Raw genomic sequence first — 57,671 nt, 5'->3', positions numbered from 1 at the left:
TGCTGCAGAATTCATGCAGTAGCGAAGACTTGTCGGCTCTGGACCATCATAGAATACATGTCCTAAGTGGCTTTTTCCTAGCTTGCTTCTCACTTCAACTCTTGTCATTCCTAGATCTTTGTCTATTGGCTTGTCAATTACTCTTGCATCAATCGGTTTTGTAAAGCTTGGCCAACCTGAACCAGATTCGTACTTATCCTTGGAACTAAATAGTGGAACTCCTGTCACAATGCAGACATAAATCCCATCTTTCTTATTCCCATTATATTCGTTCTGGAAGGCATATTCTGTAGCATCTTCCATGGTAACTTCATATTGAAGATCTGTCAATTCTTGCTTCAACTGATCCTTAGATTTAGCGGGATATTTTTTCTCGCTTAATTCTGGCCAATGTTTCTTAATAAATGCATCTCTTCCAGATCCAGTTCTATATGAATAATAATCCGTAGGGTTCTTTTTGTAATAATCCTGATGGTAATCTTCCGCCGGATAGAAGTTAGTATACTTGATTATCGGGGTAGCTACAGGTTTTGTGAAACGTCCAGACTTATCCAAATACTTTTTGGACTCTTCAGCAACCTTCTTTTGCTCACTGTCATGATAAAATATTGCTGATTCGTACTGAGTTCCTCGGTCATAAAAAGAGCCGCCTACATCTGTTGGATCAAAAGTTTGCCAGAAGATATCAACCAATTCGGAATAGCTGATAACTTCAGGATCAAAGGTAATTTGAATAGATTCTCGATGTGAGGTCTTTCCGCTGGCTACCTCTCCATAGGTAGGATTTTTTTCTTTTCCGCCAGCATATCCTGAGACTACAGAAATAACTCCATCAATACCTTCAAAAGGCGCTTCAACGCACCAAAAACAGCCTCCGGCAAATGTTGCTAATTGAGTAGTACCATCGTAATTGGCTACCAATTCAGCATCAGTAGAGGAAGCCTCTTGGTATTCTGTTGTGGATGTTCCACAGGACATGAGTAGTCCAACTAGTAAACTTAGCATGGGTAAAATACTTTTATTTAAGTGAGTCATTTGAGTTAGGATCTTGATTTTAGCTGAATCCATCAGAGTCAACATACATAGGAAACTGATTTTCAGAAATTCTGTTCGACTTTTTTATATTTCGTAATTACGAAGTGAATTGTACTCCGGTTTGTCTTGGTTGATACAAATTACCAGAAGGTTTATTATAGAGAAAACTTAAAATAGCTTTGAAAAATTCAATTAAAGTATTCTGAATCCTTTTTTGTCATTTCGTTTACTCAATTAATTGCGACTTATGGTAAAGGAAGTGGTTTTAGGACAATGGAATGAATCAATGACAATGCTCTTGGAAATAAACTAGATTCCACAATGTTATTTTGCGACTGTTTCTCATTTGATTAATATATTTTTTGAAACCAAAATAATAAATAAGCTATATTTTAGTTTATATAATGTTTTGCTATTTGAATTATCATGAAATCACTTCATTTTTCTACTCGTTTTATTGCCACATGTGGTTTAGTTGTATTTGTATTTTTGTCTGCCAATATCGTAGACGGATTCTCTCAGCAGAAATTTGAATGGGAGTTTTATGGTGGGCCTTCAAAAGCTCTTCTAGAATATAAAGTAATACCTAGGAATGATTTTATTTCTCCAAGTAATGAGCTTAGTTGGCATATAGGGTCCAGTTTTCTCTTAGGATTAAAAAATAATTGGCAATTATCGGCCCAGTTTGAGTTTTTCAAAAGAGAGCTTGGTACTTATGGTGTATCTAGACAAATTGATACGCTTCAAATTACTGGATACTCGACTGAAGGAATTCCACTTTTAGCTTTGGGAATTAGAAAAAGCATTGGTGATTTTTATTTGCAACCTAGTTTGAGTGTAATGAAAAGCCCCTCTGTGCTTGATCAATACCAGAGAGCGGATATTTGGGAAGGTATACCTTTAGGAGTGAGATCTCTTGCTAATGTAGGATTAAGTTTGAGATTTGAGGGAGGAATTAAAAAGTATAACCGTCGCGGGAATTATTTTTTAGCTGGGCTGAGATATCAGCAAGGACTTTGGGTAATGGACAAAATGAACGCACCTGTTCGTTACAACGAGCGAATAGAGCACGTGCTATCAGTTAAAAGCAGAGGTTCTTACCTAGGCGCCTATGTAGGTTACGGGGTCGCAGGGCATAATTTAAATCGAACACCAAAAGAAAAATCAAAGCGGATTTACAGTGACTCAAAGTTGCTCAAACACAATCTTTCATTTGAGGACGGATGGTATATTATGCTTTACGGAGGCTTGCGAAGAAGGGAGGACCCACTTTTTAATGAATATTTCTACTCCAACACCAGTGGGCAATATCAATTCGTTTTTGGTTATACCAAATCGAGATTTTCAGTTGAGTCTGGCTTTGGTAACTTTAGTTATAATGCGAATTACCAAATTAATTTTGACGGTATAAATGCACTTATTATGAAGTGGGAAAAATATGATATGCCAATCGTTCCGTTCACATTTAAATATCATATCCCACTAAATCAACAACAATCCATCCGTTTTGGACCTTCATTTAGTGCTTATTTAGCATTAAAGAACCAAAGTGATTCTTGGTTTACCTCAATAGGAAATGGTCAAGTTCAATTAAACGATAAAACTTATACTTATACAAGTGAAGCGTATTCAGACCCAGAGTTAAGTCATGGTAGATTAGTTTATAATGCTGGAATTTTTACAGAGGTTTCACTATTCAACTCTTCTTTTCTCACTTTTAAGGTATCTAGAAATTTTGCCTCGCCAGATTTTGTCAAAATCCAAGCAAATTATTTGATAGAAGGTAGTCCTATAGCTTTAGAAAGTGCTGGAAATATGAATGGATTTTTAGTAGATGTGGGATATAAGCTTCCTCTAAAAGTGATTAACAAAAAGGTGAAACAAAATAGACTAGTGGGATTATAAAATGATTTTGATAGTTTTCGAAAATCTGTTCGTAGGCTTGTGAATCGATGCTTTTGAAGTCCACGCTCTAGGTAGATGGATAAGGAGCTTAATCTACTTATTTTAAGTTTTAGTGAGAGGCAAGAAACTTCCATTGTAATTATTTCATAAATGGAATTACCGATTTATTCCAGATCGCATAGCCTTTTTCATTCATATGAAGGCTATCGGCGATAAAGATTTCTGAAATTGGTTTTCCCGTTTTATCCAGCATCACATCCCATACGTTCATGAAATCCACTTGATTATGGGTTGTTGCATATTGCCTCATTAAGTCATTCAAGACCGTGTAGGAAGTCTTTAGCTGCCATCTAGAAGGACTTGGCTTGGCACTGATAAGGACTATGGTTGTTTCGGGTAATTTTTGGAGGATTCGATTAACTAGCAAATCGATGTCCGTCATGATCTGAGTAGCTTCTTTTCCAGCGGAGATGTCATTGTCTCCTTCGTAAATAAATACTTTTTCTGGACCATATCGAATTACTAATTCATCCAAATGAATCAGTAAATCCGAAGCTTGTGATCCGCCAAATCCAGTATTGATAATAGGGATTGTTGGAAATTCTTCCTGAAGATTTCTCCAGAGTCGAACACTGGAACTTCCGGTAAAAACAAAGGAATTTGGTTTCCAACCTTTTTGATCTATCCGTTCAGTAAGTGATTTTACTTCTTTTTGGAAAGGAATTTCCTGACTAAACAATAAAGTGCTTGAGCTAAAAATCAGGGTTAGAAAAAAGATAAATCTAGAAGTGTCTTTCATAGTGATTCGAGTTGGGACAATTTGCGCTTTTTTTCAAAATCGTTCAGCAAGTGCTCAAAAGTGAACAGGGCGAACACTTTTAAAGTGTGGATTCAATCCTTTAATGTAAAAAATATGTTGGGCAAAAATGCCTATTCACCCCTTTAAATTGGGGTTTGGTCACATTTCTTTCTGGAAGGTTGATTTTATAGGCGGCCTGATCTTTTTTGGAGAAGTTTTAGCGTTAGAATCTATGTTAATTTAATCCCCCTTTTGAATGAATCATCTTTCTCGGTTTTTCTGGTTTTGTAGTGGTGCTAATTTTTCTATCCTCAAGCGAACCCCTACAGAATCAAATAAATACATTGGAATAGGAGCTACTGTATTCTTCACTGGTGTCTTGGCGGCTATTGCGGCAGGCTATGCCTTGTTTACTGTCTTTGAAAATATCTGGCCGGCAATTTTCTTTGGATTACTATGGGGAATGATGATTTTCAACTTGGATCGCTTTATCGTTTCGAGTATGCGGAAAAAAGAAAGCGGATGGAGTGAATGGAAATTAGCTATTCCAAGGTTAGTCTTAGCAGTTTTATTGGCTTTAGTGATTTCTAAACCTTTGGAATTAAGGATGTTTGAGCGGGAAATCAATCGAAAATTAGACGAGAAGAAAACTGAATTTATTGCTATCTCCAAATTGAATTTGGCAAAAGGATTTCCTGAAATTCAGGAGCTTGAAGTTCAAAAAGATAGCTTAAAAACTGAGATTGGAAGAGCCGAAGCTTTCCGGGATCAAGTGCAACGAGAATATGATGCAGAACGATTTGGAGATAAGACAAGTAGCACCAGTGGAATAGTAGGACTTGGGACTAACGCAAAGAAAAAGGAGCAGCAATTGGATGCGGCTCAGAAAGCTTTGGAGAATTTGCGTGAAAGAAATCAGATTCGAATTGACACACTTGATGCTCAGATTCGTGAATTTACAGCTCTCCGCCAATTGGAATTTGAGAAGCAACAGGCGGGAATAGATGGTTTTGATGGGTTAGCAGCTCGAATGGAAGCTTTGGATTTGTTGACTAAGGAATCTGCTGCAATGGCCTTGGCTAATGTTTTTATCATGCTCCTATTTATTGCAATTGAGACAGCTCCGATCTTCGTAAAACTAATTTCTTCAAGAGGACCTTATGATGATCTATTAGAATTAGCAGAAGATAAAGTCAAACTTTTCAAAGGGGAAAAATGGGTCATGGTTAAAGGGGAATCCGAAGCCCGCGTGGGTTATTTTCAAGACACACATTTCTATGCTACTGATTTGAATAAGGAAAAAACCAATCGTAAAAACAAGGCTCAAACTGAGTCGGAAATCAGAAAAATCGAGGAGAAATTTAATGTGTAACCTTCGTGTGATTTTCAGAATGTAAGTGTAACAACAAATAAATAGATCAAAATTCCAAACTATTACTTCACCAAAACATCCAATTGATCCATCGTTTTATTAACAGATTTCCATTCTGCAAATCCTATTATTTTCACCAGAAACGAAAGTAATTTACCTGGATTGATCAGCTTTTCTGCAAGTTTTGAAATGTTTTCGTCTCGATCCCTAATCTGAAATTTTTTATCTTGAGCTAGATGATATTCCCCCGCATATTTCCATGCACCATCTCGGGCTAGCTGAATAGAGAAATTGAGGAACATTTCATCTTTTCCTTTTGCCAGGGGAATGAGCCATCCGAAAATAGGGGACACGGTACTGATATTTGCTTTTACTCCATCGACCAATTCGGCTAAGATGGAATTGATTTTATTGAAATCATTTCTGATCTCATTCAAATCTGAACCTTCCATGGTTTGGGAAGCAGCAATTCCCAAATCGAGATTGATATGCGCATTGATTCCAAGAAATAAGTGTTGAAGCACTAAATATGAATTGGATTGACTCGCATCAAATGCAATCTTCCAGCTTTTTGTCGGTTGTTTTCCCTGTAACCAAAGCTCGTATGCGTCAATAAACCTTTTAGCAAAAAGAATATCCAACTTTTCCATTCTTGGGTTATCCTCAAACTCACGATTCAAAATTCCTTGTTTAATTCGTAGGGTCACTTGCCTGTAAAGCACAGCAAAGTATCCGATACGAGATTCTTTGGATCTGCATTCGGATACAATTTCATCCATTCGAATTATAACTTCTGCAATTGATTTCATGGTTTATTTAAGAAGAACTGTTCCAATAAATCACCAACATAATAGGCCACTAGGGCTGCTAAAAGTCCTAATAAGAGCGTTTCAGCAATACTTCTTAAAGCCGGAGTTTGATTTACAAGACTTTTCATCCAACCTACCAGTATGAAAGCTATTCCCGTTAAAATACTCGTCCAAAAAAATATGTTGATGTTTACCTCGCTGAAAAAGTCCCAGAGGTAAACCATTAAGGGGATAAAACCAATTACAATAAAAGAAACTAAAGTTGCCAAACCGATTCTGAATGGGCTCTTGGTTTCTTCCATCATATTGAGTTCATCTTTCATCATTTCTGCTACCCAAAGATCTTTGTCTGAACAAATTTGATCTACGACTTTTTCAAGTAATTCACCCTTAAATCCTTTAGCTTCATAGATTTCCTTGATTTCTTGACGTTCGACTTCGGGTAGATTGTCGACTTCCCAATATTCGATGTCTTGGTGTTTTTTATAATTATCCTTCTCGCTTTTCGCAGCTAGGTATGCTCCAACAGACATTGAAAAACCATCTGCAAAGAGATTCGCAAATCCCAAAATGATGATTATTCCAGTATCTAAATTTGCACCAAAGCCTCCTGCCACTACAGCAAAAGTGGTGACAGCGCCATCGATACCTCCGTATACAAATTCCCGGAGGTATTCCTGAAGTTTCCCGAAATAGCTATTTTCCTGATGAATAAGAGATTCTTTCATATAATAATAATTTCTTTTTAATGTCCATCCCGATAGCTATCGGGAGGAATCTCGCAAGGTATTTAGTCATCTTAGCTTGTGACTTTTGAGTCATGCTCGATTTCATTTATCTAAGATTTTTCAACATGAATTCTTTTACATTTTCGCCCATTACAGCTCGTATTTCCTGCTCGGTAAATCCATCTTGAATCAATCCCTCGACTATCAGGGGTAAACCCGTAATATCGAAGGGAACTGCAACTGAGCCGTCATAATCTGAACCTAAAGCCACGTACTTAATTCCTACCAGATCTCGGATATGGCGGATAGATGCGACGATATTCGGGAGTTCTGGCTCACCAACTGCCATATCAAAAAATGCAATTCCGATGATACCTCCATTTGCAGCTATTTTCTTGATCTGATCATCGCTTAGATTTCGCTGTGAGTCCAAGACAGCCCTTACGCCAGTGTGAGAAACCATTATTGGAGAGGTAGTGATAGCTAGGACGTCATCTACAATTGCAGGTGAGCAATGAGCCAAATCGACGAAAATGCCAAGTTCATTCATTTTTCGAATCACTTCTTTCCCAAAATCAGTCAATCCGCTGAGATTTTCACCATGAGCAGATCCTCCTAGCTCATTATCAAAAAAGTGAGTTGGCCCGATCATCCGAACACCAGCTTGATACACTCGATTGAGATTTTCAATTTTCCCCTCAAGCGCATGCGCACCTTCTATACCCAGCATAGCGCCGATTACATTTTTATCAGATTTTCTGGCTTTAATTAGATTTTCCAAATCAGCTTTGGACTTTATGAAAATAGCCTTTTCGTTTTCCTTTTGAATAAAATCTGCCAAATCCTGGGATTGAGAAAGTGTACGATTGATCAGGCTAAACCAATTTGTGGGACTTTCTCCTTTTGCAATTGTCAGCGGTGTGATGTTGTCAAAAGCATCAGCACTATTGCTTTTCATATTTTGACCAGCAGGTGATTTTGATACGATGGTAAACATCTCCATAGCCACATTGGCTTCTCGCATTCTAGGGAAGTCCACATGTCCTTGACTACCTCTTTTGGTCAGATCTCTTCCCCAAAGCAATGCATCACAGTGGAGGTCAGAGATGAAGTCCAACCGATCATAAACTGCTTGTGCTTCTGATGAGACAGAATAGGGTGGAGGTGATTTGACCGGGTTTCTTTGAGATTCAATATAGGGTGGGACTAAAAGTGTGGTGACAAAGTAAAGCAGCACGATTGTCCCCAAAACAATAATTAATTTCTTCATAGCAAGTGGTTACACTTTTGAAGATAATGAAAAATACTACGGATTCGGAACGATCTTTTTCAGATTAGCGCTCGCTAAGTTTTTCTTCTCCAGTCACTACAGGACTAAGTATTTTCAATTCTTCCGTGGTGAAAAGTTTGGAACGAATCATAAACCGAATCCCCATCGGAATTTCTATGGAAAAGCTGCTTCCTCTACCGGGTGTGACATCTAAGGTCAATTGGGTGTGTTTCCAATATTCAAATTGGTCAGCACTCATAAAAAAATCACAACCGTAAACTTCTCCCAGCCAAACATCCTGACTACCTACTTTGAAGTCACCTTTTTCAAAACACATGGGAGACGAACCGTCACAGCATCCTCCACTTTGATGAAACATTAGCTCCGAACCAAAGCGTTTCCTCAAGGTATCAATTACTTCTTTTGCAGGCTCTGTGATCAGTACTCTTTTAATCGTTTCCATTTTATTTTAGCTGTTTTAAAGGAAAGAAAGGCAGGGGATTTTTCCCCTGCCTTTTCTAATTTACTTTGAATTACAATTAAAAGAATCCTAGCTTCTCTTTGCTGTAGGAAATCAACATATTTTTTGTTTGTCTATAGTGACTTAGCATCATCAAGTGATTTTCTCTGCCAAATCCAGACTTTTTGTATCCGCCAAATGGAGCGTGCGCAGGATAGGCGTGATAGCAATTTACCCAAACTCGACCCGCTTGAATCGCTCTAGGAACTTGATACAATTCATGGGCATCTCTTGACCATAGGCCAGCGCCTAGTCCGTACATCGTGTCATTCGCAATTTCTATCGCTTCTTCCGTTGTTTTGAAAGTGGTTACACAAACCACTGGTCCGAAAATCTCTTCCTGGAAGATTCTCATTTTATTATGGCCCTTGAAAATGGTTGGTTGAATATAGTATCCTTCCTCTAATCCATTGTTTAAACTGGCTTCGGCACCTCCAGTGAGTACAGTGGCACCTTCCTGCTTTCCAATATCCATATAAGAAAGTATTTTTTCGTATTGATCTTTCGAAGCTTGAGCTCCCATCATGGTATCCTCAGCAAGTGGATGCCCCATTTTGATTGCTTTTGTACGAGCGATTACTCGGTCCATAAACTTGTCGTAAATGTCCTCATGAACCAGAATTCTTGACGGACAAGTACAAACCTCGCCTTGGTTTAAGGCAAACATTACAGCACCTTCCACGGCTTTGTCGAAGAAGTCATCGTCTGCATCAGCCACGGATTTCATGAAAATATTTGGGGATTTCCCTCCCAATTCCATCGTAACAGGAACAAGGTTTTCAGAAGCATACTGCATAATCAGTCGACCGGTCGTTGTTTCACCCGTGAAAGAGACTTTTGCAACTCTGGGTGAAGAGGCTAGTGGTTTGCCTGCTTCTACTCCAAATCCCGTAACTACATTCAAAACTCCTGGAGGAAGAATGTCTCCGATCAATTCCATCAATATCATAATACTTGTGGGAGTTTGCTCGGCTGGTTTTACAACGGTACAGCAGCCAGCCGCTAGAGCTGGTGCAATCTTCCAGGTTGCCATCAAAAGCGGGAAATTCCAGGGAATGATTTGTGCCACTACCCCAAGCGGCTCATGAAGAGCGATGCTGACGGTGTTTTCGTCGTGTTCAGAAATTGTACTTTCGTCAGCACGTATCACACCTGCAAAATATCTGAAGTGATCAATTACTAAAGGTAAATCTGCAGCCCTAGTTTCCCGAAGTGCTTTTCCATTGTCGATGGTTTCGACGCGAGCGAGCATTTCTAGATTTGCCTCGATTACATCGGCAATTTTATTGAGTAATTTACTTCTTTCTGCTGCTGATGTTTTGGACCAGGAAGGAAAAGCCTTGTGAGCAGCATCCAAAGCTTTTTCAATGTCTGCTTTATTTCCTCTTGCAGCTTTTGAAAAGACCTTTCCGTCAATTGGTGAAATGTTTTCAAAATATTCACCTGAAGAAGGAGCAACGAATTTGCCTCCAATAAAATGATCGTATTTTTCTTTGATTTTGGGACTTTCGACAGGGCTGGCCTGAGATAGCGTAAATGATTCCATGTTTTATTTAGTTATTTTGGTTATTTTCAAATGTCTTTTTATTACTGATAAAAAAGTTGCACAATATGATCATGTCATCCACCTCTATTGACTTTTTGAGTGCATGATCAAGTTTTACTTCTTGTTTTTGAACGTAGAGAAAGTTTAATGAGTATTTAGAAATTAGTATTTTACAGTATGACCCAAGATAATTTCATTTCAGGGGTACCCTGGAGAAACAGCCGGGATCTGAAAACCCTGGTTGAAAATCGAACTACCTATACGCTGGATAATTGCGAGTTGAATATTTTTGAGACGCACCAGGCGGCGGCAGATGTTAATCTTGTTTTTGGTGACCTGGTACTTACCACCATGCTCAAAGGCAAAAAAGTCATGCACCTTTTTGATAAACCCGGCTTTGATTATTTGCCAGGTGAATCAGTAATTGTTCCGCCAAATGAGCTGATGAGGATCGACTTTCCAGAAGCCAAATGGGATAACCCAACTCAATGTATTGCACTTTCGATTTCGAAAGAGATGATTGAGAATACTTTTAATATGCTTAATGAGAAGTTTTCGGAAAAAGTTCTTACTCAGGAATGGGGACTTGATTTAAGTTGTTTTCATTTGATCAATACCAAAGATCTTTCCGAAATAATCAATCGTTTCATCAAAATAGGTGTCAAAGAGCGCTCTCGTGAAAAAGACCTTATCGCATCTCTCGCACTAAAAGAGCTGATGATTCGTCTTAGTCAAACTCAAGCAAGGGAGATGTTGGAGAAAACCTACAAGGAACTCGCTTCTGGCAACCGACTGGCTCATGTGGTAGACTATATTAAAAAGAATATTCGTGAAAATCTGAACTTGGAAGGGCTTGCTTCTCAGGCTTGTATGAGTAAAGCTCATTTCTTGAGAACGTTTAAGATGGAGCTTGGACAGACTCCCATGGATTTTGTCTTGAAGGAAAGACTTAAGCTAGCGCGTCAGTATCTATTGATTGGAGGATTTCAAATCCAGGAAGTTTCGGTAATGTCAGGATTCAATAATATTACCTACTTCATTCGGGCTTTTAAAACAGAATACGGCTCAACCCCAAAAGTCTTTCAAAGACAATGATTGATTTTTAATGAAAAAATTCCAGAAACTTTTTATCCAAATTGCATTTATTTCAGAATTTTTCTTAAGTTTAAGAAATTTTGATGGACAAAAAAGTTTATAATTTTACTTGTTTGCCAAAGTTTATATGGTTTTACTTAATTTACAATAGACCCACTCTAGGAGCCTTTTTTCGAAAAGGCTCCTTTTTTTTAGAGTAATATTTTCTATGTATTTGCTGATTATTTAAAATCCGGTTAAAAAAAATATAAGAAAGTCGAAAAAGTTTGTTGAAAGTTTAAAAACTGGTTTTATGTATTTGATTTTGTCCAATAAATAATATTTGGTATTTGGGCTAAATAAAAAGAAAACCTTCCCAAATATTTCGAGAAGGCTTTCGAATCAATTAACCCTTTAACCTATACTATCTTAAAAACCTTTTTAAGGAAGATCTTTTTTTGCTAAGTAGAAATCGACCATTTCATAATCACTGGCTTCTCTCTCCTGCATTTCTGCAACTGTTTTTGGTGGTGGTACAATCACCTTTTCTCCCGGAGTCCAATTCAAAGGCATCGCTACCTTGTATTTATCTGCAGTTTGTAGTGCGATAAGAGCTCTTTTGATTTCTTCCATGTTCCGCCCGACATTCAAAGGATAGTACATCATCAATCTTATTTTCCCTGTTGGGTCTATGAAGAATACTGCACGAACGGCAGCAGTCTCACTCTCACCAGGCTGAAGCATTCCATAAAGTTTGGAAACGCTCATGTCAATGTCAGCAATGATTGGGAATTCAAATAGAACACCAGTATTCTTTCTAACATTGTTTACCCATGCGATGTGCGAGTGAATTGAGTCAATACTCAATCCTATCAATTTCGTGTCGTGAGAGGCAAAGAATTCTTTCTCCAAAGCAAAGCCACTCATCTCTGTAGTACAAACCGGAGTAAAATCCGCCGGGTGGGAAAATAAGATTGTCCAACTTCCCTTGATATATTCTGAAAATTTAATTTTTCCAGTAGTTGTCATTGCTTCAAAATCAGGGGCTTGATCTCCGATTCTTGGCATTATTGTGAATTGTGCTTCCATGATTTAATCTTTTTTGTTTTTTCTAATAGTCAAAACTACTTCAAACTCCATGAGTAAAAGGTGATAAAGATCACGCTATGAGAGGGGAATTGATAGGTTTTATCTATCCGCCATGCCCTTTTTCATGGGCATCAAACCATTTTGGTTTTTCTAATTCAGAATCTCTAATGTAGGTTACTATCTGTTTGATTTCCTCTTCAGAAACCACAGGCTTTGGCATCAAACCAAAACGTTTTACAGGACCTTTCATGAGTGATTTTTCTGCAGTCGGATTTTTGACAAATTCCATCATAGCTTTTGAGAAATCCGCTTTTTCAGGGTAGGCATCAGAATAGTGTTTTTTTATGCCTGCAAGTGGTGGAGCAATGATATCATCATGTGAATTCGTGTTTGGATTATGGCAAGCATAGCAATGCTTTTTGAGAAGAGTCAGGCCATCGTCCAATAGTTCGGCTTGAGTAGGTATCATTTCTTGAGACCCTTCATTGGATGGGAAAGGTTTTGCAACAAGGAGTTGCAATAAAAGGAAGATCATTGATGAAGCGATATTCATTATTTAGTTGGCGTTGCAGCCTGTTTTTGGTGAATTGATTATTGAACTATACTCTGACTGACTGATAAATTCCGGGGTGTAGGTGATTCCATTTGCTGTCGCCTGGTCATAAAATGCTCTCATGTGATTTTTGGATCCGCATTCCAGATTTGCGTAAAGAGCTGAAATATTCAGCTTATCTGTTTCTGATATTGCATTTTCCAAATCAGAGATATACAGATCTTCAATAAATAAACCCACTAAAAAGGATTCATTTAACGAAAGGTCTACCCGTCTTATGAGTTCAGAATAAAGATCAATCAGAATAGGGTCAGTGAATTCGCCGAGAGTCGTGCTTCCAGAAAGCGGGTCTTGAATTTGATAGGTTTCCATTACGCTTAATACCGAAAGGACATGGCTACTTTCACTGTTAGCAATGTTCTGGAAAACATTCAACCCATATTTATCAAAAGCATATACATAGACATCATGGGCAAGTTTCTCCTCTTCACGGGTGAAAAGAAGAGTTTGGCGCTCCTCAGCGGAAATAATAAGTTGTTCCGAAGGAGATTCTGATTCTTGACAACTGCTAAAAGCAAGCAGTAAGAAAATTGTAGTGATTAAGGTGCTTTTCATCTGTTTATAATTTGTTTTTCAGTGGTCAGGTAGCCTGTTGGGAGAATCGGGGAAATCTCGCGAGCTTAACCCTGTAGCTATAAGGATATTCCAGTGTGTGACTTTTGAGTCATGCTCGATTTCATCTGTTTATAATTTGTTTTTCAATGGTCATTTGGAATGCCTTGGGTAATCATTCCCCTGTGTGAGAAGATATTTCTCATGGGCATTTCATATGCTTAATATTTCAAGCAATCTCACTAATAACCACGCAATCCCCAGTGACTTTAAATACAAAGGCTCCTTTTTCCAGTGAAGATGATTTTAAAGTTTAAAGCTTCTAATTATCCCCACACTGAATCGGTTTTGATTTAGGATTTGATTTCCATTTAAGTTCTGAACTACAGGAAGCTGCGTGATGATTGAAAAGGTGGTTTGAGTCAGATTCAAATCCAAACCTAGTTGAGCGAAACCTACAGAGCCGCCTGTTAGGTCTTGAAGCTCTTTTTGATAGAGATCTTTGTTGGACTGCTCGTAGTAAAACCCTGCACTTGGGACGATCAACAGCTTTTCTCTTACAGTAAATTGGTGGAAATAAAGCGCATAACTGTTGAAGCTATTTCCAAATTCATACTCTTGCTCTCCTTCTGTACTCCATTGATAGCTAAGCCCCACATTAACGCCATGATTTTTTAAAAACCATTGATAGTTTACTCTTGGGGTAAAGGAAAATGAGCCTTTTCCTGGTTGAATAATTGGGTCAAAGTAATCTTGAGTTTCAGTATTTGATTTTACTAAAGCCTGTCCAGTAGGAAGTGTAAGTGCAAGACCGGGTCTAATAGTATGTCGAGACTTGGGGTTGTATATCAAATGGATATATTCTCCAGCCACGGTCAAATCTCCCCAACCCTGTACAAAAAGGGTTGTATCGCGAACTGGTTTCGGTAAATCTAAATACTTTTCATAGTACACCTTATTGAATTCATAGGGAAGAAGAAAAGTGAAATTCCACTTGTTGTCCAAAGTAAAATTCCCACGTGCTTCTATAGTTTGGTAGGTTTCAAAGTCCTGTTTGGTTTTTTGAACAAAGAGGTTATTCCCTTCAGGTTCGTGCATCACCATATCATTTCCCCAAGGTAAAAGCCTTGTGCTTAGTTGGGCAGGATAATTCTGAATAGTTGATGAGGTGGAATTGGAAAAGGATTTATAGTCTTTAAAGTCCCTAAACCTATAAAATAGGCCGAAGTAACTTTTATTTTGTAATAAACTGTATTCGAAGAAATTGCAGCTATCACAGGCGTTGGCAGGTGAAAAACTACCGATAGCAAATAGAATAATACTTAGCAGTATAATTTTTTTCATGTGTTTATAATTTTTCTATTTGGCCACATGGAATCTCGCATTTCGACCCAGATAGCCATCGGGTCATCCCACTGTGTGACGTTCTCGTCATGCTCGATTTCATGATTTATTAATTTTGGATTGCGTGTTTACTTATAAACTTCTCATCAGTCAGGGTATTTAAAAATGAAATCAGAGCTTGGCGATCTTCTGTGCTCAATTTGATTCCATTTTGTAAGGAAGGCGCTAGAGAAGCATTGACTTGGATGCCTGACTCGTAATGATTTAAAACCTCCTCAATAGTTTGAAATCTACCGTCATGCATATAGGGTGCTGTTATCATGATGTTTCTTAGGGATGGCGTTTTATAAGCGCCCATGTCTTTGGGGTTGTACGAAATCCGATATCTCCCCTGATAGAGTCCTTCGAGTTCAGGAGGGTTTGGGTAGTCTAGATCAAGTCCGTTATTGTGAAAACTCAGATCAGTAAAAAGTCCTTCTTGATGACAAGAGGCACAATTATTTAGATAGATTGAGTACCCTTGGAGTTCGATGGAAGTTAAATCCACCTCCTCTTTTTTCCATTGATCGTATTTTGAATCTTGAGATATCAGAGTTCGTGAATATTGACTGATCGCACGGCTGATGTAGGCGCTTTGAATGGGGATTTTCCCAAAAGCCGCTTCAAATAGTTGTGGATAATCCTTATCCTGACTCAAATACGCTACAATATCGTCCAAGTCTGCTGCCATTTCATCTTTGTGAGTTAATGGTCCAAAATTCAAAGATTCGAGATCATTAGCTCCTCCGTCCCAAAATAAGCCAGTAGTATTCCAAGCTAAATTGAATAGGGGAGGTGAATGCCTTTTCAGCGGATTGCCGGATACCCCAAAATCTCCAAGTGCTTCTCCGTCAGTGAAGGCGATTTCAGGCTGATGGCAAGTGGCACAAGAAACTTTTCCATTGGCAGAGAGCTTAGGGTCAAAGAATAGTTTTTTACCTAAAATCACCCCTTCTTCAGTCAAGGGGTTTCGCTCAGGTTGAGGAAAATCAGTGACACGAAGTGTTCTCGAAATCTCAGGTAATATTAAAGTGGGAGAGCTTGACTCCCGCTCTTGCTCCAAAGACTCCACACAGGAAAATAGGATCACACTACCTAATAGAATTAAGAATCTACTCATTTAATTAAGCCCGGGGTTTGATCCCCGGGCATTAGAATTACTTGATAGAAACGAATCCCTCAGCATAGTTTTCACCGATCCTGTCGGCAAGTTCACCTCCCATAATAGTGGTGCTTGGCAGCTCGCTTACCTTTAGTGCATTTGGGTTCAGGAATAACTCATCCACCTTGGTAGTCAGCGTAATAATAGCAGGCTTCCCAGCTTGAATTCCTGAAATTGGCTGGGTGATGGTCTTGTAATTTTGATTTCTCCCAATGTGGAGTACCAAACCTGTTCGCTCTTTTGTCTGAGCATGGACAAACTCTCCCTCCAATAGCACGAATTTATATCCGGAATTCCAGCTCCAAGCCATATCAGAATTTGGGTCCAAGTCTCCGGTTTGATCTGTCTTCGCATTGGCTTCCGCATCTACTCCTATAGAAAATCGAATTTGATCATAATTGGAAGAAGGAATCATTCCCAAATCAATTCCGATGTTTGTTTCAGAATTGATCAGATGATAACTGTCCGGTTCAAGGTATTCTATTCCGGTTTTTGAATTGATTAAAGCTACATTTGAGATGTAGTATTTGAATTTTTTCGGAGTGAAAGCTTCACCGGAAGGAAGAGTGAATGTGCTTGAGTTGAGCACTAAGTCTTTTCCATTCAAAGTATTTTCGAATTGGATGGCCGTAGTCATCATTTCAGGTATCTCATCGTCATTATTACAGGATGAAAATCCAATCACTAATGCTAAAACTGTATAGTTAAATAGTTTCATTTTTTTTTATCTAAAGGGGTTAGAAAATTTTTCGTTGGTTACAAATTGATTGTCTGTAAGTGTGTGGAGGAAAGCGATAATGGCTTTTTTCTCTTCCTCGCTAAGTTTAAGTTTGACTGGTTCCGAAGCATCATGCAGTTCATTGCTTGCTTCAAGAATTAATACATCCAAAGTGCCGCTGTTTTGGATGTGCTCATTGTAGTGATCCAGAACAGCCTCCAGCGTTTTAAATCTCCCATCGTGCATATAAGGAGCAGTAAGAGCGATATTCCGCAGTGAAGGCGCTTTGAATTTCCCTTTGTCAAATGGGTTTCCGGTTACTTTTTCCAGTCCCTGTTTGAGTTTGGAATCATCATCCAATCCATTGTTATGGAATCCGGCAAAACCATTTGGATCACCAGAGGTCAGAAAACCTAAATGACAGTCTCCACAATTCCCACCACGCAGCTGTATGCCAGGTTCGGGATGAGTGAAAAAGAGCTCTAAGCCAAGCTTCTCTTCTGGACTTAGCTCAATTTCATTCCTGATCCAGCGATCAAATTTGGAGTTTGCAGAAATCAAAGTCCGCTCAAACTGGGAAATAGCCTTGCCGATCAATTCCGGAGTGATCTGATTACTGCCAAATGCAGCAAAAAACAACTCTGGATATTTCGAATCGGATTGAAGTCGATTTACGGCTTCATCTATTGGCAAATTCATTTCTATCGGATTAGAGATAGGATCTATAGCCTGACTTTCCAAGCTACTTTCTCTTCCGTTCCAGAAGAATTTTGTTTGCCAGTGTAGATTTACCAAGGCCATGGCGCTCACGTCTCCGAGCGTGCCACCGACACCCGGACTCACAGCAAGGCCATCACTGAAACCTTTTTCCTGCTGATGACAGGACGCACAGGAGATGCTGCCATCGAGTGAAAGCTTTTTTTCATAAAAAAGCATCCGACCGAGCAGCACACCTTCTTCGGTAAGAGGATTGCTGGCAGGCATTGGTTGATCTTGCGGAAAATAATCCGGAGCCTCCAAACTCAATGCGGTAGGACCTGTGACAGGCACTTCCTCTGAATTGCAGGAGAAAAACCCAAGCATACAGATCAATCCCCACCGAAGTGGATGATGTATTTGCATGATTGTAAATTGAAATTAGAAATCGTAAAAAAGGCTGAGAATTATCCTTGAGGAGGATGGTCGATTTCTGTATTTCCGAAGTTTAAAAATTGATTCTTGTAAAAACTCGAGTGTTCAATTGATTTTTGAATGTTCACAAGGGGAGCATACTCAAAGGGGGTATTAGGGATGTAAACTCCGAAGTCTTGGTTAAATGTAAAAGCTGGGGTAGATTCTTGTCTTTCTTTTTGAGCTTTGAACTGATCTGCCAGAAAGCACTTACCATCGCATTTTAGCTCAGGACGATCTGTATTCACACAAAAATTATCAATGATGTAGGCCTGATTGATCGTGAAATTCATCTGAATCACAGAATAGATCATGCTATTCATGATTAGCAATGCACTCAGCGATATGTAAAAAAGGGCTTTCACGGATGTATTACAAAGGTAATGCTCTAGTAGTAAATTGAAACGATAAATAATTTTTTTAATATGATTATCCGCAATGATGCCAGTAGGGAAATTTCATTTGATTTTTGGGCTGGAAGACAGTTTACCGAAGACCGAAGTTTGTTAAAATTGAACTTCAATCGGACTTTTATGCCGTTAAATCAAGCGACTGGTAAGAAAGTGGATAATCAAATTTTTTAATATCAATTTTCTTATAAATTTTTCTTTCAATAACTCGTGTCATCTAACTTCACTTTTCCGTGGAATGTCCTATACAGAAACAAAAAATAGCCCGCTAATAAAGGAGACCCAATAGCCACTATAGTCAACATAATTCCCAAGGATTTCTGAGATGATGCAGCATTGTAAATAGTAACACTATATTCGGGGGATATTTTTGAAGGTAACAATACAGGATATAACTGAAATGCAACCAGCATTAATAAAAACGCCATCGTCAATGATGAGAAGATTAGGGCATAAACGTATTTCTTTTTCGATACCAACCTGGGAATGTTTGCAACAGCTAAAAATGCCAACACCGGAATCACGAAAAACACAGGAAACTCTCTGAATTTATCAGTGACACCTGCTAAAAACACCAGCGTGTACAAGGAAGTCGCTGCAAAGCTTACAAGGAAAAATATCATGCTCTTCTTCAATAAAAAGGTCAATCTCGCATATAAACGACCTTCAGTTTTTAGCAATAAAAAAATAGCACCTTGTGTCATAAATAGTGATAAGCTGGTTAACCCTACCATTATCGCATAGGGGTTTAAAAATGAGAAGAACATACCGCCTTTGTAGCTGTAGTTTTCACCTATTTCCAACCCTTGTAAAACATTAGCTAAAACCACACCTAATAAAAAGGATATTAAAGTGTTAGATGCGAAGTAAATGATATCCCAAGTCTTTCGCCACCATATCATTTCTTCTGCACTTCTGAATTTTATTGCGGAAGATCTTAAGACTAGTAGCATTAAGAATAGCATAAACGGTATATACATAGAGGACAGCAATGTAGCGTACATGACAGGGAAGCCAGCAAATAATGCGCCTCCCCCAATAATAAGCCACACTTGATTAGCGTCCCACAAAGGACCAATTGCGTTTATTGCTATACGCCTACTTAAATCCTTTTTAAAAAACAGATGCCAAGCTCCAGCACCATAATCAAACCCTTCTAAAATAGCATAGCCTGAAAATAATAAGCCTACTACTAAGTACCAAAGTGTTGGGTAATCCAATCCTAAAATAGTTTCCATAGTTCAATGTTTAAACGAATTTTAAAAATTCATTCGGAGCTTTTGTCTCATCATAAGGACCTTGTTTTATCTTTTTATTTACAGAATAAAGAAATAAAAGGAATAATATGGTGTAGACAATAAAGAACATGATTAATGAAAATAATATCTGATTAGACGACACTTCCTGAGAGAAGCCTTCACTTGTTCTTAAGTGCCCATAAACAATCCAAGGTTGTCTTCCCATTTCTGCTGCAAACCAACCTGCTTGATTTGCGATTTGTGGTAGAAGGACAGAAAAGGCAAATATTTTTAACAGCCATTTCTTTTCGAACAAGTTGCCGCGCCACCATAAGAAACTTGCATATAGAGTGAGTGCTATTAGAAACATACCTATAGAAATCATGATATGGTAAAATTGAAACACGGCATTTACTTGTCCTGGTCTTTCATCTTTTGGGAATGCATTCAAACCTGTAATAGGCTCTTTAAAATCTTGGTGCACTAAAAAAGACAGACCACCTGGTAATTTCAATCCAGTTACTTCTTGCGTTTGGTTATTTACCCAACCAAATAAGTATAAATCAGCAGGCGCTGACACTTCATAATGACCCTCCATAGCTGCTAGTTTAGCAGGTTGATTTACAGCTACACCATCAGCAGAACTATGGCCAGAAAGTAATTGGGTCAAGGAGAAAATTGTAGCTATTCCGAGAGCTATTTTAAATGCTTTTTTTGAAATCTCCACATATCGTCCGTTGAGAAGATAATAGGCGTGAACACTTAAAACCAAAAAAGCACCAGCTAATAATGCACCTTGCCAGACGTGTATAATTCTATCTACACTAGACGGGTTGAAAACCATCGCCCAGAAATCTGTAACTTCTGCTCTTGCGTTAAAGCCTTCCCCTACAATATGATATCCAGCAGGAGTCTGCTGCCAGCTGTTAGCGACAACGATCCATACTGCTGAGAACATTGAACCTAAAAACACTCCAATAGTAGAAATAAAATGCACTTTAGTCGAAACCCTGTTCCAACCAAATAACAGAATTCCAAGAAAGGCACTCTCTAATCCAAATGCAAATAAACCCTCGGCCGCTAATGCACTCCCAAAAATATCCCCAACATACCTGGAATACACAGCCCAGTTCGTGCCAAATTCAAACTCCATAATAATACCTGTAGCTACTCCTATACCAAAGGTAATTGCAAAGATTTTCAACCAAAAGCGAGTTAAAACCTCGTATTGTTTGTTTCCAGTCTTTAGGTACATGCCTTCCATAAATACCATAATTAATCCCAAACCAATACTCAATGGAGGGTAGATGTAATGAAATGCGATGGTGAAGGCAAACTGGATTCTAGCTAAAATTTCGGTTTCCATTTTGTGTGATTTTAAATTATGTCCAGCATCCCAATTTTTGGCGTGGATTTTTGTGGTTTTCTGTAAATAAATAAGCTGGAAATAATGATGGTCAAACCAAGGAGGATCTTTGTGAGTTTGTGCGTGTCGAAACCAAAACCTTTCGGGAAAACCTGATGTTCGGGTTAGAATACGGAACAAAAACATTAATCCCATTCCTTTCAGAAACAATAAATTAATCTAGGGTTTCATCTTGAGGGATTTCTCATTTGGAACAAACTTTACCAAAAATAGCTTTCCATAAATATGTTTCAGTGATTGATGTCACCCTAACAAAACTAATCACCATGTTCAATAAGAAAAAGAGTATAGCCACTCACTTGGAGAATTGTTTTCCTCATTTTGAAAAGGAATTGAAAGAGGAAATAATTCAAAGTGCGAGCTTAATGAATTTGCCAGCTGACACATTGATGATGGATATAGGGCAGAAAGTTGAGATTATTCCGCTTATAGTTTCTGGTTGTGTGAAAGTTTTCAGAGAAGACGAAGACGATAACGAGTTATTCATGTATTACCTGGGTCCAGGTGAAGCATGCGCTATTACTATGATTTGTTCTGCGCGTGAAGGATATTCCAAGATCAAGGCTTTCCCCGAAGAGGAGACAACTTTCATTGTTGTTCCCATCGCCAAACTTGACCTTTGGATGCCTAAATACAAGTCATGGTACTACTTCGTGATGGATACTTATCAGGATCGTTTTGAGGAATTGCTCAAAGTAGTGGATGGAATAGCTTTTCACAGAATGGATGAACGCCTGTTGGAATACCTAGAGAAAAATTCCGTAGCAGGAAATACCCCATTTATCCAGAAAACACATTATCAAATCGCTCAGGAGCTTAACTCAAGTAGAGAAGTCATCACTCGATTACTTAAGAAATTAGAGCAAAGAGGTAGGGTTAGGGTTAATCGAAATCAGATCGAATTGCTGAATTAATAAATGTCCAAGGCCTTTAAAAGGGCCTTTTTTCTTTGACCGAAATTGAAGTGGTTAGTGATTCTTTGCTGACTTTTTTTGGATAAGTTTATAAAATCCTTTGCCAATATTTTCTGAATCAAAGATTCTAAAAGGATAGAGTCTTTTCGTCTCAAGACAAATTCCGTATCTTCTATGATTTCAGAAATAGCCCCAACTGCCGATCCGATGGGAATGCAGCCGCAAGCCATAGCTTCTCCGAGGGCATTTGGAAAACCCTCCGAGGTAGAGAGCTGAAGGTAAAATTGATGGGAATTGTAAAGCGCCAAAAGTTCAGTGTTACTTTGCTTCCCTAGAATTTCCACATTTTGATTTTGGGAAATGTAATTCGGATCTCCTGCTAAAGTAAATGTCCAGTCAGGATGATTCGCTGCCAACTGCTCGATCAAATCATAGCCTTTGACTTGGGCTCGTGCGGGGTTGGAAGTGCCAGTAGCGACTGAGATAAAGCTGAAAGGGTTTCGCTTTTTTTCTAAATCTTTCCAAAAATCCGTGTCAAATCCATTTGGAATCACTTGAATCGGAGTGGTAAGATCAGGGATCAGATTGAGCAATCCTTGCTTGGAAGAAATCCTCGGATCGAATTGATAATCCTGCTTGACTAGAGCTTGAGCAACAGGAAGTATTAAGCTGCAGTTTTTGAAGGAATAGACATTTGCTTTTCGGAGCCATTTCTTTCTGAAGTTGCCATAATTGATTTCGGGCATATTCATGCAATCTGTGCCTCCTGCTTGAATGAGGCATCTTTTTCCAAAAACCTTTCCAAACCAAGCCGGTAAAACGGAATGATAGCCTCCAAAAAAGCAGAGGTATTGGGTAGTTTTTGGTAGATACCAAAGCAGTTGAAAAAACTGTAGAATAAAATAAAAAGGAAGCTTTGCTGGACTTTGGGTGAATTCCAGCGTTTTCAATTCAAATTCGGGAGCAATCATCTCCACGTCACGGTCGATAAAGGCAGTTCGTACGGGAAAGGTGTAGATGATCATTTCCCCTCTACTTGAAAAGTTTTTTCTAGGATTCCGAAAAGAAATTTTCCGATTGTATATACCTCTTCATTGAAATCTGAGGTGAGCACCGAACCAAAAGCATAAAGCTTCACCACTTTGTGTTTTTCACAAAGAGTCTTTATGGCTTCGCTATTTTTCTCGTGGAGATTCATAGATCAAATATAGGTTTAATCACTAAAAAGCAGAAAGGATAGGGTTCTTTCAAACGGTTCTCAATATACCTAAGTTAAAATGCCGTAGGCATGTCCGATAGCTTAACCAGCCATTTTAATGGCTGGGAAAATAGTATCAAAGCTTGGGAGAAATGCCATAGGCATGGACGATTTAGTCTAAATTGTAGTTTGTTAACCATTTTATCTATGCCTAATACGTATTCCAAAATGTATTGTCAGGTCGTTTTTGCGGTCAAGTACAGAAATGCGAGAATCGAAAATTCATTCAAAAGTGAGTTGTTCTCAGTAATTGGAAACTTGATAAAGGAAGCTGGTGGTGAACTTTTGCTTGTTAATGGAGTCGAAGATCACGTTCACTGTCTTTTTCGGTTTTTCCCGAAGAATTCGATCTCTGATATCGTCAAAGTAGCGAAAAGTAAGTCTTCTAAATGGCTAAATGAAACCAATTATCTATCTCACAGATTTGAATGGCAATCTGGTTTTGGGGTATTTACTTACAGTGAGAAAGAAATTAAAAATGTTTTTGAATATGTTAAGAATCAGGAGAAGCATCATTCAAAAATGACATTTCATGAAGAATATCTTCTCATGCTAAAAGCACATAAGGTTGATTTTTTGCCCGAATATCTTTTTAAAGAAATGGAATAAATATGGGTCGTCCCTATGGGACTTAGTAATTTTTATGATTTATGGGGTCCAGAGGTTAAAACCTCTGGCAAATTAATCAGCCGTCCCGAGGGGACTAGAAAAAAAATAGGCCAAAAGAATTCCCTTTGGCCCATTCATTTTTAAGCGTTTAAAGTGCTTAGATCACCAGATTCACAATCTTACCCGGGACAATAATCACCTTTTTGGGTGCTTTGCCTTCCAGCCATTTTTGAACTGTTTCATCAGCCATAGCTTCTTTTTCGATTTCCGGTACAGTAAGGGAAAGTGGAAGATTCAATTTCGCCCGCATTTTTCCATTGATCATCACAGGATATTCAAAATTGCTTTCAATCAAGTATTCTTCCTTGAACTCCGGGAAAGTGGCCGAAGTGATGGAGGTCGAATGTCCCAATAAGCTCCAAAGTTCTTCTGCAATATGTGGCGCATAGGGCGAAACCAAAACAGCTAAAGGCTCAAGAATTCCTCTTTTGTTAGATTTCAGAGCAGTCAATTCATTTACACAAATCATAAAGCTGGACACCGAAGTGTTGAAGGAATGATTTTCCATATCTTCTTCCATCTTCTTGATTGCTTTGTGAAGGGCTTTCAACTCGGCCTTGGTTGGTGTTTCATCAGAAACTTGGAATTCTCCGGTAGGAGTGTGGTACAGGTTCCAAAGCTTTCTCAAAAACTTGAAAACCCCATCAATTCCGTTCGTGTTCCAAGGTTTGAACTGCTCCAAAGGTCCCAAGAACATCTCATAAGATCGAAGTGTGTCTGCCCCGTAGCGTTCGATGATATCATCTGGATTGACCACGTTATACTTGGATTTGGACATTTTTTCCACCTCAGACCCACAGTAATATTTACCGTCTTCCAGGATGAATTCCGCATCTGCCAAGTCAGGTCTCCAAGCTTTGAATTTATCCAGATTGAGCTGATCATTATAGACAATATTCACATCCACATGCATAGCGGAAGTGTCATACTGGTCTTTCAAGCCTAAGCTGACGAATTTATTTTCACCCTTGATTCGGTATACAAAATTAGATCTACCCTGAATCATTCCTTGGTTGATCATTTTTTGGAAAGGCTCATCGATCGAAACAACTCCAAGATCAAATAAGAATTTGGTCCAGAATCTGGAATAGAGTAAGTGACCTGTAGCATGCTCAGAACCTCCGATATATAAGTCCACGGCTCCCCAATAGTCTGCTTTTGCTTTGTCCACAAACTCAGTGTCATTTTTAGGGTCCATATATCTGAAGAAATACCAGCTTGATCCGGCCCAGCCAGGCATGGTGCTCATTTCCAACGGAAACTCACCTTCTGAAGTCCTGTAAGTCCAGTCTTTGGCACGGCCGAGTGGAGGCGCTCCATCCTCGGTTGGCAAGTATTTATCTACCTCCGGTAAAACCAAAGGCAAATCTTTTTCTTCGATCAAATAAGGTAATCCATCCTTGAAATAGACGGGAAGCGGTTCGCCCCAATAGCGCTGACGAGTAAAAATGGCATCGCGCATACGGAATTGAATCTTTCCTTTTCCGATTCCTTTTTCTTCCAAAAATTCAATGGCTTTAATCATCGCGTCCTTCATGTAAAGGTTGGAGATGAATCCAGAATTGATGATCAATCCGCCCTTTCCAGGGAAAGAACCATTTTCCATAGATCCTTCGATCACTTGACGGATTTCCAAACCAAAATGCTTGGCAAAATTGTAATCCCGCTCATCATGCGCCGGAACAGCCATCACGGCACCAGTTCCATAGCCGGCAAGTACGTAATCTGCTACCCAAATTTGGATTTCTTCGCCATTAAAAGGATTGATGGCATAGGAACCTGTGAAAGCTCCAGAAATGGTCTTCACATCGCTCATTCGCTCCCGCTCGGATCGGTTTTTAGCGACTTCGATATATGCTTCTGCTGTGGCTCGCTGATCCTCGGTGATGAGTGCCGCTGCCAAATCACTTTCTGGAGCCAAAGCTAAATAGGTTACTCCGAAAATTGTATCTACTCGGGTTGTAAAAACTTTAATAGTTTCAGCCGAATCCTTTACTTGGAAAGTCACTTCCGCACCGATGGATTTTCCAATCCAGTTGCGTTGCATTTCTTTGATTGGCTCGGACCAATCTACTTTTTCCAAGCCTTGCAAAAGTCTATCCGCATAGGCAGTGATTCGCATGGACCACTGCATCATTTTCTTTCGCTCCACAGGGTGACCACCTCGCTCAGAGAATCCGTCTTTCACTTCGTCATTGGAAAGTACTGTACCCAAAGCAGCGCACCAGTTTACGGTAGTCTCAGCCAAGAAAGTCAAGCGGTACTTGAGCAGCATTTCCTGCTTTTCTTTTTCTGTAAAAGCTTTCCAATCTAAATGGGAAAAAATAGGCGTTTCATCATCGCAAACAGCTTTGACGTTTTTATTTCCCTCTTTTTCAAATCGGGAGATCAAGGAATCAATAGAAAGTGCTTTGTCCGCATCCTGATCGTAGTAGCTATTGAAAAGCTGCATAAAGATCCACTGTGTCCATTTGTAATAGGATGGATCTGAGGTACGTACTTCCTTGCTCCAGTCGAAAGCAAAGCCAATATTCTTTAATTGCTCTGTGTATCGGGTGATGTTTTGCTCGGTAGTAATAGCAGGATGCTGACCAGTCTGGATTGCATATTGCTCAGCAGGCAGACCAAAAGAATCATATCCCATCGGATGAAGGACATTGAAGCCCTTCAATCGCTTAAATCTTGCGATGATGTCTGAAGCGATGTATCCTAGTGGATGGCCAACATGAAGACCTGCGCCGGAAGGGTAAGGGAACATGTCTAAGGTGTAAAATTTAGGTTTGTCAGGATTTGGCTCGGCGAGATAAGTTTGATTCTTTTCCCAGTATGCCTGCCATTTTTGTTCGATTTCCCTGAAATTGTACTCCGCCATGATTGAATTATTGATGATTTTTAAGCTAAACGCCTGCAAAAATAGAAAATTCATGCGGCTTTGGTAATCAATTCTCCAATTCCTATCGGTCTAACTTTTATTCCATTGGTCAATTTAATTTCAATCAGAAGTTGCTTTTTCTTACTTTCCACTCGAATAAAACCACCAATCAAATGAATAAAACATTAATAATAGGATTGATTGCTACTTCGGTAGCAGTTTTTGGGATTTCGACAGAGTCGTATTCTCAAAAGAAAATGTCCGCCAAGCAGATCGAAGCACTCAAGCAAGAGGCGGCAACTTTGGTCGAACAGGACGCTAAATTAAGTCAGGTGATGGTTGATAAGGTTTTCAGCTTTGCAGAACTTGGATTTCAGGAAGTTGAATCATCTAAGTATCTCACCGGGATTTTAAAAGAAAATGGTTTTACCATTGAAATGGGCGTTTCTGGAATTCCGACTGCTTGGTTTGCTACTTGGAAAAATGGAGAAGGGCCAGTGATTGCGCTTGGTTCAGATGTAGATAATATTCCTAAAGCTTCTCAGTATCCCGGCGTAGCATATCATAAGCCGATAGTAGAAGGCGCACCGGGTCATGGGGAAGGTCATAATGCGGGGATTCCTTTAAATATCACGGCAGCGTTGGCTGTGAAAAAAATTATGGAGCGCGAGAATATAGGAGGCACATTGATACTTTGGCCAGGAATTGCCGAAGAGTTGGTCGCTGCCAAAGCTTGGTACACTCGCGACGGACTTTTTGATGACGTGGACATCTGCATATTCACCCATGTTGCCAATAATCTTGGTGTGAGCTATGGACAGGCTTCAGGAACAGGGTTGATCTCCGTGGAGTATACGTTTTCAGGAGAAGCGGCACATTCCGCAGGATCACCTTGGCGAGGAAGAAGTGCATTGGACGCGGCAGAGTTGATGAATGTGGGATGGAATTACAAAAGAGAGCACTTGGATCCATTAAAGCGCTCGCACTCTATTTTCACTGATGCCGGAGACCAGCCCAATGTGGTGCCTTCAAAAGCTTCAATTTGGTATTATTTCAGGGATGTGAAATACGACGGCATCATGGAAATGTATGAAATTGCCAATAAGATGGCTGAAGGTGCAGCTTTGATGACCGACACAGAAGTTACTTCCAAAATCCTGGGTACAGCATGGCCAAGACATTTTAATAAAGTGATTGCGGAAAAAATGTATGCTAATATTCTAAAGGTTGGTTTGCCTACTTGGTCTGAAGATGATCAAACTCTGGCAAAGGCTGTTCAAACTGAAGTGGGTTCAAAGAAAATTGAAGGATTAGCTACAAAATTGGATACCCTTGGGCTTCCTGTGAAAGAACCTATTTCTGGTGGGTCGGATGATATCGGTGATGTGTCTTGGGTTGTTCCTACCGTGACCTTGAGATTTCCTTCCAATATCCCAGGACTTCAAGGGCACCATTGGAGCAATGCGATTGCAATGGCTACGCCTATTGCACATAAAGGAGTGACTGCTGGAGCGAAAGCTGAGGCGATGACGATTTTGGATTTCTTGCTTCAGCCAGAATTGGTAGATCAGGCATGGGATTATTTCAAAAATGTCCAAACAAAAGAGGAAACTTATAAGCCGATGATTACAGCTGATGATGCACCTCCGATTTATTTGAATACTGGAATTATGAATCAGTATCGACCACTTTTAGAGAAGTTCTACTACGATGAGACGAAGTATGATACCTATTTGGAACAGTTGGGAGTGAAGTATCCTACTTTGAAAAAGGATTAAATGATTTGAAAATTGGAAGATTGAAAAATTTCCTCAGGATCAATTTTTATCAAATCCTGTGAGGTTTATTTAGTCTTCCAATTTTTCAATACTAAAATTTTCCAATCCAAAGCCTTACCTTTGCAGCATAAATCAACCTAGCGGTCGAATCACCCGCTCTACCAAAAATTCAAATGACTCTCGAACAACAAGTCGCTTCCGGCACTTCCTTGCCCTTGATGGAAGCTTTTTACACGATACAAGGCGAAGGTAAATTTACAGGGCATCCGGCATATTTTATCCGATTGGGAGGCTGTGATGTGGGTTGCGTCTGGTGCGATGTGAAGGAAAGCTGGGAAGCAGGAAAATGGCCAGTTCTACCAATTGAAAATATTGTTGAGGAAGCTTGTAGCTATCCTGGAAGACTAGTCGTAATTACAGGTGGAGAACCTTTGATGTATGATCTGGATCCTCTAACAAAGCTTTTGAAAGAAAAAGGCTTCACTACAAATATTGAAACTTCCGGTGCGCATCCCTTTTCAGGAGATTTTGATTGGGTTTGTTTTTCCCCGAAAAAATTCAAAAAACCGCATTCTTCAATCTATGAAGTTGCAGATGAATTGAAAGTGGTGGTTTTCCATCAAAGTGATTTCGCCTTTGCGGAGGAGCATGCCAAACTGGTAAGAAGCGAATGTGAACTTCGTCTCCAACCTGAGTGGAGCAAAGCAGAAAAATTTACTCCAGAAATCGTCGAATACGTTAAAAAACGACCTTTTTGGAAAATATCCCTCCAAACTCATAAATTTATGGCCATACCCTAAACCCATGCGCCTTAATTTCTTTGGAATTCTTTTTTTTGCAACACTGTGTTTTGCACAGGCACAGAGCTATTCCATTATTGATTCGAAGGCTATCAAATTCTACAAGGAGGGTGAAGAGCTCACGCTTTCTCGAAGATATGATGAGGCAATACAGAAGTACCAAGATGCGATTGAGCGTGAGGGCTCATTTTTAGAGGCTTACTTAAAGCAGGCCCAATTACTAATTACCCAAGGGAAGTTAGAAGAGGCTGAGAAAGTTGCCCTTGCTGGTAAAAGCAGACTCAATGGAAAAAATGCAACTCAAAAACATACAGCTGATTTTGGCTGGCTCTTTTCAAACCTCTATCTGAATCAAGGTAAGTTTGCTAAGGCCTATCAAACCTTCATGGAGGTAGATCCCATTCTGGAGGATTCTTTCAAGTCCTCGATGTATTATGTCGAGATGAAAGCAAAGATGGAATTTCTTCAAACCCAAATAGGCAATACAAGGATCATCGAAAAAGAGATGCTTAGTAATCCTTTGAATGAATTTAAACTCCAATATTTCCCGGTACTGACAGCGGATGGAGAGCAAATACTTTTTACTAAAAGAGATGGAACTCAGAATACAGATAAGGAGGATATTTACATGTCATTTCTTTCTCCGGAAGGAAAATGGACAAAGCCTTCAAGTATCTCTCAAACGATTAACTCCATCTATAATGAGGGGACTTGCTCTGTGACAGCAGACGGGAATGTATTGATCTACACTTCTTGTGATTCACCGGATACCGAAGGGAGTTGTGATCTCTACATTGCTTACAAAAAGAATGGCATGTGGCAAAGTCCTAAAAACATGGGTAAAAAAGTTAACTCCAGATCTTGGGACTCTCAGCCTTCACTTTCCGCAGATGGTCGAATTTTGTTTTTCTCATCCAACCGAAAAGGAGGTTTCGGAGGGAATGATATATGGTATAGTATCCTGCAAAAGGATGGATCCTGGGCAGAAGCCAAAAATCTCGGAAACGTGATCAATACTCCAAAAGATGAGATTAGCCCGTTTATGTTTTTCAATAATGAAATCCTGTTTTTCGCCTCCAATGGGCATGATGGATTTGGAGGCATGGATATACTGCTATCAAGAGTAGAGGACGGCGAATTTACAAAACCGGAGAATCTCGGTTTGCCAATCAATGATCAGTTGGATCAAGTAGCGCTTTTTATTACAGCCCAGAAGGATTATGCATACTTCACTGAGTTGACTAGTGAAGAAGGTGAAAAGGACCGCTCACTGCTCTATCGCTTTAAATTCCCTAAAGAAATTTACCTAGGCGAGAATTTAACTGTAACTGAGGGAAAAGTATTCAACTCCAAAACTGGGGAGCCAATCGAAGCAACCCTGTCATTAGTATCTCTAACCAATGATAGCACACTATATCAATTCAGATCAGATGGTAAAACAGGTGATTTTACCATGCTTTATCCCGATAAGGCGATTTCTGGACTGTATGTCGAGAAACAGGGTTTTATTCCTAAAATATTCAATGTAGAGCGAGATAAATTGCAAAATGTAAAAGATTTGAAGATCGAGCTTGTGCCAGTAGCCAAGGGGGAGGAGTTTGTTTTTGAGAATGTATTCTTTGAATTTGATAAGTATGATCTCAAAAATGAATCGATCTCTTCACTAAAGCGATTGTTAAAGTTTTTAACAGAAAACCCAAATGTTAATATCCTAATTGTAGGACATACAGATAATATCGGTAGGCAATCTTATAATTTGCAGTTGAGTTTGCAGCGCGCTCAAAGTGTAAAAAATTATCTTGTCGGTGAAGGTCTTCATCCGGCAAGAATTATGGTTGAAGGAAAGGGAGATGTTGAGCCGATGGTCCCCAATACTTCACTCGAAAATCAGGCTTTAAACCGAAGAATCACGATTAAAGTTTTATAAGCTTAAGAGAAGATTAATTATTGGAGCCAGGAGATCAACTAATAAATTTTCATTAAACTGTTAACATAGAAACATTTTTAAATACATAATTGATTCAGTCAATTATATCACAAATAATAAGTATTTGACAAAAAATATTCTCTTTAATCACATTCGATTTAATAATATTTTGTCCTTGTGTTTTTTAAAGAAATAAACAACTGTTTACCTGTGCTAAAAATATTTTTCAAGGATTTGAATTTTTTTTCTATAAAATTAACTTTTGTTAACAATAAATTAACACCTCTAAAAATTGATAAAATTTTGAATTAACCTTTTATTCAAAATTTTATTTCGATTATGTTTTTAATACAATTTTTTCTAAAAATGAAGATTTAAACTATTTAGATTTTTATAAGGTAGAGCCTTTGTGTTATTCCGCTTTTAGGGATATCATTGAGTCTAATTTAAACCATAATCAAACCAAATATGAGGAAAGTTTTACTTCTAGGACTCATGCTGATGTTGGGAAGTGCTGTTGCATTTGCCCAAAACCGCGTGATTACTGGTACGGTTATTTCCAATGAGGATAACCTTGGAGTGCCAGGTGCAACAGTTCTGGTAAAAGGAACGACGATTGGAACAGCCACAGATCTTGATGGCAAGTATTCCATTAGTGTTCCTGCCGGAAGCAATGTTTTGGTCTTTACCTTCGTCGGCTTAAGACCACAAGAGGTAACAATTGGCAACAGAACCACAATCGATGTGGCTATGGAACCAGATGTTCAAGCTTTGTCTGAATTCGTAATTACATCTTACGGAGATCAGTCAAAAAGAGAAATTACAGGTGCTATTTCATCTGTAAAGGGTGAGGTATTCGAAAACCTACCTGTACAGTCATTTGACCGTGCAATGCAAGGTCGAATCGCTGGTGTTCAGGTAACTTCAACTTCTGGTCAGCCAGGAGGTACTTTGAACGTACGTATTAGAGGTGTTGGTTCGATCAACGCTGGTAATGATCCACTTTACATTGTGGATGGTGTTCAAGTTAATAACGGTGGTCTTTCTGGTCAAGGTTCTCAAAACGCTCTTGCGTCTATCAACCCAAATGACATCGAGTCAATCGAAGTTTTGAAGGATGCTGCCGCTGCTGCGATTTATGGAGCTCAAGCTGCAAACGGTGTTGTTTTGATCAATACTAAAAAAGGAAAAAAAGGAAAGTCTCAAGTTAAAGTTTCAGTTCAAGAAGGTATTGTTCAGCCATTGAATCTTTATGATGTGATGGATGCCTCTCAATTAGCTGGCATCAAAAGAGTAGCTTATCAAAACCGTGGTTTAGCTACTTCAGGTTCAGATGCTACTTATGGTAATCCTGAAGATCCAAATCTTCAAAGTTATGACTGGCTAGATGCGCTTTACAGACAAGGTAGATTGAGTGTTTATGATCTTTCCATTTCTGGAGGTGATGAAAAAACTACGTTCTTCCTTTCGGGTTCTTACACTAAGCAGGAAGGTCAAATTGAAATGTCTGATTACAATAGAGCTACTGGTCGTTTGAATGTTACACATAGACCAAACAAAAATCTAACTGTAGCAGCTAACCTTTCATTATCCTTTCAGAATACAAATGGATCGATTGATAGAGGTAACTTCGTGAATGGACCATTCGTAGCTGGTTTTTCAGCTCGTCCAAATGTTCCAATATATGATGAGGATGGTGAATTTGCTCGATATCCTTCTAACCACTTGTTTGGTTATAACATCGTACAAGGGGTATTTGAAGAATTAAGAAGCGGAAAAACTGTACAAACAGTTTCTAACCTTCAGTTGAATTATCAAATCGCACCATGGTTAAGCTGGACTTCTTATTTCGGTCTTGATTTCTCAGATAATGCGGATATCAATAACAGACCTTCAACAATTCCTGTGTTCTCTTCTTATGGTGGAGCTTCTACCTTCACAGCCAGAAGAAATACAAACTTCAATACCAACCACAACTTTAATTTCAACAGGAAATTTAATGAGGTGCATACCGTATCTGGTATCTTAGGTTTTGAATACAAAGGTTCTCAGTCTGATTTACAAACTGCAACTGGTAGAGGTTTCCCTAATCCTACTTTAATTTACTTGAACAACGCTGCAGTGCCATTCTCTGTAGGTAGTTCATTCACTGAATATAAAAGAGCAGGCTTCTTTGGCCAAGCGAAATACGATTACGATGATCGCTACACTGCTGACGTAACTGTTAGAAGAGATGGGCACTCTAGATTTGGAGAGAAAAACAGATGGGGTACCTTCTACGCTGCTTCTGCAGGTTGGAGACTTTCTTCTGAGGCATTCCTTCAGGATGTTACTTGGTTGGATAACTTGAGAGTTAGAGCATCTTACGGTGTAACTGGTAACTCTGATATTGCCAATTTTGCTTCAAGAACACTTGTGGGTTCATCAGGACAGTATTTGGGTCAGGGTGGATTAGATTTGAGCCAATTGGGTAACGATTTATTGACTTGGGAAGAATCAGAAACCATAAACCTTGGTTTGGATGCAACTTTGTTCAACGGTCGTATCATCACTACGGTAGATTTCTGGAGAAAAAATTCAAAAAATCTATTGTTCAATACGCCTCTTCCAACTGATTCAGGATTTGGATCAATTACAAGAAATACAGGTGAAGTAAGAAACCAAGGAATTGACTTGGATATTCAGACCGTAAATATTGTAGCTGGAAAATTCCAGTGGAGCACAGGCTTCAATATCACGTTCTTGGAAAATGAGCTTATTTCCTTGTATGATGGCTTGGATCGAATTGGTAACGATTTAATCGTTGGAAGACCTATTTCTTTCTTCTATACTAATCAATACCTAGGAGTTAACCCTGCAAATGGTAGAGCGATGTATGATGATGGAACTGGAACAGGAAACTTTACTTATGTGACAGGCCAAAATACATTAGATTATAGAGGAAGTGCATTGCCTTCTAGCTATGGTGGTCTTTCTAACACCTTCTCTTATGGTCCATTGACACTAGAAGTATTCTTTCAGTATCAGTTCGGTAACTTTGCAACCAATTCAGATTTATATAACCTAGCAAACTGGGGATCTGGAACTGGTAACTTGCTAGTGAATCAATTAGAATATTGGAAGCAGCCAGGCGATATCACAACTGTAGGTAGACCTTTTGAAGGCGGTCAAGAGCCAGGTACTTCAAATGTTAACACTTTCTCTACTCGTTTGATGAGTGACGGTGGATATGTGAGATTGAAGCAAGTGACCCTAAATTATACATTGGGTTCAGCTGCAGCAAGCAAAATAGGTATGGCAAGCGCTTCGTTATTTGTTCAAGGATTGAACTTGGCAACGTTTACCAATTACAACGGAATTGATCCTGAGGCTAACTCAATCGGAAACACTTACGGTGCTTATCCAAATGCTCGTCAGATTTCTGCCGGTATCAATCTTAACTTCTAATTAGAAATAGGAATGAAAAATTATATAAAAATTATAGCGCTTGGATCCGTCTTATCTCTGGCTTCTTGCTCAGATTTATTGGATACCGAGCCAAGACAAAGTTTAACACCGCAGACAGCATTATCTGATATTAATGGGTATGAGTCTGTATTGGCTGCCGCTTATGGTGGTGCAAGAGGTTTCGGGAATTATGGACAAACTTTGATGATCGCGCCTGAAATTATGGCGGATAATCTAAGAATTATCGCAAATACAGGCCGATATATTGGTCAAGAAGTAAATGCAGACAGAGCGCATATCGGACTTTGGGGTAATTATGGTTCCATCAACCAGACTAATATCGTAATCGCTGGCATTGATGAAATTGATGGTGATGCGGCTAGAAAGAATCGAATTAAGGGCGAGGCACTATTCTTAAGATCCCTATACTATTTCGATATGGCTAAAGTCTATGGATATGAGCCAGGAAAAGAAGTGAACGGTTGGAACAATTCAGTAATTATCAGAACTGAACCAACATTGGGTTTCTCGGATGCAGACTTCAAAGCTAGATCTACAAACAGACAAGTATATGATCTGATTGAGTCTGACTTGAATACTGCAATTGGATTGCTTCCAACTGCTGCTAAAGGTACAGCTGGTATTTATAGAGTAACCAAAGGAGCTGCTGAAGCACTTCTTGCACGAGTTTACTTATATGATTCAAAGTTTGCTGAGGCTGCGGCTATGGCATCTCAGGCAATGGCTACTTTTGGCCTTGCTAACGATGGTACTGGTCTAGCTACTCCTGAGAATTATGTATCAGGCTTCTCTACTTATCCTAATCCTGAATCTCTTTTTGAGGTTGAAATCAGATCAGTGGATTGGTCAACTGTAGATGGTGTGAATAACTCCATGTGTACACTTACAGCCAATGTATTCAACAGTGCACAGTTTATTGTAACTGCATCGAATGAATTGCTTGCAACTTACGAGACTGGAGATGTGCGAAGAAATACTTGGACTGAAACTACTCGTTCTGGTGCTTCAGGTACAGTTTACAGATCTAACAAGTGGTTAGGTACCAAAGGTGATTTCCTAGAGAATCTTCCGATTATTAGAGCTGCAGAGCTTTATCTAATCAGAGCAGAAGCCAGATTCAGAACCAATGATGCTGCTGGAGCAAGATCAGATTTGAATGCATTGAGAACTAACAGAGGTTTAGCGGCAGTAGATGCTGGCTTGTCTGGAGATGCTCTATTCAATCGAATTATGACTGAAAGAAGACTTGAATTTGCTGTTGAAGGACATAGATGGTTCGATTTAAAAAGAAATGGGCTTACTATCACGAAGCATGGAAATAATGAGCCTGTACCTTATTCGGATTACAGACTTCTTGCTCCTCTTCCTCAGGATCAGATACAATTAAATGAGCTGTTGGTAGACAACCCAGGTTATAACTAAAACCGGAAAAAATAATGAAAAGTAATAAAATATATATTTTCCTAGCAATGCTTGTCGCTACGCTGACAACCACTGCTTGTTTTGAAGATCAAGGTGTTGATACCTTCTTCGACGGGAATCAGGTTGAGTTTAATGCGGCAAATCTACCAAATGGATTGACCCAATCTTATGTAAGATTGACTGCTTCTCAGACTGATGTATTAAATGTTCAAGTCAACAGAGTATCTACATCAGGTGCTTCTGCTGTAACTGTGAATATAGAGGCTGACCCTACTTCCACTGCTGTGGAAGGGGTTCACTACAGATTGGATTCTAAATCAATTACCATTGGTGCAGGTGAGTTTATCACCAACTTACCAATCACTGTATTGACTGGAAATATCGATCCATCCGAAAGACCGGATCTGGTTTTGAAAATTTCAAGTGCCACTGGTGCTGAAGTTTCATCCAACTATGGCTCATTAAAAGTAGCTATTCGCGTAATCTGTCCTTCAGAATTAGCTGGAACATACTCCGTATTCTGGGAGTATCTTCAGACAGGTGATGGAGCAGGTGGGCCTAGACAGACTGCAACTGATTTCGTGATAGCATCTGCTAGCACTATGTCTTTTGCTGTTGCTGGTACTGGCTCATATACAATGAGCGATATGTCTTTTGGAATGTATCCTGGCATTTACAATGATGCTAGACCAACTGGAACCATCAGAGATAATTGTAATGTCCTTACTGGTGCTGCATCTAATCAAGATCAGTATCAAGATCCGTTTACTATTTCAGGTGTTGTAAACGATGATAAAACAATTACCATTACTTGGTCAAATACTTGGGGAGATGGTGGAACTGTGGTTCTAACCAAAGTTTAAATTCTCTTAAGTTTTATTTAAAAGAGGGCTTTTATAGCCCTCTTTTTTTTAAACTTTAATTAATTTTAAAGCGTTGGTAACTTGTATGTCAGTATATAGATAAAAATTTGATGAGATTAATATTTACGATTTGGCTATTAGGCTTAAGCTTTGGTTTTTTAAACGCACAACAAATAGTTAATTCTCCTTCCCTTGAAAAAGAGAGGAGTACTATATCAAAGAACTTTAATACAAATTTCCCTTCTTTTATTCTGAATAAAGAAGCTATGAAGCAGAAAGCTTCTCAATTGGGGATTCCTTATTTACTTAAGTTAGAAAACGGAGAGATTGCTGAGCTCAATTTTTTTGATGAGTCAAATGCTCCGGTTTACTACACTATTTTTAATACTCGAGCTGCTATCACGACATCCACCAATGCCCTTCAGCAAGGAGGAAGCTTAGGTCTAAATCTTACCGGTAAAGGAATGACTGTGGGAATATATGACCAAACCCGCCCTAAGCCTGATCATGTGGAGTTTCAAGGTAGGCTTACGCAAGTAGATGGTTCTACAGAAACTATTAGTAATCACGCGACTCACGTCTCAGGGACTATTATGGCAGGAGGGGTCAATGCAAATGCAAAAGGAATGGCAAGCGAAGCTACTGGTTGGGCTTTTAATTGGGAAAGTGACCTTTCCAAAATGAACGTGAATGCTTATGATCCGATTACAAAAACTAATGGGCACCTAGTTTCCAATCACTCTTATGGAATCGTCCTGGGTTGGTATCGAAATTCCAGTAATGCTTGGGTATGGGCTGGTAATGCTTCCGTTGATCCAAATGAAGAATATAGGTTTGGTTTTTACAGTAGTAAGAGTAAAGGATTGGATGATTTGATTTTTGCTAAACCTTATTATACTGTTGTATGGGCAGCGGGTAATGACCGAGATGATTCAGGAGATGGATCTCGGAATCCAGATGGCCCAGATGACAACATTGGACCTGAAGGAGTTGCGAAAAATGTCATTACTGTAGGGGCAATAAATAATATCAATGAATATACCGGGCCTCAGGACGTTGCGATTAGTAGTTTTTCCAGCGTGGGCCCAGTGGATGATGGAAGAATAAAACCTGATGTCGTCGGAATGGGAGTTAATGTTTTTAGTTCTGCTATTGCTGATGGTGGCGCCACTGATTCCTATGCTTCTCTTAGTGGTACTTCCATGGCTTCACCAAACGTAACCGGATCACTCTTGTTGCTTCAACAATTGTATTCTGAAAGAAATTCAGGTAGATATATGTGGGCCTCGACATTAAAAGCCCTAATGATAAATACCACAAAAGAAGCGGGAAATAATCCAGGTCCAGACTATGTATATGGATGGGGGCTTCTAAATACCAAAGGAGCTGCTGAAATTATTTTGAATGAGAATGGAAGCTCAGACGTGATTCGTGAAGAAAAACTTGCACAAGGAACTGCTTTTGAAAATGAATTTATTTCAGATGGAGTCACTCCGATTAGAATTTCCATAGCATGGACTGATCCATCTGGAAATCCTACTTCACCTTCTGTAAATCCTCAGAACTTAATGCTTGTAAATGATTTGGACTTAAGAATCATTGATGAGCAGGGAAATACATTTTTCCCTTATACGCTAGATCCATCTTTAAGTCTTTCTGCAAAGGCGGAGACCAACAAAGATAACTTTAGAGATAATGTAGAGCAGATTTATATTCCTAATCCAAAACCTCAGCGTTATAAAGTGAGAGTTACGCACAAGGGGGAATTGAAAAATGGAGTTCAGGATTTTTCCTTTGTGTTGAAGGCAGGAACTGCTGATGGAGCCGATGAAACCTTGTATTGGATAGGTGCATCAGGTGGAAACTGGAATAATCCATCCAACTGGTCAACTTCTTCTAATGGACCTGCTGCAAATAGGATTCCTTCTGCGGGAAGTAGAGTTGTATTCGAAGGGGCAAGTGCAGGTTCCATTTTGGTAAATTTCCCTGCCGATGCTAATGCGTTTAGTGTTAATCTTTTTGGTAATCAATTAGTTACTTTCGATCTAAAAGGAAATGAAATCGTGGTTTCTAACGGGTTTAGAGTAAGTAATCAAATTACTGACATTAAGAATGGTAAAATTGTCTTTACCAATTCCACCATAAATGATCAGTTAGTTGAGCTTGGAAAAGCGATTTTTGATAATGTGGAATTAGAATTTTCATCAGGAACTTGGCAATTACTAGAAGCTGAAAAATTAGACCAAGTGTCAGTTTCCAATGCAAACCTGAAAATTGGGTTTCCTCAATTGAACCTAAATTCTCTTTCGCTTTCTTCTTCATCAAATCTTTCCGGCACTCTTGAGGAAATTGAGTTTGAAAATAATTTGACTATTTCCAGTAATTCTACCATGAAAGAGGGGGTTAATCTCGCATTTAGTGGTCAAACCGGCCAATTTGATAATAATTCTAACACAGACTTTTCGAATCTTAAAATTGAGTCTGGTGAATTAAATGTTTTATCTGGAGGTTTCAGGAATCTTGAGATCCTATCTGGAAAAATGACTCTGAAAATTGCCGCTGCTGAGGTCGAAGATTTATTCTTAGGCGCTGGATCAGAATTGAATTTAGATCAAAGTGGATCAATTACAGTTTTAAATTCTATTTCTGTTGAGGCTACTGCCGCTTCTAAAGCTTTACTTTCTGCTTCAGGAAAAGGTAAACTAATTCATGAATTGTATAAGAAATATTGCTTTGAAAATCTCAATGTTTCCAGTGTAGATCATGAAGGGGCCTCGATAATTAATCTTGGCACTAGTGCATCTATTTCAAATTCAACTGGATGGTTAGCTCAGAATTGTGATGATGTACTTTTTGCTAATTTCAATTCCAGATTTAGTTGCGTAGGTGCTGCTTCGGAATTTGAGAACTTAAGTGAAGGTGCTATCTCAACTTATCTATGGGATTTCGGTGGTAAGGGTACCTCAACTGATCAAAACCCTATTTTTGTTTTTGATCAACCTGGAGAGTACATCGTTAAATTGACTATTTCTAATTCATCTGGAATAACAGAATTTGATCAAAAGGTAACAGTTGTAGAGAATAATCTTCTAAAGCCTACTATCGTTGCTAATGGAAATGTACTTACATCTCAACAACCAGGTTCGTCCTATCAGTGGTATCTCAATGGGGCCAAGATTCAAGGAGCGACAAATAGATCTTTTGAAGCTACAGGTGATGGACTATATCAAGTAGCAATATTTGACGATAGTTGTAATCGGATTTCTGAACCTACAGTGATTTCTGCGATTCCAGATCAAGAGGCGGAATTAAGCCGATTTGGAATATTTGTTGGGCCGATACCAACTGCAGATAAGCTGAATATTACCATTTCCAATAGCTATAGAGGCGAGATTCAGTTGCAGCTTATAGATTTAGCGGGTCGTGTGTATCTGTCTCAAGAGGCAAATAAGTCAGAAGAAGAATTAAATATGGAGATGACAATGACCGGTCCTGCCGGATTGTATATCCTGAAGATTAATACCAACAATTTAACTTTACACAAAAAAGTAATTAAGTACTAAAATGAAAAAAATCTTATTAGTTGGAGGGCTGTTTTGTTCTCAACTTGCAGTTGCACAAATCTCAAATATAGATATGAATGGAGCTCCTGCTCGAATCACTTCATATACTGAAATAGACGGATCGCCATATCTTTTCGACGAGTGGGCTCGTGCTGATATTGGTACTACCAATGCCGGATTAAAAGAGAATGTAGCCTACAAGTTTAATGTTCATGATAATGAATTAGAAGTCATCAACGAGGCTGGTAACAAAATCTTTTTGAATAAAGATTATGTAGAATATGCCATTTTAGAAAGGCCTTCTATTCTATTGGCTAATGGTACTCCAGGGATGTTGACTCGCCTTTTGGTAAAAAAGGGATTTGATTTTGTGCCCGGTGTTGGTCCTAAGGATTTTGTAAATGTAATTGCTGAAGGAAGTAAGTACACTCTGATTAGAAGATTCTATTCTGATCTAGTAACTCCACCTAAAAACAGTTACGCACCTACTCCCGGAAGGATGTTTGTCTTTGAAGAAACTTATTATTTAATAGATTCCGATGAAAATGTGGAATCTGTTCGAACAAGAACAAATAATTTGATCAAATCCTTAAGAGAAGAAGATCAAGAAAAAGGAAAAGCTATAGTTAAGGATAATAAACTAGATTTAGGCCGAGAGGATCATATGGTTATTTTCTTTCAAAAGCTTAATGAAGCCTAGTCAAAAAGCCTGATTTTTTAATCAGGCTTTTTCATGTGTTTATAATTTGTTTTTATAGGTCATCCCGATAGCTATCGGGAGGAATCTCGTTTGGTTAATAATCATCCCAGTGTGTGTCGCTTGCATCATGCTCGATTTCATCTGTTTAAAATTGTTTTTTTAATGGTCATATAGCCTGTCCCGAGAATCGGGAGAATGCCCTGAATAATTATTCCCCTGTAAGTCGGTCGCTCGTCATGGGCTTTTCATGAAGTGTATTTCAAAGGAGAAATTCTAAATCTATTTTCTTTTCCATAACTTTGCAGCCAATTTGAAAAAGTAATGATTTACGTTAGTAGAAAGGAACATTTCAACGCGGCACATAAGCTCTGGAATCCAAAGTGGTCTGAGGAGAAGAATATTGAGGTTTTTGGACCTTGTGCTAATGTCAACTGGCATGGCCATAATTTTGAATTGATAGTCACTGTTAAAGGCATTCCGGATCCAGAGACTGGTTTTGTGGTAGATCTCAAGAAACTGAGTAACGTAATCAAATCATTAGTAATTGATCGTGTAGATCATAAAAACTTGAATTTGGATGTAGATTTCATGTTTGGGAAGTTAGCAAGCTGTGAAAATTTGGTAATGGAGTTTTGGAAAATATTGGAGCCAGCCATCAAAGAAATCACCCCAAATGGAAAATTGTATAAATTGACACTTTACGAAACTCCAAGGAATTTTGTGGAGTACTTGGGAGAATAGTCCCTTTTAAGAAAGAAAAAGGATATAAGAATAAGAGCAGGGGCATGTCACCTGCTCTTTTTTATTAGCTTTAAAATCCAATCTGTAGAACCAATAAGAAAGTTTTGAGTCCGAAAAATATCTATATCATATCCGGAGAGCGTTCCGGAGACCTTCACGCTTCCAATCTTGTATTGGCCATGAAAGAATTGGATGAAACTCTTTCGTTCAGAGGAATGGGTGGGAGTTACTCTGCTGAGGCAGGTGTTGATCTGCTTGTAGATTATTCGGAAGTAGCTCTGATGGGATTTTTAGAGGTTGTCTTGGGCTTTAGAAAAGTGCTTAAATACCTTCGATTGATAAAGAATGATATCAGTACTTTTAGACCTGATGCAATTATATTGGTGGATTATGGAGGTTTTAATATGAGAATTGCAGCATTTGTAAAAGAATTAAATATTCCTGTTCATTATTATATTCCTCCAAAAGTTTGGGCTTGGAACCAAAAAAGAGCTTTAAAACTCAAAGCTTCTACAGATCATATTTATTCTATTCTCCCATTTGAACCTGCTTACTTCGAAAAGTATGAAATGAAAGTTCAATATGTTGGAAATCCACTTTTTGATGAAATCAAGAAGTTTAGACCTCATGAATTCTTTTTTCAAAAAAATGAAATAGGCTATCAACCTATTGTTGCTTTACTTCCTGGAAGTAGACCTCAAGAAATAAATGCAATGCTTGATAAAATGATAGCATTGGTAAAAGAATTTCCCAATGCTCAATTTGTCATTGCCGGACTACATGATCTCGGCACTGAGATTTACCAGCGAGGAATAGATGCAGGTATCAGGGTGATTTTTGACCAGACTTATGATCTTTTATCTCATGCTATTGCTGCAGTAGTTACTTCGGGCACCGCCACTTTAGAGACGGCTTTATTTAGAGTGCCGCAGATTGTAGTGTATAGGACTAGTACAGTATCCTATGCTATTGCCAAGAATTTGATTCGTGTACCCTATATTTCTCTTGTAAATCTGATTGCAGAGAGAGAAGTGGTAAAAGAGTTAATACAAAGAGATTTTTCTGTAGAGAACTTAAAGAATGAATTGACCATGATTCTTTCCAATCAGGTTTACAAAGGCCAAATGCTTCAGGGTTACGATTTGATAAAAGAGAAATTGGGAGAAACTTCTGCTTCAAAAAATGCAGCTGAATTGATTTTGAACTCATTATCTTAAAGAATATGTGATTTAGAATGATGAATTGAGAATTTTTAAGGGCCATTTGCTATTTTTATTAATGATCCTATCTCGCTTTTTTCAAAATATTTTCTTTTCTGTACTTCTATTTTTATCGATTAATTGCTTTCCCCAATCGAGTGATCCGCAATCCGTAAGAATTAAATTGAAACCAGAGATTGGATTTCAGACGATTGATCATTTTGGAGCATCAGATGCTTGGTCAATTCAATTTGTTGGAAATTGGCCGGATACCAAGAGAGAAGCAATAGCAAACTTGCTTTTCAGTAAAGAAATGGAAAACGGCAAACCCAATGGGATTGGATTGTCAATGTGGCGATTCAATTTGGGGGCTGGAAGTGCTGAACAAGGAGCGGCTAGCGGTATTAAAGATGAGTGGAGAAGAGCGGAATCCTTTATTGGCACAAATGGAAATATTGATATGAAGAAGGCTGCTGGCCAAGTTTGGTTTGCAAAGGCAGCAAAGGAAAGTGGGGTTGAAAAATTGCTGTTGTTCTCAAATAGTCCTCCCATTCAATTCACGAAAAATAGAAAAGCTTATTCTAGTGATGGGAAATCAAATTTAGATGAAAGTAAATCAAAGGATTTTGCAAATTATATCAGTTCGGTTTTCTTAGGTTTGAATCAGTTAGGCTTAGAGCCAACATATATTAGTCCAGTCAACGAGCCTCAATGGGATTGGTCAGATGGAGGACAGGAGGGGAGTCCCTATTTGAATAGTGAGATTGTAAGCCTTGTGAAGACTCTCAATGAATCATTAGAAGAAAATAATATCAAGGCTAAAATTGATATAGCTGAAGCAGGGAAAATCAATTACTTATTTGAAAAGGCGGATAAGCCTAGTAGAGGTGAGCAGATAAAAACATTTTTTGATAAGTCATCTCCCAATTATCTAGGAGATTTAAATCATGTTTCAATGGCGATTTCAGGGCATAGTTATTTTACTACAAGTCCAATTGATGCTTCATCAGATTTAAGAGTAAAGCTTTCAAATGAAATTTCATCTATTCCGGGGCTCGCGTACTGGATGTCTGAATATTGTATTCTCGGTGGAAACGAGGGAGAGATCAATGGGAATGAAAGAGATTTGGGGATGACTTCTGCGCTGTATTTGGCAAGAGTAATTCATCAAGATCTTACCTTTTCAAACGCATCTGCTTGGAATTGGTGGATTGCGGTTTCACCGTATAATTATAAAGATGGCCTGATCTATATCGATAAAAATAAAGAGGATGGAAACTTCTATGAAAGTAAAATGCTTTGGGCTTTGGGTAATTTTAGCAGATTTATCCGTCCAGGGTTTGAGAGAATTGGAGTCGAAATGTCAGTTGCAAATCAGGAAAAGATATTTGCCTCTGGTTTCCAAGACCCAAAAAGTAAAGAAATTGTCTTGGTTTTAATTAATTCTAATTCAGAGATTTTAGGTGTTTCACTTGAGGGTTACTCTGAAAAAAACACCACTTTGAAAGCATATCTAACGAATGAAAATTCGAATCTAGAACCTATTGAAATAGAACCGGAGAAATTTCATCTGCATGCTGAATCTATAATGACTTTAGTATTTTCTTCAAAATAAAATAGCTCGACAAAAATTAATCTGCCGAGCTATGTTTTGTTTATGATTCGTAAGTTATGCTACCTGAAGTCGCTTAAATTTCGATTTATCAAACTTACTTTTTGCATATGCTTCATCGATCACGAGTTCCTTCACGGAATCGTCCGAGGGAAGTTCATACATCGCGTCAGTGATTATAGCTTCGCAAATCGAACGTAGCCCTCTTGCCCCAAGGTTGTATTCCACGGCTTTCTCCACGATGAAATCAATTCCACTTTCCTCAAATTTAAGATCCACATCTTCCATTTTTAAAAGTTTGGTGTACTGCTTTACCAAAGCATTTTTTGGTTCGGTTAGGATTTGCTTTAGCGCGCTGCTATCCAATGGATCCAAATGTGTCAAAACAGGGAGTCTTCCAATCAGTTCAGGAATTAATCCAAATGCCTTTAAATCTTGGGCAGTGACATATTGAAGTAGATTCTCTCGATCAGCTTCTATTGCACCTGTATTTTTACTGAAGCCCATCGGCTGAGTATTCAATCGCTTTCCAATATGACGGGTAATTCCGTCAAAGGCACCACCGCAGATGAAAAGAATATTCTCTGTGTTCACAGCAATCATTTTTTGATCGGGATGCTTTCTCCCGCCTTGTGGGGGAACGTTCACTACAGTCCCTTCCAATAGCTTCAATAAAGCTTGCTGTACTCCCTCGCCACTAACATCCCGAGTGATAGATGGATTGTCTGACTTTCTGGCAACTTTATCCAACTCATCGATGTAAACGATTCCCTTTTCGGCTGCTTCTACATTGTAGTCAGCTGCTTGAAGCAATCTTGTAAGTATGCTTTCGACATCTTCTCCAACATAGCCAGCCTCAGTTAGAACAGTTGCATCGGCTATGCAAAAAGGCACTTCCAAGGTTTTTGCTAGCGTCTTTGCCAGATAAGTCTTTCCTGTACCCGTATCGCCCACCATGATGATATTCGACTTTTCAATCTTCACCTCATCTTTTTCATCCTTTTGAAAAAGACGCTTATAATGGTTGTAGACAGCTACGGTTAGAACTTTTTTCGCATCTTCTTGGCCGATAACATATTGATCCAAATAGGAGGTAAGTTCCTTAGGTTTTTTGAGTTTAATTTTTGGTTTTACACCAGGTTTTACGGTTTTCTCTTCCTCTCCTAAGATTAGATGAGCTTGTTCGATGCAGTGATTACAGATGTGGGCAGAAATACCCGACACCATTAAATCAACATCTTTTTTGTTTCTGCCGCAAAACGAGCAGGTTACTTGAGCCATTATATTGGTTTTTTTACTAAAACTTCATCAATTAATCCATACTCCTTTGCTTCAGGAGCTTTTAACCAATAATCTCTATCTGAATCACGCTCGATTTCATCAAAAGATTTTCCAGTATGATCAGCTAAAATCTGATATAATTCCTGACGCATAGACAAGATTAATTTAAGTGATATTTCCATATCTCTGGATTGTCCTTGCATTCCCCCTGATGGCTGATGGATCATTACTCTAGCATGCTTTAATGCAGATCTTTTCTCCTTTGCACCGCCAGCTAGTAAAACTGCTCCCATAGAGGCCGCGATACCGGTACAGATTGTAGCTACATCAGGACCGATATATTGCATCGTGTCATAGATTCCAAGACCTGCGGTTACAGATCCTCCTGGGCTATTTACATACAGCAAGACATCTTTTTTAGAATCTACAGATTCAAGGAATAAAAGTTGTGCAACGATGATGTTGGCAACATGGTCATCAATCCCTGTTCCTAAGAAAATGATTCTGTCCATGATCAAGCGAGAGAAAACATCGATTTCTCTAAAATTTTGAGGGCGCTCCTCGATCACTGAACGGGTCATGTTTTCAATATGCTGAGTATATTGGTCAAAAGCTGTTCCGCTGACGCCTTGATTGTGAATGGCGTATTTTCTGAATTCTTCTTTGTTGATCATCTTTCAAGTAGTTGTAGTAAGCAAAAATAAAAAAAGCCCTTAAATAAGGACTTTTTTCTGTTGATTTAAGCGAATTAATTTTCTAAAAGTTCCTTAAACTCATCAATGCTTATTTCTTTTTCGCTGAGTTTGATGCTATCCTGTACAAAAGAAAGGACTTTATCATTTTGAACTGAAGTAAGCATATTCATATAGTTCTGACCTTCTTCACCTTTCAGGTAATTGTCTACAAACATGTCCATACTGTCTTCCATTTGAGATCCCAAACCGGAAGAAGCAAACTGCTCTCTTACCATTTGCTTGGTTTTATCCAACACATCCTGATGCTCAGCTTGAATCTTGTTTTCAGTTGCAAGGAAATTGGATATCAAGGACCAAGTCAATTGCTTTGCATAAAGAGGGAATTCTTTATCAACATCTTCCTGAGTCACTTTTCCTTTGTTAGCTTCTAAAAGCCACTCTTTCAAGAAATCTTCAGGTAAATCTATTTTGGCATTTTCAGTAAGAACTTTTTTCAATTCTTCCTCTGTAAACACTTTGGATTCGCGATCATAATTTCCTTGAAGTGTTTCTTTTACTTTAGCGATGAATTCTTCTTCAGATGAAACTACACCAGGACCGAAAATCTTGTCAAAGAACTCTTGGTTCATTTCAGCTTTCTCAGTTCTGTTGATGTTTTTTATAGTGAAAGTTAAAGTTCCTTCCAATTTTGAAGCTTCTTCCTCTTCCAATCCAAACGCCTCTTCCCACTGTCCTTTTTTGATATCCTTATCTTCAAATTCAATCACAGCATCTTTGCTTACTCCGGTGAATTTACTTGCAAGTTTCTTAGTGATTTTAGTTAGATCCAATGAAAGTGACTTTGAAAAATCAGCAGCCTCACACTTTAAATCTCCATAGATTGAATCAGTAGCTTCGCTTACTTCTGGATTTGTACTGTTACCATATTGAGAAACAAGGTTTTCCAAAGTTTCATTGACCAATTTATCATCAACTTTTATACTATATTTTGTCGCATTGATCTTGTCAAGCGGCAGGGAGATGTTTTCTACAAATCCTATTTTGTACTCGAAATCAAAATCTTTTTGGGTTTTCCAATCGATTTGAGTTTCATTTTGCGCTACTGGAAGTGGATCCCCAAGGATCTTAAAAGTTTGCTCTTTGATGTAGTTATTGAGCGATTCACCAAGTATGGTATTGATTTCTTCTACCAAAACAGAAGTGCCATACATGTTTTTTACCATAGAGATCGGAGCTTTTCCCGGTCTGAACCCTTTGATGTTGGCTTTTTTGGCATAATCCTTAAGTTTTGCCTCTACCTTAGGTTGGTAATCTGCTTCGGATAATTTAATTTTAATTGAAGCTTGATTTGCTGAATGCTTGTCTAGTGTGATTTCCAAGGCTCTAAAATTTAAAATGAAGTTTAACTAAAAACCCCCAATCACTTTTCTGTAAACAGTCTAGTGATTGAGGGTTCGGTAATCGTGCGGATAGAGGGACTCGAACCCCCATGCCTCGCGGCGCTAGATCCTAAGTCTAGTGCGTCTACCAATTTCGCCACATCCGCAGTTCATCTGAAACCATAATTGGGAAGACTTTTCTTCTCTGTTTTCAGATTGTGGATGCAAAGGTAAGTGCTAATAATTATTTTGCAAGGACCTGTCGAAAATAATTATTAAGAATTTTAAAAATTTAGCCTTTGACCCTAATTTTATATTAAATTTCTCAGGTATGATTCAAGTGGATTTAGAAGAAGAACGTAAAGAAATACTCAAAAGATACCGGAGATTGCTTAGGCAGGCGAAACCCTTTTTAAAGGAGGGAGATGCAAAACTGATCAAAAGAGCCTTTAATATTTCTATGGAAGCCCATAAGGATATGCGTAGAAAATCGGGAGAGCCCTATATCTATCATCCTTTGGAAGTCGCCCTAGTCTGTGTCGAGGAGATAGGCCTTGGGACCACATCAATAGTTGCAGCGCTCCTTCATGACGTAGTAGAAGATACAGATTGGGAGTTGGAGGATATTGAACGAGAATTTGGGTATAAGGTCATGACCATTATTGATGGACTGACTAAGATATCCGGAGTTTTTGATTACGGAAGTTCCCAACAAGCAGAAAACTTCCGAAAAATGCTGCTCACGCTATCTGATGATGTGCGAGTGATTTTGATCAAGCTGGCAGATCGGCTCAACAATATGCGTACACTAGGGAGCATGCCCAGGCATAAGCAACTTAAAATCGCTTCTGAGACCATGTACCTTTATGCCCCTCTTGCGCATCGACTAGGTCTATACTCTATCAAATCTGAGCTGGAAGATTTGTACTTGAAATACACAGATCCAAATACTTATAAAGAAATTGTACATAAGATAAATGAATCAAAATCTTATCGTAATAAATTCATCAAGGCTTTTATCCAGCCTTTGGAAGAAGAGCTTCATAGGCAAGGATTAAAATTTGTAATCAAAGGGAGACCAAAATCAGTGTACTCTATTTTCAATAAAATGAAAAAGCAGGGTATTCCTTTCGAAGAAGTCTATGATCTCTTTGCGGTTCGAATTATTCTTGAAAGTGACTTAGAACATGAAAAAGCCGATTGCTGGCAAGTCTATTCGATAGTCACTGATTTTTATCGCCCCAACCCTGATAGGTTGAGAGATTGGATCAGCACTCCTCGTTCCAATGGATATGAATCATTACATACGACTGTGATGAGTAATACCGGTCAATGGGTCGAAGTACAGATACGTACATCCCGAATGGATGAAATTGCAGAACGTGGATATGCGGCTCATTGGAAATACAAAGAAAAAGATAGCTCAAAGGCGCCAACAGGTTTGGATGATTGGATTACTCAGGTAAGAGGGCTTTTAGAGTCAAATGAGGGTAATGCGATCGAATTCATGGATGATTTTCGAGGAAATCTATTCCATGAAGAAGTCTTTGTCTTTACGCCAAAAGGGGAGTTGAAGGTCCTGCCTTTTGGCTCTACGGCATTGGATTTTGCATTTGAAATCCACACGCAAGTAGGAGCTAAATGTATTGGTGCCAAAGTGAATCAAAGGTTGGTCCCGATTTCTCACAAACTGAAAAATGGAGATCAGGTAGAAATCCTTACTTCAAATAAGCAAAAGCCCACTGAGGATTGGTTGAATCAAGTAGTGACCTCTCGTGCCAAAGCCAAAATAAAGGACGCTATTCGAGAAGAAAAGAAATCTTCTATTTTGGACGGGAAAGAGATTGTTCAGCGAAAATTGAAACAAATGAAGATGGAGTTCAACTCTGAAAATGTGGAAAAACTCAGAGCATTCTTCGAACTCAAAACTGCAAATGAATTTTACTACAGGGTAGGTAAAGGTGTAATTGACCCTACTTTAATCAAATCCTTTAAAGATTTTAAAGATGCCCAAAAGAGTCAAAGCAAACCCTCGCAGGACAAAGTAAGGGACGAATCTTCCTTTACCAGAGAAATTAAAAGCCTAAAAGGTCCAGACCACGATCAATTACTGATTGGCGAGGATATGGATGTAGTAGATTATATTTTGGCTAAATGTTGCAATCCTATCCCAGGAGATGAGGTTTTTGGATTTGTAACCGTAAATGAAGGGATCAAAATTCATCGAACGTCTTGTCCAAATGCCCTAGAATTACTTTCTAATCATGGTAATCGGGTAATCAAAGCAAGGTGGACCAGTCAAAAAGAAATAGCATTCCTTGCTGGCTTACGGATTGTAGGTACGGATAGGGTAGGATTGATTAACGATGTCACAAAAGTGATTTCCAGTGAATTAAAAGTAAACATGCGATCTATCACGGTAGACTCAGATGCAGGAATCTTTGAAGGGACTATCAAACTTTACGTAAATAGTACAACCCACCTAGATAAGCTCATGTCAAATCTTTCCGAAGTAGAAGGAGTTCTAAAGGTTTCCAGGTTTGATTACTAAAGTTGAATCTTTTATAAGTTAGTAGAGTTATATTTGGAAAAAATCGCAGAAAATGCCATTAAATATCACCCATTTTGAAGAGGTCAAGAAGATTTTTACAGCTTATCTTGAAACCCAGAAACTTAGAAAAACTCCCGAGCGCTACGCAATATTAGAGGAAATCTATACTCGTAGCGGGCATTTTGATGTGGAGTCTCTCTACATCAGTATGAAAAACAAGAATTACCGCGTCAGCCGCGCAACTGTTTACAATACCTTAGACCTTTTGGTGGAATGCGACTTGGTTACCAAGCACCAATTTGGAAAGAACTTGGCTCAGTTCGAAAAGTCCTATGGGTATAAGCAACACGATCATTTAATCTGTGTCACTTGTAATGAAGTCTTAGAATTTTGCGATCCTCGCATCCAAAATATCCAAAATACCGTAGGAGAGATTTTAAACTTCAAAGTGCTACACCATTCACTCATTTTGTATGGGAACTGCAACAATGAATCTTGTGAAAACAAAAAAGCGAAAACATCATGAAATCGAGCATGAATCAAAAGTCACACACCCTTTTGATAATCAACAATGCGAGATTCCATGTGGCCAAATAGAAAAATTATAAACACATGAAACTGACCTACAATTCAAGCAAGGACGAACTTGCCAACTATCTTTTCATTCAAGGTGATTTGATTGGAGACGAAGTTGGGCCAAAATTGGTGGAAATCGTTTCTGATGCGATACTGGATGGTGCGAAAACTTTTGTAATTGACCTAAGCGAGGTGAGATACATCAGTTCCAGTGGAATAGGTCTCTTGATCACCATGCTTACTAAAATGAGAAATGCTGGGGGAGAAGTTTACCTCACAGCACCTTCAGAGCATGTAAAGAAATTATTGATAATTACTAAGTTGAATAATATTTTCACCGTCTTTGATTCGGTAGATGATTTTAAAAAGCAAGCTTAGCTTAATTGGATTTCTTTTAATCCTGATATCCTGTTCAGAAAGACAATCTTTCGAGCAGGATATTTTTTTGGAAATATCTGATCGAAAGAAATTCCATATTGGAGAGAGTGGGTTAATTCCGGATTTTTTTAGGTCAGTTTCACTTGACTCCTCACAAAATAAAGGTGTCATCTTCAATGATGTCGTTCACTCACTCGATAGTATTTTTATCTCTCAGGATTCGGCATGGATTAAAGAGGGAGATTTTATCCCTATGGAAGGTCCTGAAGGGGTAGGGACAATTTTCTCGTTTTTTACCGCTGAGAATCATGTGATTTTCATGAATGCTCAACAGTTTTTCAGGAAAGAGAAAAGTACTGGAACAGTCCAAAGTAAATTTATGCATGAATACGGAGTGTTTGGAAATCTGAAATATCCCGGTATTTCTGTAAACAGTACTTCCTTTTCTCCAGAATTTAATGCTTATGACAAGAAGACCGATACAGGATATCTGGTTTATGTCGAAGACGACCAAATTTCTGTGATGGGTTACAAACCCGACTTAGACTCTATGTTTATTTTACCTATAAATTTGGATTCAGCTAATTTTTTTAATCTAAGGTTTAAAGTTAGAACTGGGGGCTTGACCCTTTTGGGAGATGATCATCCGCAGTTGAGTATAGTTGACAGAAAGCTAATCGTTAGTTATCCTTCGTTTAGCGACTTTTTAGTCTATGATTTAGAATCTGAAAATCATCAGATTTTCACTTCCAATTCCAATTTTTTCCCATTAAAAAGAAATCCTCCCAAACATTTTGGAAATGAGTCAGTCGATGTAGATTCGTTTGAGCTGTTGAAATTGTGGAATAAAGAAGTTCGTTTTGGGCCGATATCCTTTCTCAAGGATCATAATAAATTCATCAGGTTTGTAAAGGGCGAATATGGTGGTGAAGAACAAGCCAATGCTCCTATATTTTTAGAAGTTTTCAGTGATTCATTCGAGAAGCTAAAAGAGTTTGACCTATCGTCATTAAATTCAGATTTACGTCCCCAATATCTGATCACTCCATTTGGACTGATGCTTCGGGCGAAAACCCAACCTGAAGAGGACGTCATGTATTATTACTACCTAAATCTCAACCGTTCGAAATAATTACAATCTTTCTCTTGGTTTTCTATGGGCTTATCGCAAATTTCACGCTTCAAAAAGACTAGTGTAACCGAATAGACCGAACATCAAATGAAGATGGATGTACTTCTGGGTCTCCAGTGGGGAGATGAAGGAAAAGGAAAAATAGTAGATGTTTTAGCTCCAAAATATGAGATCGTAGCACGATTTCAGGGAGGTCCGAATGCTGGGCATACCCTTGAATTTGACGGAATTAAGCATGTTTTGCATCAAATTCCTTCGGGAATTTTTCGCTCTCAAATCTTAAATATTATTGGTAATGGAGTAGTTCTTGATCCAATCATTCTCAAAAAAGAGATTGATGGTTTAGGTAAGTTTTCCATTGACTATATGAAAAACTTGGTGATCTCTAAGAAAGCCACCATAATCATTCCTACTCATAAATTACTAGATGCCGCTCTTGAAACTTCAAAAGGAGACAAGAAAATTGGCTCGACATTAAAAGGAATTGGACCTACTTACCAGGATAAAATTGGAAGATCGGCACTGCGTGTTGGGGATATTCTAAGTCCGGACTTTAAAGATAAATATCAAGCTCTAGTTGAGAAGCATAAAACCATTCTTTCATTTTACAATCATCCTCTCGACGTATTGGCTGAGATGGAAGAGCAGTTCTTTGCTGCGGTTGAGTTTTTCAAGACTTTGAATTTGATTGATAGTGAATATGTGGTAAATGATGCCTTAGCATCTAATAAGAGAATATTAGCGGAGGGAGCTCAAGGTTCTTTGTTGGATATCGATTTTGGCTCTTATCCATTTGTAACGAGTAGCACGACAATGACTGCAGGAGCTTGTACTGGTTTGGGGGTAGCGCCTTCTAAAATCGGAGAAGTCTTCGGGATTTTCAAAGCCTATTGCACTCGAGTAGGAAGCGGACCTTTTCCAACTGAGCTTTTTGACGAGACCGGAGAAGCCATGCGAAAAGAAGGAAACGAATTTGGAAGTACAACAGGTCGACCTAGAAGATGCGGATGGTTGGATCTGCCGGCTTTGAGATATTCAATCATGATCAATGACGTAACACAACTTTTCATGATGAAAGGTGATGTGTTGAATATCTTTGAGGAGATCAAAATATGTACACATTATGAGCTGCCGACTGGAGAGCGAATAGATCGTTTAAGTTTTGAGATTTCGGATTTAGATGTAAAGCCAGTTTATAAGGCAATGAAAGGCTGGAACACTTCGCTCAAAGGAATAAGAGACTACGATAATTTTCCGATTGAACTGAAAGATTATGTTTCTTTCTTAGAAGAGCAGCTTAATGTGCCGATAAAGCTTGTTTCGATCGGGCCGGATCGAGAACAGACTATCTTGAGATAAAAATAAACAGAGCCTTTCATCTAAAAATGAAGGGCTTTTTTGTGTCCTTAAGTTTCTAAGTATATTTTTGATTATATCGATACTCAACTGATTAAACCATGCGGTCTATATCGCTTTTTTGTCTTCTGTTTCTTTTTCTGTTTCAAAATTCTTTTGGGCAGGTTGGTTTTCCGTATTGCGAGCCATTTGATGGGACGACGGTTCAGGAGGCGACTGTATTTGGTGGAAACGCCCGCTTAATAGATGGGGTCCTTCGATTGACAGAAAACCAAACTAACCAACGTGGTTATGTCTACATTGATATTCCTTTTCCTTCAGCGTTTGGGATCAAAGCCTCATTTGAATATTTCAGTTATGGTGGAGATGTTTTGAGAAGAGCTGATGGGATCTCCTTCTTTCTTTTTGATGCCGATGTGCCAGTATTCAGTCCAGGTGGATTTGGTGGTTCACTTGGCTACGCTCAAAAAGATAACGATCCAGGCTTATCCAGGGGTTATATTGGAATCGGTTTTGATGAATTTGGGAATTTTGGAAACACCGCAGAAAATAAAGTAGGAGGATTTGCAGGTGCAGGGACAGATTTGGTTCCTGACGCAGTAGTAATCCGTGGACCAGGAAATGGAACTTCAGGATATGCCTTTTTAGTAGGAAGGAAAACCATGTCAACCGGAAATGACGGACTTAATCCCGGAGGTCAATTTCCAATAAGTTCAGGAGGAGTAGGGACACAACGAGTAACCGATCCAAATCAGCCAGGATATCGAAAAGTATTTTTAGAGCTTCAGCCTAAGCCTGACAAAACCGGCTATTTTGTAACCTTGCGAATGATGGTGACCACTGCTCAAGGTCAGCCAAGGATGGTAACCATATTTGATAGACCCTATGATTTTCCTGCTCCAAAAAATTTAAAAATAGGATTTGCTGCCTCTACTGGTGGCTTTACCAATTATCATGAAATTAAAAATCTGGTCGTAGAAGTTTCAAATGATGAAGCTTTACAGGAGCCAAAAGGGGTAGACTTTGATGAAATTGCCTCATGCGAGGGGCAGGAAAACACCTATTTTATCACAGATGAGCAAGTAGTTTTACCAAATGAAAACAGCGTAATCCGTTGTTTGCAGTTTTATGCTTCTCTGGAAGATATTGAAGAAGAGTCAGAGGACATTTGTTCACAAGCTAAATGCAGAGAAGAAAATAGAGTACTGGAACTTCCTCAGGGTACTTTTCGGGCAGGGGATGTAGGAGGGGATTTCACTTTTTTTCCTAATCCTGGATTTGCTGATCAGCAGGTAACTGTTTTCTACACGCTGACAGATTCCTACGGGAAAAGCTCCTCAGGCAATTCCATGACATTGACAATTCAAGAATCCCCTGAGCCGATAAGCCTCCGAGTTACTGGAGATAGTGAAAGTCCAGAAGGAGAATTAAGACTTTGCCAGGGAGAAGAAGTGTCTTTGACTGGATTGGGAGAGGAAGCTTATTTCCGTTTCGAATGGTACCGAAATGGGGAATTAGTGGAAGAAGCAGTGCAAAGCTTTTTTATAGTATCCGAAGCTGGGGAATACCAGATCGTGGGATACAACCGAAAGAACTGTCCGGCGAAATCCAATACCATCAAAGTTGATTACCCTGAAATCCCTCCAATCATTATAACTAACCCTACTGTAGGCTGTACTCCCGGTCAATCGGTAGATGTTACCACCTCTATTTCAGATTTTGACTTGACTTCTTTCGATTACCTTTTAAGAGGGCAAGGATTGGAATACGAGAATGAAGCACTAAAAAATGTGAGTATCTCCGGGGTCTTTGAGCTTTTTGTGAAATTCAAAGATTTGGAATGCTACAATGATTCATCGCAGTTAGAAGTAATAATTCTTGACCAACCACTTGAAGCAAATTTTGATTTTGTAGTCGAAGGAACGGATATCAAAGGGGATGAAGAGGGTGGGGTTTTCCCAGACGATCCCATCCAGTTCACAGATCTTTCGGACTCCAGAGCAGTCAATTGGGAATGGGATTTTGGGGATGGGGCTTCTTCAAATGAAAAGAATCCTATTCATGTTTTTGGAAAGAAGGGAGCTTTTGAAGTCGTCTTGACCATTTTTGATCAATATGGATGTAGCCAAATGGTAACCAAGCTAGTCGAAATTACCAGAAGTTACCGAGTTATGTTTCCAACTGGTTTTACGCCATTGGATGGGCTTAACAAAACTTTTGTGCCAAAGTATAAAGGAATCGCAGAGCTCGAGTTTATGATTTTCAATAATTGGGGCGAGCTGATTTTCCGTACAGATGATCTTATGACAGAGGGGTGGGATGGGGATTTGAACGGGGAATTACTTGATGCAGGTTTTTACTTTTTCAAGTTTAATGCTACTGCTATAGATGGGGAGAAAGTGATGGAGGCTGGCAAATTTAAACTGATAAGGTGATGCTTAGAATAGTTTTTTTGATTGTGTTTTCTTTCATAGGAACAGTATCGTTAGGCCAAGATGTCCAGTATTCACAGTTTTATGCAAATCCCCTTTATTTAAACCCAGCTTTTTCAGGCGCAACAGGACTTACGCGAGTTGGTGCTAATTTCCGAACACAATGGCCCGCCTTAGATCAAAGCTTTATCGCTTATTCAGCTTACTTGGATCACTTTTCAGAAAAGTATAATTCGGGAATTGGTATTTTGATTAATGGAGCGAAAGAATCTTTTACCCAAAGTCAGAATTATGAGTTGGGATTGGTTTATAGCTATAGATTGAGGCTCGGGGAAACCAGTTTTCTGCATGCGGGTACCCAAGCTAGTTTTGTTTCTCGCAACGCCTTGTTTGATGATGTGATTCTGGGTACTCAATTAGATATTAACCGAGGCACTATAATTGGCGAACCGGGAGACGGGTTTGAGGGAGAAGCCAGTCAATCAGCCTTAGATCTTGGTTCAGGTTTGTTGTTCTACAACGAGAAAATTTGGCTTGGTATTTCAGCATTTCATTTGCTGACTCCACAAATCAGCTACCTTATCGTAGAGGGAAATCAGCTTCCTTTTAAGTATTCTGCTCATGGAGGTATTAGATTTGACCTGGCCCCTGGTGACATCAATGATTTTTTTAACAATACAGATCAAGAACGGTCCATTGCTTTGGCATTCAATTATAAGTCGCAAGGGCAGTTTTCCCAATTAGATTTTGGCGCAGAATTATTTTTCGAACCTTTAGTACTTGGTTTTTGGTATCGGGGAGTACCTACTAAGTACTCCCTTCCAAATAATGAGTCTATAATTGGGTTGCTTGGAATAAGTTTGGAGTCTGGATTGGAGATTGGCTATAGTTATGATTTTACTGTTTCCAGATTTGGACAGCGGAGTACTGGGGGAGCACATGAGGTTTCATTTAGATATGTATTCTCTTCAAAAGACCCACGAAAAAAGTACTATGCACCACTTCCAAGCTTTAGATATTGAGGGGTAATAGTGTAAATCAAAATATTATTTTTTAAATACCGATTATCAAAAAATAATTCATTTTTAAAATGATAATCTCGGTATGGTATTTACTGATTATTTGGTTGCAAATTTTTCTCCTTACTGATCAATAGGTTAGCAACTTTTGTTGGAAAAGTTTAAACTTCTCCTTGTCAGAAGAAATAAAAGGGAGATATTTGCACTCCCAAACGACGCGAACGGCGGTTTGGAAAAGGTTGAAAGAGGAGTTTTGGTGACGGAATA

General features: G+C 38.8%; 46 protein-coding genes and 1 tRNA gene (1 of these 47 running past the window's edge). 23 read left to right on the top strand and 24 right to left on the bottom strand.

Translation table 11 applies throughout. The features are described from left to right. On the bottom strand, positions 1-1,005 hold the 5' portion of the coding sequence (gene msrA, locus BVC88_RS04630) for a peptide-methionine (S)-S-oxide reductase MsrA (RefSeq protein ID WP_245803595.1). It extends 69 nt beyond the left edge of the window; only the first 1,005 of its 1,074 coding nucleotides appear in the window; it begins with the start codon at positions 1,003-1,005; its stop codon lies off the left edge, out of view. Positions 1,006-1,461: 456 nt separating this feature from the next. Between msrA and BVC88_RS04625 the strand changes: the two genes are divergently transcribed. Next, complete coding sequence (locus tag BVC88_RS04625) at positions 1,462-2,940, top strand: hypothetical protein (RefSeq protein ID WP_075349498.1); 1,479 nt, start codon at positions 1,462-1,464, stop codon at positions 2,938-2,940. Positions 2,941-3,079: 139 nt separating this feature from the next. On the opposite strand, the gene BVC88_RS04620 is transcribed toward BVC88_RS04625, so the two are convergent. Continuing rightward, entirely contained in the window at positions 3,080-3,739 is a 660-nt protein-coding gene (locus BVC88_RS04620; protein WP_075349497.1) for a GDSL-type esterase/lipase family protein, read from the bottom strand. A gap of 256 nt (positions 3,740-3,995) precedes the next feature. Here BVC88_RS04620 and BVC88_RS04615 point away from each other — a divergent pair, with 256 nt between their 5' ends. Continuing rightward, the gene (locus BVC88_RS04615) at positions 3,996-5,111 is read left to right on the top strand and encodes a DUF4407 domain-containing protein (protein ID WP_075349496.1); all 1,116 of its coding nucleotides are present in this window, start codon (positions 3,996-3,998) and stop codon (positions 5,109-5,111) included. Positions 5,112-5,173: 62 nt separating this feature from the next. On the opposite strand, the gene BVC88_RS04610 is transcribed toward BVC88_RS04615, so the two are convergent. The 5 genes from BVC88_RS04610 to BVC88_RS04590 form a co-directional block, all read right to left on the bottom strand. Next, positions 5,174-5,920 carry a DUF5995 family protein gene (locus BVC88_RS04610; RefSeq protein WP_075349495.1) on the bottom strand — a complete coding sequence of 249 codons (747 nt, stop codon included), beginning with the start codon at positions 5,918-5,920 and terminating at the stop codon, positions 5,174-5,176. Then, positions 5,917-6,648: a VIT1/CCC1 transporter family protein gene (locus tag BVC88_RS04605; protein ID WP_075349494.1), complete on the bottom strand. Its 732-nt coding sequence runs from the start codon at positions 6,646-6,648 to the stop codon at positions 5,917-5,919. Before BVC88_RS04605 ends, BVC88_RS04610 begins: the two co-directional genes overlap by 4 nt. 106 nt (positions 6,649-6,754) lie before the next feature. Next, positions 6,755-7,918 (bottom strand): dipeptidase, encoded by a 1,164-nt coding sequence (locus BVC88_RS04600; protein ID WP_075349493.1) that lies wholly within the window; start codon positions 7,916-7,918, stop codon positions 6,755-6,757. Positions 7,919-7,982: 64 nt separating this feature from the next. Next, a complete protein-coding gene (locus BVC88_RS04595) occupies positions 7,983-8,381 on the bottom strand; it encodes a DUF779 domain-containing protein (protein ID WP_075349492.1) in 399 nt (132 codons plus the stop codon). Between the two features lie 76 nt (positions 8,382-8,457). Beyond that, positions 8,458-9,984: an aldehyde dehydrogenase family protein gene (locus tag BVC88_RS04590; protein ID WP_075349491.1), complete on the bottom strand. Its 1,527-nt coding sequence runs from the start codon at positions 9,982-9,984 to the stop codon at positions 8,458-8,460. A 177-nt stretch (positions 9,985-10,161) separates the two neighbouring features. Between BVC88_RS04590 and BVC88_RS04585 the strand changes: the two genes are divergently transcribed. Next, on the top strand, positions 10,162-11,079 hold the full coding sequence (locus BVC88_RS04585) for an AraC family transcriptional regulator (RefSeq protein ID WP_075349490.1): 918 nt from the start codon (positions 10,162-10,164) through the stop codon (positions 11,077-11,079). A 420-nt stretch (positions 11,080-11,499) separates the two neighbouring features. Here the strand turns inward: BVC88_RS04585 and BVC88_RS04580 are convergent, their stop codons facing one another. The 10 genes from BVC88_RS04580 to BVC88_RS04535 form a co-directional block, all read right to left on the bottom strand. Beyond that, on the bottom strand, positions 11,500-12,147 hold the full coding sequence (locus BVC88_RS04580) for a peroxiredoxin (protein WP_075349489.1): 648 nt from the start codon (positions 12,145-12,147) through the stop codon (positions 11,500-11,502). Positions 12,148-12,250: 103 nt separating this feature from the next. Beyond that, positions 12,251-12,700 (bottom strand): c-type cytochrome, encoded by a 450-nt coding sequence (locus BVC88_RS04575; RefSeq protein ID WP_075349488.1) that lies wholly within the window; start codon positions 12,698-12,700, stop codon positions 12,251-12,253. A gap of 3 nt (positions 12,701-12,703) precedes the next feature. Then, positions 12,704-13,315, bottom strand: coding sequence for a DUF2202 domain-containing protein (locus tag BVC88_RS04570; RefSeq protein ID WP_075349487.1), 612 nt, complete (start codon positions 13,313-13,315; stop codon positions 12,704-12,706). Positions 13,316-13,618: 303 nt separating this feature from the next. Continuing rightward, a complete protein-coding gene (locus BVC88_RS04565) occupies positions 13,619-14,656 on the bottom strand; it encodes a transporter family protein (RefSeq protein WP_075349486.1) in 1,038 nt (345 codons plus the stop codon). A 109-nt stretch (positions 14,657-14,765) separates the two neighbouring features. Beyond that, a complete protein-coding gene (locus BVC88_RS04560; protein WP_075349485.1) occupies positions 14,766-15,815 on the bottom strand; it encodes a cytochrome-c peroxidase in 1,050 nt (349 codons plus the stop codon). Between the two features lie 37 nt (positions 15,816-15,852). Next, complete coding sequence (locus BVC88_RS04555; RefSeq protein WP_075349484.1) at positions 15,853-16,575, bottom strand: MbnP family protein; 723 nt, start codon at positions 16,573-16,575, stop codon at positions 15,853-15,855. A 6-nt stretch (positions 16,576-16,581) separates the two neighbouring features. Then, positions 16,582-17,697 carry a cytochrome-c peroxidase gene (locus tag BVC88_RS04550; protein WP_075349483.1) on the bottom strand — a complete coding sequence of 372 codons (1,116 nt, stop codon included), beginning with the start codon at positions 17,695-17,697 and terminating at the stop codon, positions 16,582-16,584. A 41-nt stretch (positions 17,698-17,738) separates the two neighbouring features. Then, a complete protein-coding gene (locus BVC88_RS04545; RefSeq protein WP_075349482.1) occupies positions 17,739-18,068 on the bottom strand; it encodes a hypothetical protein in 330 nt (109 codons plus the stop codon). Between the two features lie 287 nt (positions 18,069-18,355). After that, positions 18,356-19,393, bottom strand: coding sequence for a cytochrome d ubiquinol oxidase subunit II (cydB, locus tag BVC88_RS04540; RefSeq protein ID WP_075349481.1), 1,038 nt, complete (start codon positions 19,391-19,393; stop codon positions 18,356-18,358). A 10-nt stretch (positions 19,394-19,403) separates the two neighbouring features. Then, on the bottom strand, positions 19,404-20,969 hold the full coding sequence (locus tag BVC88_RS04535) for a cytochrome ubiquinol oxidase subunit I (protein ID WP_317044960.1): 1,566 nt from the start codon (positions 20,967-20,969) through the stop codon (positions 19,404-19,406). Between the two features lie 116 nt (positions 20,970-21,085). On the opposite strand from BVC88_RS04535, the gene BVC88_RS04530 reads away from it, so the two are divergent. After that, positions 21,086-21,733: a Crp/Fnr family transcriptional regulator gene (locus BVC88_RS04530; protein WP_075349878.1), complete on the top strand. Its 648-nt coding sequence runs from the start codon at positions 21,086-21,088 to the stop codon at positions 21,731-21,733. Here the strand turns inward: BVC88_RS04530 and BVC88_RS04525 are convergent. Together BVC88_RS04525 and BVC88_RS21285 are read right to left on the bottom strand one after the other, a co-directional pair. Further along, on the bottom strand, positions 21,730-22,758 hold the full coding sequence (locus BVC88_RS04525) for a glycosyltransferase family 4 protein (protein WP_075349480.1): 1,029 nt from the start codon (positions 22,756-22,758) through the stop codon (positions 21,730-21,732). The genes BVC88_RS04530 and BVC88_RS04525 overlap by 4 nt on opposite strands. After that, positions 22,755-22,931, bottom strand: coding sequence for a hypothetical protein (locus tag BVC88_RS21285; RefSeq protein WP_175574374.1), 177 nt, complete (start codon positions 22,929-22,931; stop codon positions 22,755-22,757). Before BVC88_RS21285 ends, BVC88_RS04525 begins: the two co-directional genes overlap by 4 nt. Before the next feature lie 90 nt (positions 22,932-23,021). Between BVC88_RS21285 and tnpA the strand changes: the two genes are divergently transcribed. Next, positions 23,022-23,600 (top strand): IS200/IS605 family transposase, encoded by a 579-nt coding sequence (tnpA, locus tag BVC88_RS04520; protein WP_245803594.1) that lies wholly within the window; start codon positions 23,022-23,024, stop codon positions 23,598-23,600. A 157-nt stretch (positions 23,601-23,757) separates the two neighbouring features. Here tnpA and leuS read toward each other — a convergent pair whose 3' ends face one another. Further along, on the bottom strand, positions 23,758-26,532 hold the full coding sequence (gene leuS / locus BVC88_RS04515; RefSeq protein WP_075349877.1) for a leucine--tRNA ligase: 2,775 nt from the start codon (positions 26,530-26,532) through the stop codon (positions 23,758-23,760). Positions 26,533-26,705: 173 nt separating this feature from the next. On the opposite strand from leuS, the gene BVC88_RS04510 reads away from it, so the two are divergent. From BVC88_RS04510 to BVC88_RS04460, 11 genes are all read left to right on the top strand, one after another. Then, a complete protein-coding gene (locus tag BVC88_RS04510; protein ID WP_075349478.1) occupies positions 26,706-28,310 on the top strand; it encodes an amidohydrolase in 1,605 nt (534 codons plus the stop codon). A gap of 173 nt (positions 28,311-28,483) precedes the next feature. Continuing rightward, positions 28,484-29,110, top strand: a complete 627-nt coding sequence (locus tag BVC88_RS04505; RefSeq protein ID WP_075349477.1) for a 7-carboxy-7-deazaguanine synthase QueE — start codon at positions 28,484-28,486, stop codon at positions 29,108-29,110. Between the two features lie 4 nt (positions 29,111-29,114). Beyond that, positions 29,115-31,037 carry an OmpA family protein gene (locus BVC88_RS04500; protein ID WP_075349476.1) on the top strand — a complete coding sequence of 641 codons (1,923 nt, stop codon included), beginning with the start codon at positions 29,115-29,117 and terminating at the stop codon, positions 31,035-31,037. A gap of 468 nt (positions 31,038-31,505) precedes the next feature. Next, entirely contained in the window at positions 31,506-34,484 is a 2,979-nt protein-coding gene (locus BVC88_RS04495; protein ID WP_075349475.1) for a SusC/RagA family TonB-linked outer membrane protein, read from the top strand. 12 nt (positions 34,485-34,496) lie between these two features. After that, on the top strand, positions 34,497-35,927 hold the full coding sequence (locus BVC88_RS04490; protein ID WP_075349474.1) for a RagB/SusD family nutrient uptake outer membrane protein: 1,431 nt from the start codon (positions 34,497-34,499) through the stop codon (positions 35,925-35,927). A gap of 14 nt (positions 35,928-35,941) precedes the next feature. Then, the gene (locus tag BVC88_RS04485) at positions 35,942-36,790 is read left to right on the top strand and encodes a hypothetical protein (RefSeq protein WP_139316526.1); all 849 of its coding nucleotides are present in this window, start codon (positions 35,942-35,944) and stop codon (positions 36,788-36,790) included. 266 nt (positions 36,791-37,056) lie between these two features. Further along, entirely contained in the window at positions 37,057-40,353 is a 3,297-nt protein-coding gene (locus tag BVC88_RS04480; protein ID WP_175574373.1) for a S8 family serine peptidase, read from the top strand. 1 nt (position 40,354) lies between these two features. Beyond that, positions 40,355-41,053 carry a hypothetical protein gene (locus BVC88_RS04475; protein ID WP_075349471.1) on the top strand — a complete coding sequence of 233 codons (699 nt, stop codon included), beginning with the start codon at positions 40,355-40,357 and terminating at the stop codon, positions 41,051-41,053. A 321-nt stretch (positions 41,054-41,374) separates the two neighbouring features. Then, positions 41,375-41,794: a 6-pyruvoyl trahydropterin synthase family protein gene (locus tag BVC88_RS04470; protein WP_075349470.1), complete on the top strand. Its 420-nt coding sequence runs from the start codon at positions 41,375-41,377 to the stop codon at positions 41,792-41,794. 104 nt (positions 41,795-41,898) lie between these two features. Further along, positions 41,899-43,011, top strand: coding sequence for a lipid-A-disaccharide synthase (gene lpxB / locus BVC88_RS04465; RefSeq protein ID WP_245803593.1), 1,113 nt, complete (start codon positions 41,899-41,901; stop codon positions 43,009-43,011). A 166-nt stretch (positions 43,012-43,177) separates the two neighbouring features. Next, on the top strand, positions 43,178-44,608 hold the full coding sequence (locus BVC88_RS04460; RefSeq protein WP_245803592.1) for a glycoside hydrolase: 1,431 nt from the start codon (positions 43,178-43,180) through the stop codon (positions 44,606-44,608). Positions 44,609-44,662: 54 nt separating this feature from the next. Here BVC88_RS04460 and clpX read toward each other — a convergent pair whose 3' ends face one another. The 4 genes from clpX to BVC88_RS04440 form a co-directional block, all read right to left on the bottom strand. Beyond that, the gene (clpX, locus tag BVC88_RS04455; protein WP_075349468.1) at positions 44,663-45,886 is read right to left on the bottom strand and encodes an ATP-dependent Clp protease ATP-binding subunit ClpX; all 1,224 of its coding nucleotides are present in this window, start codon (positions 45,884-45,886) and stop codon (positions 44,663-44,665) included. Further along, positions 45,886-46,560, bottom strand: a complete 675-nt coding sequence (locus BVC88_RS04450; RefSeq protein ID WP_075349467.1) for a ClpP family protease — start codon at positions 46,558-46,560, stop codon at positions 45,886-45,888. The genes clpX and BVC88_RS04450 overlap by 1 nt, the downstream gene beginning before the upstream one ends. Positions 46,561-46,634: 74 nt before the next feature. Beyond that, positions 46,635-47,960 carry a trigger factor gene (locus BVC88_RS04445; RefSeq protein ID WP_075349466.1) on the bottom strand — a complete coding sequence of 442 codons (1,326 nt, stop codon included), beginning with the start codon at positions 47,958-47,960 and terminating at the stop codon, positions 46,635-46,637. An 85-nt stretch (positions 47,961-48,045) separates the two neighbouring features. Then, a tRNA-Leu gene (locus BVC88_RS04440) sits at positions 48,046-48,127 on the bottom strand. A 164-nt stretch (positions 48,128-48,291) separates the two neighbouring features. On the opposite strand from BVC88_RS04440, the gene BVC88_RS04435 reads away from it, so the two are divergent. The 7 genes from BVC88_RS04435 to BVC88_RS04405 all read left to right on the top strand — a co-directional run bounded on the left by BVC88_RS04435 (position 48,292) and on the right by BVC88_RS04405 (position 57,407). Beyond that, on the top strand, positions 48,292-50,511 hold the full coding sequence (locus BVC88_RS04435) for a RelA/SpoT family protein (protein WP_075349465.1): 2,220 nt from the start codon (positions 48,292-48,294) through the stop codon (positions 50,509-50,511). Positions 50,512-50,563: 52 nt separating this feature from the next. Further along, positions 50,564-51,037 carry a Fur family transcriptional regulator gene (locus BVC88_RS04430; RefSeq protein ID WP_075349464.1) on the top strand — a complete coding sequence of 158 codons (474 nt, stop codon included), beginning with the start codon at positions 50,564-50,566 and terminating at the stop codon, positions 51,035-51,037. Positions 51,038-51,123: 86 nt separating this feature from the next. Then, on the top strand, positions 51,124-51,465 hold the full coding sequence (locus tag BVC88_RS04425) for an STAS domain-containing protein (protein WP_075349463.1): 342 nt from the start codon (positions 51,124-51,126) through the stop codon (positions 51,463-51,465). After that, positions 51,443-52,597: a hypothetical protein gene (locus BVC88_RS04420; RefSeq protein ID WP_075349462.1), complete on the top strand. Its 1,155-nt coding sequence runs from the start codon at positions 51,443-51,445 to the stop codon at positions 52,595-52,597. The genes BVC88_RS04425 and BVC88_RS04420 overlap by 23 nt, the downstream gene beginning before the upstream one ends. 87 nt (positions 52,598-52,684) lie before the next feature. Beyond that, on the top strand, positions 52,685-53,956 hold the full coding sequence (locus BVC88_RS04415; RefSeq protein ID WP_075349461.1) for an adenylosuccinate synthase: 1,272 nt from the start codon (positions 52,685-52,687) through the stop codon (positions 53,954-53,956). Positions 53,957-54,054: 98 nt separating this feature from the next. After that, positions 54,055-56,388 carry a PKD domain-containing protein gene (locus BVC88_RS04410; protein WP_075349460.1) on the top strand — a complete coding sequence of 778 codons (2,334 nt, stop codon included), beginning with the start codon at positions 54,055-54,057 and terminating at the stop codon, positions 56,386-56,388. After that, positions 56,388-57,407 (top strand): PorP/SprF family type IX secretion system membrane protein, encoded by a 1,020-nt coding sequence (locus tag BVC88_RS04405; RefSeq protein WP_075349459.1) that lies wholly within the window; start codon positions 56,388-56,390, stop codon positions 57,405-57,407. Before BVC88_RS04410 ends, BVC88_RS04405 begins: the two co-directional genes overlap by 1 nt. Positions 57,408-57,671: the final 264 nt, after the last annotated feature.

The sequence above is a fragment of the Algoriphagus marinus genome (assembly GCF_001936475.1).
GTDB classification, from domain to species: Bacteria; Bacteroidota; Bacteroidia; order Cytophagales; family Cyclobacteriaceae; genus Algoriphagus; species Algoriphagus marinus.
This window is presented reverse-complemented; position numbering and strand designations above follow the sequence as displayed.

What these genes read in the sequence shown, in the direction of transcription:
- BVC88_RS04625 (WP_075349498.1), top strand. Translation starts at nt 1,462, where the DNA reads ATGAAATCACTTCATTTTTCTACTCGTTTTATTGCCACATGTGGTTTA.
- BVC88_RS04620 (WP_075349497.1), bottom strand. Translation starts at nt 3,739, where the DNA reads ATGAAAGACACTTCTAGATTTATCTTTTTTCTAACCCTGATTTTTAGC.
- BVC88_RS04615 (WP_075349496.1), top strand. Translation starts at nt 3,996, where the DNA reads ATGAATCATCTTTCTCGGTTTTTCTGGTTTTGTAGTGGTGCTAATTTT.
- BVC88_RS04610 (WP_075349495.1), bottom strand. Translation starts at nt 5,920, where the DNA reads ATGAAATCAATTGCAGAAGTTATAATTCGAATGGATGAAATTGTATCC.
- BVC88_RS04605 (WP_075349494.1), bottom strand. Translation starts at nt 6,648, where the DNA reads ATGAAAGAATCTCTTATTCATCAGGAAAATAGCTATTTCGGGAAACTT.
- BVC88_RS04600 (WP_075349493.1), bottom strand. Translation starts at nt 7,918, where the DNA reads ATGAAGAAATTAATTATTGTTTTGGGGACAATCGTGCTGCTTTACTTT.
- BVC88_RS04595 (WP_075349492.1), bottom strand. Translation starts at nt 8,381, where the DNA reads ATGGAAACGATTAAAAGAGTACTGATCACAGAGCCTGCAAAAGAAGTA.
- BVC88_RS04590 (WP_075349491.1), bottom strand. Translation starts at nt 9,984, where the DNA reads ATGGAATCATTTACGCTATCTCAGGCCAGCCCTGTCGAAAGTCCCAAA.
- BVC88_RS04585 (WP_075349490.1), top strand. Translation starts at nt 10,162, where the DNA reads ATGACCCAAGATAATTTCATTTCAGGGGTACCCTGGAGAAACAGCCGG.
- BVC88_RS04580 (WP_075349489.1), bottom strand. Translation starts at nt 12,147, where the DNA reads ATGGAAGCACAATTCACAATAATGCCAAGAATCGGAGATCAAGCCCCT.
- BVC88_RS04575 (WP_075349488.1), bottom strand. Translation starts at nt 12,700, where the DNA reads ATGAATATCGCTTCATCAATGATCTTCCTTTTATTGCAACTCCTTGTT.
- BVC88_RS04570 (WP_075349487.1), bottom strand. Translation starts at nt 13,315, where the DNA reads ATGAAAAGCACCTTAATCACTACAATTTTCTTACTGCTTGCTTTTAGC.
- BVC88_RS04565 (WP_075349486.1), bottom strand. Translation starts at nt 14,656, where the DNA reads ATGAAAAAAATTATACTGCTAAGTATTATTCTATTTGCTATCGGTAGT.
- BVC88_RS04560 (WP_075349485.1), bottom strand. Translation starts at nt 15,815, where the DNA reads ATGAGTAGATTCTTAATTCTATTAGGTAGTGTGATCCTATTTTCCTGT.
- BVC88_RS04555 (WP_075349484.1), bottom strand. Translation starts at nt 16,575, where the DNA reads ATGAAACTATTTAACTATACAGTTTTAGCATTAGTGATTGGATTTTCA.
- BVC88_RS04550 (WP_075349483.1), bottom strand. Translation starts at nt 17,697, where the DNA reads ATGCAAATACATCATCCACTTCGGTGGGGATTGATCTGTATGCTTGGG.
- BVC88_RS04545 (WP_075349482.1), bottom strand. Translation starts at nt 18,068, where the DNA reads ATGAATAGCATGATCTATTCTGTGATTCAGATGAATTTCACGATCAAT.
- cydB (WP_075349481.1), bottom strand. Translation starts at nt 19,393, where the DNA reads ATGGAAACTATTTTAGGATTGGATTACCCAACACTTTGGTACTTAGTA.
- BVC88_RS04530 (WP_075349878.1), top strand. Translation starts at nt 21,086, where the DNA reads ATGTTCAATAAGAAAAAGAGTATAGCCACTCACTTGGAGAATTGTTTT.
- BVC88_RS04525 (WP_075349480.1), bottom strand. Translation starts at nt 22,758, where the DNA reads ATGATCATCTACACCTTTCCCGTACGAACTGCCTTTATCGACCGTGAC.
- BVC88_RS21285 (WP_175574374.1), bottom strand. Translation starts at nt 22,931, where the DNA reads ATGAATCTCCACGAGAAAAATAGCGAAGCCATAAAGACTCTTTGTGAA.
- tnpA (WP_245803594.1), top strand. Translation starts at nt 23,022, where the DNA reads ATGTCCGATAGCTTAACCAGCCATTTTAATGGCTGGGAAAATAGTATC.
- leuS (WP_075349877.1), bottom strand. Translation starts at nt 26,532, where the DNA reads ATGGCGGAGTACAATTTCAGGGAAATCGAACAAAAATGGCAGGCATAC.
- BVC88_RS04510 (WP_075349478.1), top strand. Translation starts at nt 26,706, where the DNA reads ATGAATAAAACATTAATAATAGGATTGATTGCTACTTCGGTAGCAGTT.
- BVC88_RS04505 (WP_075349477.1), top strand. Translation starts at nt 28,484, where the DNA reads ATGACTCTCGAACAACAAGTCGCTTCCGGCACTTCCTTGCCCTTGATG.
- BVC88_RS04500 (WP_075349476.1), top strand. Translation starts at nt 29,115, where the DNA reads ATGCGCCTTAATTTCTTTGGAATTCTTTTTTTTGCAACACTGTGTTTT.
- BVC88_RS04495 (WP_075349475.1), top strand. Translation starts at nt 31,506, where the DNA reads ATGAGGAAAGTTTTACTTCTAGGACTCATGCTGATGTTGGGAAGTGCT.
- BVC88_RS04490 (WP_075349474.1), top strand. Translation starts at nt 34,497, where the DNA reads ATGAAAAATTATATAAAAATTATAGCGCTTGGATCCGTCTTATCTCTG.
- BVC88_RS04485 (WP_139316526.1), top strand. Translation starts at nt 35,942, where the DNA reads ATGAAAAGTAATAAAATATATATTTTCCTAGCAATGCTTGTCGCTACG.
- BVC88_RS04480 (WP_175574373.1), top strand. Translation starts at nt 37,057, where the DNA reads ATGAAGCAGAAAGCTTCTCAATTGGGGATTCCTTATTTACTTAAGTTA.
- BVC88_RS04475 (WP_075349471.1), top strand. Translation starts at nt 40,355, where the DNA reads ATGAAAAAAATCTTATTAGTTGGAGGGCTGTTTTGTTCTCAACTTGCA.
- BVC88_RS04470 (WP_075349470.1), top strand. Translation starts at nt 41,375, where the DNA reads ATGATTTACGTTAGTAGAAAGGAACATTTCAACGCGGCACATAAGCTC.
- clpX (WP_075349468.1), bottom strand. Translation starts at nt 45,886, where the DNA reads ATGGCTCAAGTAACCTGCTCGTTTTGCGGCAGAAACAAAAAAGATGTT.
- BVC88_RS04450 (WP_075349467.1), bottom strand. Translation starts at nt 46,560, where the DNA reads ATGATCAACAAAGAAGAATTCAGAAAATACGCCATTCACAATCAAGGC.
- BVC88_RS04435 (WP_075349465.1), top strand. Translation starts at nt 48,292, where the DNA reads ATGATTCAAGTGGATTTAGAAGAAGAACGTAAAGAAATACTCAAAAGA.
- BVC88_RS04430 (WP_075349464.1), top strand. Translation starts at nt 50,564, where the DNA reads ATGCCATTAAATATCACCCATTTTGAAGAGGTCAAGAAGATTTTTACA.
- BVC88_RS04425 (WP_075349463.1), top strand. Translation starts at nt 51,124, where the DNA reads ATGAAACTGACCTACAATTCAAGCAAGGACGAACTTGCCAACTATCTT.
- BVC88_RS04420 (WP_075349462.1), top strand. Translation starts at nt 51,443, where the DNA reads ATGATTTTAAAAAGCAAGCTTAGCTTAATTGGATTTCTTTTAATCCTG.
- BVC88_RS04415 (WP_075349461.1), top strand. Translation starts at nt 52,685, where the DNA reads ATGAAGATGGATGTACTTCTGGGTCTCCAGTGGGGAGATGAAGGAAAA.
- BVC88_RS04410 (WP_075349460.1), top strand. Translation starts at nt 54,055, where the DNA reads ATGCGGTCTATATCGCTTTTTTGTCTTCTGTTTCTTTTTCTGTTTCAA.
- BVC88_RS04405 (WP_075349459.1), top strand. Translation starts at nt 56,388, where the DNA reads ATGCTTAGAATAGTTTTTTTGATTGTGTTTTCTTTCATAGGAACAGTA.